The sequence below is a fragment of the Rahnella perminowiae genome (assembly GCF_019049755.1).
Classification (GTDB): Bacteria; Pseudomonadota; Gammaproteobacteria; order Enterobacterales; family Enterobacteriaceae; genus Rahnella; species Rahnella perminowiae.
On the sequence record NZ_JAFMOS010000635.1, the window covers coordinates 1 to 42,758 of the forward strand.

The 42,758-nt window shown below is 54.4% G+C and carries 39 protein-coding genes; 20 read left to right on the forward strand and 19 right to left on the reverse strand.

The annotated features are described in order from the left end of the window. The first annotated feature begins 132 nt into the window (after window positions 1-132). Genes J1785_RS23800 through J1785_RS23810 form a run of 3 tightly spaced genes read left to right on the forward strand, consistent with a single transcriptional unit; the run spans window position 133 to window position 2,147 of the window. Entirely contained in the window at window positions 133-324 is a 192-nt protein-coding gene (locus tag J1785_RS23800) for a hypothetical protein (protein ID WP_238483360.1), read from the forward strand. A gap of 3 nt (window positions 325-327) precedes the next feature. Next, window positions 328-1,887 carry a colicin E3/pyocin S6 family cytotoxin gene (locus J1785_RS23805; protein WP_217220918.1) on the forward strand — a complete coding sequence of 520 codons (1,560 nt, stop codon included), beginning with the start codon at window positions 328-330 and terminating at the stop codon, window positions 1,885-1,887. Window positions 1,888-1,895: 8 nt separating this feature from the next. After that, on the forward strand, window positions 1,896-2,147 hold the full coding sequence (locus J1785_RS23810; RefSeq protein WP_113877978.1) for a colicin E3-like toxin immunity protein: 252 nt from the start codon (window positions 1,896-1,898) through the stop codon (window positions 2,145-2,147). 174 nt (window positions 2,148-2,321) lie between these two features. Here the strand turns inward: J1785_RS23810 and paoC are convergent, their stop codons facing one another. The 3 genes from paoC to paoA are packed head-to-tail and all read right to left on the reverse strand — an operon-like array spanning window position 2,322 to window position 6,019. Then, a complete protein-coding gene (gene paoC / locus J1785_RS23815) occupies window positions 2,322-4,520 on the reverse strand; it encodes an aldehyde oxidoreductase molybdenum-binding subunit PaoC (protein ID WP_217220919.1) in 2,199 nt (732 codons plus the stop codon). A 3-nt stretch (window positions 4,521-4,523) separates the two neighbouring features. Next, window positions 4,524-5,474: an FAD binding domain-containing protein gene (locus tag J1785_RS23820; protein ID WP_129955075.1), complete on the reverse strand. Its 951-nt coding sequence runs from the start codon at window positions 5,472-5,474 to the stop codon at window positions 4,524-4,526. Next, window positions 5,471-6,019, reverse strand: a complete 549-nt coding sequence (gene paoA / locus J1785_RS23825; RefSeq protein WP_217220920.1) for an aldehyde dehydrogenase iron-sulfur subunit PaoA — start codon at window positions 6,017-6,019, stop codon at window positions 5,471-5,473. The genes J1785_RS23820 and paoA overlap by 4 nt, the downstream gene beginning before the upstream one ends. Before the next feature lie 333 nt (window positions 6,020-6,352). Here paoA and bhsA point away from each other — a divergent pair, with 333 nt between their 5' ends. Continuing rightward, window positions 6,353-6,610, forward strand: a complete 258-nt coding sequence (gene bhsA / locus J1785_RS23830; RefSeq protein ID WP_129955077.1) for a multiple stress resistance protein BhsA — start codon at window positions 6,353-6,355, stop codon at window positions 6,608-6,610. A 62-nt stretch (window positions 6,611-6,672) separates the two neighbouring features. On the opposite strand, the gene J1785_RS23835 is transcribed toward bhsA, so the two are convergent. After that, on the reverse strand, window positions 6,673-6,900 hold the full coding sequence (locus tag J1785_RS23835; RefSeq protein ID WP_217220921.1) for a hypothetical protein: 228 nt from the start codon (window positions 6,898-6,900) through the stop codon (window positions 6,673-6,675). A gap of 65 nt (window positions 6,901-6,965) precedes the next feature. Beyond that, complete coding sequence (locus tag J1785_RS23840; protein ID WP_129955079.1) at window positions 6,966-7,889, reverse strand: AraC family transcriptional regulator; 924 nt, start codon at window positions 7,887-7,889, stop codon at window positions 6,966-6,968. A 96-nt stretch (window positions 7,890-7,985) separates the two neighbouring features. On the opposite strand from J1785_RS23840, the gene J1785_RS23845 reads away from it, so the two are divergent. From J1785_RS23845 to J1785_RS23855, 3 genes are all read left to right on the forward strand, one after another. Then, window positions 7,986-8,732 (forward strand): SDR family oxidoreductase, encoded by a 747-nt coding sequence (locus J1785_RS23845; RefSeq protein WP_217220922.1) that lies wholly within the window; start codon window positions 7,986-7,988, stop codon window positions 8,730-8,732. Between the two features lie 120 nt (window positions 8,733-8,852). Then, window positions 8,853-9,086: a putative hemolysin gene (locus J1785_RS23850; RefSeq protein ID WP_217220923.1), complete on the forward strand. Its 234-nt coding sequence runs from the start codon at window positions 8,853-8,855 to the stop codon at window positions 9,084-9,086. A gap of 191 nt (window positions 9,087-9,277) precedes the next feature. Further along, a complete protein-coding gene (locus J1785_RS23855) occupies window positions 9,278-10,435 on the forward strand; it encodes a M20 aminoacylase family protein (protein WP_217220924.1) in 1,158 nt (385 codons plus the stop codon). A gap of 81 nt (window positions 10,436-10,516) precedes the next feature. On the opposite strand, the gene J1785_RS23860 is transcribed toward J1785_RS23855, so the two are convergent. Then, window positions 10,517-12,304 carry a methyl-accepting chemotaxis protein gene (locus tag J1785_RS23860; RefSeq protein ID WP_217220925.1) on the reverse strand — a complete coding sequence of 596 codons (1,788 nt, stop codon included), beginning with the start codon at window positions 12,302-12,304 and terminating at the stop codon, window positions 10,517-10,519. A 136-nt stretch (window positions 12,305-12,440) separates the two neighbouring features. Then, window positions 12,441-12,746, reverse strand: a complete 306-nt coding sequence (locus J1785_RS23865) for an Rdx family protein (RefSeq protein ID WP_129955084.1) — start codon at window positions 12,744-12,746, stop codon at window positions 12,441-12,443. 329 nt (window positions 12,747-13,075) lie between these two features. Here J1785_RS23865 and recC point away from each other — a divergent pair, with 329 nt between their 5' ends. Genes recC through recD form a run of 3 tightly spaced genes read left to right on the forward strand, consistent with a single transcriptional unit; the run spans window position 13,076 to window position 22,316 of the window. Then, window positions 13,076-16,537: an exodeoxyribonuclease V subunit gamma gene (gene recC, locus J1785_RS23870; protein WP_217137881.1), complete on the forward strand. Its 3,462-nt coding sequence runs from the start codon at window positions 13,076-13,078 to the stop codon at window positions 16,535-16,537. After that, window positions 16,534-20,265, forward strand: a complete 3,732-nt coding sequence (gene recB / locus J1785_RS23875) for an exodeoxyribonuclease V subunit beta (RefSeq protein ID WP_217220926.1) — start codon at window positions 16,534-16,536, stop codon at window positions 20,263-20,265. The genes recC and recB overlap by 4 nt, the downstream gene beginning before the upstream one ends. Then, window positions 20,262-22,316 (forward strand): exodeoxyribonuclease V subunit alpha, encoded by a 2,055-nt coding sequence (recD, locus tag J1785_RS23880; protein WP_217220927.1) that lies wholly within the window; start codon window positions 20,262-20,264, stop codon window positions 22,314-22,316. The genes recB and recD overlap by 4 nt, the downstream gene beginning before the upstream one ends. Window positions 22,317-22,336: 20 nt before the next feature. On the opposite strand, the gene J1785_RS23885 is transcribed toward recD, so the two are convergent. The 5 genes from J1785_RS23885 to J1785_RS23905 all read right to left on the reverse strand — a co-directional run bounded on the left by J1785_RS23885 (window position 22,337) and on the right by J1785_RS23905 (window position 25,474). After that, complete coding sequence (locus J1785_RS23885; protein ID WP_205951619.1) at window positions 22,337-22,579, reverse strand: hypothetical protein; 243 nt, start codon at window positions 22,577-22,579, stop codon at window positions 22,337-22,339. Window positions 22,580-22,702: 123 nt separating this feature from the next. Next, complete coding sequence (gene yniD / locus J1785_RS23890) at window positions 22,703-22,810, reverse strand: small membrane protein YniD (protein WP_013574326.1); 108 nt, start codon at window positions 22,808-22,810, stop codon at window positions 22,703-22,705. A gap of 24 nt (window positions 22,811-22,834) precedes the next feature. Continuing rightward, window positions 22,835-22,984, reverse strand: coding sequence for a hypothetical protein (locus J1785_RS23895; protein ID WP_217137925.1), 150 nt, complete (start codon window positions 22,982-22,984; stop codon window positions 22,835-22,837). A 97-nt stretch (window positions 22,985-23,081) separates the two neighbouring features. Further along, complete coding sequence (locus tag J1785_RS23900) at window positions 23,082-24,326, reverse strand: MFS transporter (protein ID WP_129991671.1); 1,245 nt, start codon at window positions 24,324-24,326, stop codon at window positions 23,082-23,084. Further along, a complete protein-coding gene (locus tag J1785_RS23905; RefSeq protein WP_217220928.1) occupies window positions 24,323-25,474 on the reverse strand; it encodes a serine hydrolase domain-containing protein in 1,152 nt (383 codons plus the stop codon). Before J1785_RS23905 ends, J1785_RS23900 begins: the two co-directional genes overlap by 4 nt. A 114-nt stretch (window positions 25,475-25,588) precedes the next feature. On the opposite strand from J1785_RS23905, the gene J1785_RS23910 reads away from it, so the two are divergent. From J1785_RS23910 to J1785_RS23925, 4 genes are all read left to right on the forward strand, one after another. After that, window positions 25,589-26,497, forward strand: a complete 909-nt coding sequence (locus tag J1785_RS23910) for a LysR family transcriptional regulator (RefSeq protein WP_217137877.1) — start codon at window positions 25,589-25,591, stop codon at window positions 26,495-26,497. Window positions 26,498-26,524: 27 nt separating this feature from the next. Beyond that, entirely contained in the window at window positions 26,525-27,016 is a 492-nt protein-coding gene (locus J1785_RS23915) for a GNAT family N-acetyltransferase (protein ID WP_129955092.1), read from the forward strand. Between the two features lie 114 nt (window positions 27,017-27,130). Further along, complete coding sequence (locus tag J1785_RS23920; protein ID WP_129955093.1) at window positions 27,131-27,610, forward strand: 2TM domain-containing protein; 480 nt, start codon at window positions 27,131-27,133, stop codon at window positions 27,608-27,610. 131 nt (window positions 27,611-27,741) lie between these two features. Then, window positions 27,742-29,304 (forward strand): sensor domain-containing diguanylate cyclase, encoded by a 1,563-nt coding sequence (locus J1785_RS23925; protein ID WP_217220929.1) that lies wholly within the window; start codon window positions 27,742-27,744, stop codon window positions 29,302-29,304. A 64-nt stretch (window positions 29,305-29,368) separates the two neighbouring features. On the opposite strand, the gene J1785_RS23930 is transcribed toward J1785_RS23925, so the two are convergent. Further along, a complete protein-coding gene (locus J1785_RS23930) occupies window positions 29,369-29,641 on the reverse strand; it encodes a hypothetical protein (protein ID WP_129955095.1) in 273 nt (90 codons plus the stop codon). A gap of 90 nt (window positions 29,642-29,731) precedes the next feature. Continuing rightward, window positions 29,732-30,457, reverse strand: coding sequence for a DUF3053 domain-containing protein (locus J1785_RS23935; RefSeq protein WP_238483361.1), 726 nt, complete (start codon window positions 30,455-30,457; stop codon window positions 29,732-29,734). Window positions 30,458-30,639: 182 nt separating this feature from the next. Between J1785_RS23935 and J1785_RS23940 the strand changes: the two genes are divergently transcribed. Together J1785_RS23940 and cspE are read left to right on the forward strand one after the other, a co-directional pair. Further along, the gene (locus J1785_RS23940; protein ID WP_217220932.1) at window positions 30,640-31,695 is read left to right on the forward strand and encodes a DUF1615 domain-containing protein; all 1,056 of its coding nucleotides are present in this window, start codon (window positions 30,640-30,642) and stop codon (window positions 31,693-31,695) included. A gap of 352 nt (window positions 31,696-32,047) precedes the next feature. Next, window positions 32,048-32,260, forward strand: a complete 213-nt coding sequence (gene cspE / locus J1785_RS23945) for a transcription antiterminator/RNA stability regulator CspE (RefSeq protein WP_013574336.1) — start codon at window positions 32,048-32,050, stop codon at window positions 32,258-32,260. 642 nt (window positions 32,261-32,902) lie between these two features. On the opposite strand, the gene J1785_RS23950 is transcribed toward cspE, so the two are convergent. Beyond that, on the reverse strand, window positions 32,903-33,040 hold the full coding sequence (locus J1785_RS23950; RefSeq protein WP_217220930.1) for a hypothetical protein: 138 nt from the start codon (window positions 33,038-33,040) through the stop codon (window positions 32,903-32,905). A gap of 675 nt (window positions 33,041-33,715) precedes the next feature. On the opposite strand from J1785_RS23950, the gene J1785_RS23955 reads away from it, so the two are divergent. Both J1785_RS23955 and J1785_RS23960 read left to right on the forward strand, forming a co-directional pair. Further along, window positions 33,716-35,053 carry an MFS transporter gene (locus J1785_RS23955; RefSeq protein ID WP_129955098.1) on the forward strand — a complete coding sequence of 446 codons (1,338 nt, stop codon included), beginning with the start codon at window positions 33,716-33,718 and terminating at the stop codon, window positions 35,051-35,053. Further along, window positions 35,046-36,392 carry an enolase C-terminal domain-like protein gene (locus J1785_RS23960; protein WP_129955099.1) on the forward strand — a complete coding sequence of 449 codons (1,347 nt, stop codon included), beginning with the start codon at window positions 35,046-35,048 and terminating at the stop codon, window positions 36,390-36,392. Before J1785_RS23955 ends, J1785_RS23960 begins: the two co-directional genes overlap by 8 nt. A 52-nt stretch (window positions 36,393-36,444) precedes the next feature. Here J1785_RS23960 and J1785_RS23965 read toward each other — a convergent pair whose 3' ends face one another. The 3 genes from J1785_RS23965 to J1785_RS23975 all read right to left on the reverse strand — a co-directional run bounded on the left by J1785_RS23965 (window position 36,445) and on the right by J1785_RS23975 (window position 39,176). After that, on the reverse strand, window positions 36,445-36,648 hold the full coding sequence (locus tag J1785_RS23965; RefSeq protein ID WP_129955100.1) for a hypothetical protein: 204 nt from the start codon (window positions 36,646-36,648) through the stop codon (window positions 36,445-36,447). A 135-nt stretch (window positions 36,649-36,783) separates the two neighbouring features. Next, the gene (locus tag J1785_RS23970; RefSeq protein ID WP_129955101.1) at window positions 36,784-38,034 is read right to left on the reverse strand and encodes an L-lactate MFS transporter; all 1,251 of its coding nucleotides are present in this window, start codon (window positions 38,032-38,034) and stop codon (window positions 36,784-36,786) included. A gap of 365 nt (window positions 38,035-38,399) precedes the next feature. Further along, complete coding sequence (locus J1785_RS23975; protein WP_129955102.1) at window positions 38,400-39,176, reverse strand: alpha/beta fold hydrolase; 777 nt, start codon at window positions 39,174-39,176, stop codon at window positions 38,400-38,402. Between the two features lie 193 nt (window positions 39,177-39,369). On the opposite strand from J1785_RS23975, the gene J1785_RS23980 reads away from it, so the two are divergent. Together J1785_RS23980 and mrdA are read left to right on the forward strand one after the other, a co-directional pair. Further along, a complete protein-coding gene (locus tag J1785_RS23980; protein WP_235173780.1) occupies window positions 39,370-39,768 on the forward strand; it encodes a hypothetical protein in 399 nt (132 codons plus the stop codon). A gap of 207 nt (window positions 39,769-39,975) precedes the next feature. Further along, window positions 39,976-41,922 carry a penicillin-binding protein 2 gene (mrdA, locus tag J1785_RS23985; RefSeq protein ID WP_129955103.1) on the forward strand — a complete coding sequence of 649 codons (1,947 nt, stop codon included), beginning with the start codon at window positions 39,976-39,978 and terminating at the stop codon, window positions 41,920-41,922. 222 nt (window positions 41,923-42,144) lie between these two features. Here mrdA and J1785_RS23990 read toward each other — a convergent pair. Continuing rightward, window positions 42,145-42,758: hypothetical protein (locus J1785_RS23990; protein WP_217220931.1), on the reverse strand; the 614-nt coding region annotated here is incomplete at its 5' end.

The window sequence follows — 42,758 nt, forward strand, 5'->3', positions numbered from 1 at the left end:
GGGTAATCTAAGCGATTTATCTCTTATGACTTAGCTCAATCTTTATGGGTTTATATTTATTGTTCGTTGTGGGTGTTTATTTTAGCTGCTTATCATACCGGTGAAACTCACCTCAATGGACGAAAAATAAATATGGAAATGCAATTCACTAATGAACTGAATCAGGAATTACTGGATGCCATCAACGCCTCACCTTTCACCGCTGAACAGCTGGCTGAAATGGATGAAAGCGCGAGGGCGGTGGTTGAGGAGCAGGCGGTATTTGCCCGTCAGCATCCGGTTATTGCGATTTACCGGCTGGCGGTTCCGGGCATCGGAGCATAACGGATGGGGTATCGCTCAAATTGTTATGGTCGCGGGCAGGCGCTGCACGGTGATAAAACCACGACGGGCGCGGTGTGTCTGACCTCTCTGCCCAATGCGACGGAACACGGGCTAGGTGTGATCCGCATCGGTGATGTCACGACCGCCTGCCCGAAATGCGGCCTCACCGGAAAAATCACCAGCGGAGAACCGCATTCCACCTTTGACGGCCTCGCTTCTGCTGTGGACGGTTCGGATGTTTTATGTGGTTGCCCGCCGGGGACGAACCGGGTTATCGCACCGCTCGGACAGTGGATGGGAAAAGGTAAATCCCCTTCTGAACTCGCACAGGAAAAGTGGGAGGCAGGGCGGGCCGCAGTATTACAGGTTCAGGCTGAGAAAGAAGCGGCAGAACAGGCCAGACGCTCAATGCCGGTGTTTGCGAAATCCGCGGAATGTGGCGCAGGAAATACCGAAGCACGAACCTGTGAGGAGCAGCATCATAACTTCGGGCGGATGTCTTACGGCGTACCGACGCCGGTCGCAGGCATAAAGCCCGAAATTGAGCAGCACGCGCAGGCGGCGAAGCGTAAGAAGTCAGCCGGTGATAAAACGCCGTGGTACAAAAAGATGTTTGGCGGGAAGGCTGATACGCCCGCACAGTCTGGCATGCCGCTGGCACTCCCCGTGGCAACGGGGGGCAGCACTCAGCTAATCGCGTCGGGCATGAGTGCACTGCACGGGGTGACGTCAGTCCGCCTCGGCAGCCTGTTCGTGAATCCGGTAACCGTCGGTGTTATCGGAACCTTTTATTCGAACGAGCTGAACGCTGGTGAGGCGGATATTTTAAGCGACAGCCAGCTTGCGGTACTGGCCGGAAAGTCCGCCCCGACGCGGATCCGCTTTCAGTGGACGAAGGATAAATATGGGCGGTTAATTCCCGTGGCTTATCACACCGGCGCTGACAGCGGTCTGGATCAGGTTCGCGTGCGCCCGATGGAGCGGAACACATTCACGGGTAACTATGAGTTCTGGGCGGATGGCGCGGAAAAGCCCACCATCATCTGGACACCCGACGAGCTGGAGTTTAAAGCACCCGGTAATACCGGTAACCGTGATCAGCCGTATTTACCTTCGACCATCACCGTATTACCGTTACCCGGCGCAGAAGAACTGGGCAGCACGTCAACCTCGCTGCCGATCCCGGATGAACAGTCATTCGATGATTACATCCTGGTCAATCTGCCGCACGGCATGCCGCCGGTTTATATTTATCTTAGCCAGAGCCGGTCGGGTATACCTAATAAAGATTACGATTACCATCCGGCTCCTGAAACAGAAGAAATCTCAGGTCTTTCAGGATTGAGACAATCCAAAAAGAAAACACCAAAGCAAAGTGGTGGTGGATTAAGAGAGCGCTGGGTTGATAGCAAAGGGCGCCGAATTTATGAGTGGGATTCACAGCATGGTGAACTTGAGGAATATCGAGCGAGTGATGGTGAACATCTTGGTTCCGTAGATCACAAAACAGGACAACAGCTGAAACCCGCTGTTAAAGGTCGAAATATTAAACGGTATCTGTGAGGCTTGAGATGGGATTAGCTCTGAAACTTGAATGGTTTGATAAAGCTGATGAATTGTTAGTTGGTAAAGAAGTATCTGTCGACCTGGGCAATGATGGCAGCCTTATAAAGAAATTTTCCCTGCCTTTTAATGGAAGGATTTACGATGGTGGATTTGATGTGTTACAGGCGTGGAGGAGTGATTTACAGCCATTATTTCAGCACAGAATTGATTTCAGTCGATATGATTATCAGTTGGTTTTCAAAAGAACAGATAGTTAATAAGTAGTGAATGCTGATGCCCTTATTGTAAACAGTAGCTTTCTATGAGAAGGCGGTAATGAGATTTGGAGATTAAGATCTCCAGGTCCTCAAATCATGAATAATCTCAGACTAAAGATAACTAGCCCTAATCCATCATATTAGGGCTTTTGAATTTTCAGCAATTGCTTCTTGTCAACCCAGTTCCGGCAGCCCCTCAATCAGTTTGTCCAGCGTGACCGGATAATCCCGCACCCTGACGCCCGTTGCGTTATAAATGGCATTGGCGATGGCGGCGCTGACACCACACAAGCCCAGTTCGCCAACGCCTTTGGCTTTCATCGGTGAGGAGACCGGGTCGGTATCTTCCAGGAAAATTACCTCCTGATCGGGAATATCGGCGTGAACCGGCACTTCATAAGCTGCCAGATCGTGATTCACGAAATATCCCAGATTCGTATCGACATTCAGCTCTTCCGTCAGCGCCGCGCCGATGCCCATGGTCATGGCACCGATCACCTGGCTGCGTGCTGTTTTCGGGTTAAGTATCCGGCCCGCAGCGCAGACGGCAAGCATCCGGCGGACACGGGTTTCGCCCGTCGCGATATCCACGCCGACTTCCGCAAAGTGCGCGGCGAAAGTGGATTGCTGGAATGTCTTGTCCAGTCCGCCGAATTCTATGGTGTCTTCCACGGTGAGGGTTCCGCTGGCAGCAGCCTGTGCGAGCGGAGCGGTGCGGGCGTCCTGACAAATCAGTCCGTCGGTAAACACCGCTTTATCCGCATCAAAACCGAGTTTTTCAGCGATGGCCTGGCGCAATTTTATGCAGGCGGCATACACACCGGCGGTGGAGGTATTGGCCCCCCATTGCCCGCCCGATCCGGCGGAGACCGGGAAGTCGGAATCCCCCAGCCGTACCCCCACTTTTTCCAGCTGTATGCCCATCATCTCGGCGGCAGTCTGGGCGATGATGGTGTAACTGCCGGTGCCGATATCGGTCATGTCGGTTTCGACGGTCACGGTGCCCCGGGCGTCGAGATGCACCCGTGCGCCGGATTTCTCCAGCAGGTTGTTACGAAAGCCCGCTGCGACGCCGATACCCACCAGCCAGCGTCCGTCGCGAACCTGCGCCGGAATGGCATTACGGCGGTGCCAGCCAAATTTCTCCGCGCCGGTGCGCAGACATTCGATCAACTGGCGGCGTGAAAAGAAGCGTTCAGTATTGAGCGGATCGACCTGCGTGTCGTTAAGGATGCGAAACGCCACCGGATCGACTCCGGCTTTTTCCGCCACCTCATCAATAGCGATTTCCAGTGCCATCAGGCCGGGCGCTTCGCCGGGTGCGCGCATGGCATTGCCTTCCGGCAGATCTAATTGAGCCAGCCGCAGTCCGGTCAGACGGTTTTTGCCCGCATAGAGCAGCTCACTTTGCTGCACCGCCGTCTCAGGTGTGCCGCCGGGCAGGTTACCGGACCAGCTTTCATGGGCGATGGCACTGATGCGGCCTTTTTCATCCGTGCCGATGCGGATGTGCTGAATAGTGGCCGGACGGTGCGTGGTGTTGTTGGGGATCAGGGGGCGCGGCAGCATGACTTTGACCGGCCGGTTGGCGGCACGGGCAGCCAGCGCAGCCAGTACGGCATCACTGCGCAGGAACAGTTTGCCGCCGAAACCACCGCCGATGTACGGCGATATCACCCGCACGTTCTCTTCAGGGATATTGAGCGTTTTAGAAAGCTCGCTGCGACACCAGGCGATCATCTGGTTCGAGGTGCGCAGGATCAGTTTATCCTCTTCCCAGACGGCCAGCGAAGCATGCGGCTCCATCGCCATATGGCTCTGATCCGGCGTGGTGTACAGGGCATCATGCTGCACCGCTGAGGCCGCGAAGGCACGGCCAAAATCGCCAGCGGTTTTATCCGGCGTATCTTCCGGTGGCGTAGTGACAGCAGGCTTTTGCTCCGCAAGGCTGTACGCGCCTTTCCCGCGCAGGTAATCCACTTTTATCAGTGATGCCGCAGCGCGCGCCTGTTCGAAGGTCTCCGCGACCACCACGGCGATCGCCTGATGATAGTGTTCAATTTGCGGGCCGCCGAGCAGGGTCGCAGCATTCATGTCGCCTTTGCCCAGCTTACCGGCGTTGTCAGCGGTGACAATCGCCAGCACGCCGGGCGCGGTTTCGGCATCATGTAAATCCATGGCAGTGATCCGGCCTTTGGCAATGGCGGAACCGACCACATAACCGTACGCGGCACCCGGCACGTCATTCTGCCATTCATAGGCGTAGGGCGCGGTACCGGTGGTTTTTAACGGACCGTCGATACGGTCATGCGGTTTGCCCACCACTTTCATCTGGTCGATCGGATTGTCTGTTGCAGGCGTATCGAATTTCATCTGTTATGCCCTCGCTTCAGTCAGCACGGAGGTGAGCGTTCGCTTTGCCAGTATCAGCTTGAACGCATTCTCAGGTGTCGGTTGCGCATCGGCGAATAACCGCGCGTAAACTTCCCCCGCGCCTTGCGGCACCTGCGCATCCGCTTCTGCCAGCCGCCAGGGTTTATGTGCGACGCCGCCCAGCGCAACACGGCCCGTGCCATCGGGCTGAACGATGGCGGCGACAGACACCAGCGCAAAGGCATAAGAGGCGCGGTCACGCACTTTACGGTAAATATGGGTGCCGCCGGCGGGTGGCGGCAGGGTGACGGCGGTGATCAGTTCTCCCGCAGCCAGCACGGTTTCCAGATGCGGCGTGTCGCCCGGTGCGCGGTAGAAACCGGCAAGCGGAATACGGCGCACCGCACCGTCAGGGTTGACGGTTTCGACCACAGCATCGAGCAACTGCATCGCAACGGCCATGTCGCTCGGATGGGTGGCAATGCAGGCCGTACTTGCGCCGACCACTGCATGCTGACGACTGAAGCCTTTCAGGGCCGCGCAGCCACTGCCGGGCTGGCGTTTATTGCACGGCTGATGGGTGTCGTAAAAATACGGACAGCGGGTGCGCTGGAGCAGGTTACCGGCCGTCGTGGCCTGGTTGCGTAACTGGCCGGAGGCACCGGCCAGCAGGGCCCGCGACAGTACGGCATAGTCGCGGCGGATACGTAAATCTGCCGCCAGATCGGTATTGCGCACCAGCGCGCCGATCCGCAAGCCACCGTTACCGTCGGGTTCAATGGTATCCAGCGCCAGCCCGTTGACGTCGATCAGGTGAGAGGGTTGCTCAATCTCCAGTTTCATCAGGTCCAGCAGGTTGGTGCCGCCTGCAATAAATTTTGCGCCCGGATGTTGTTGTGCGCTGCCTGCGGCGTCGGCGGGCGTTTGCACCCGTTCATAGGTAAAAGCTTTCATGGTTTTTGCCCCCCGGCGACGTCTTCAATGGCGGCAAGGATGTTGGAATACGCGCCGCAGCGGCAGATATTCCCACTCATGCGTTCGCGGATCTCTTCTGCGGTTCGCCCTGGCGGTGAGACCAGATCCGGCGTGACGTGGCTCGGGATCCCTGCCTCGATTTCCTGCAACACCGCTACTGAGGAGCAGATCTGCCCCGGCGTGCAGTAACCGCACTGGTAGCCGTCGTGTCTGATAAACGCAGCCTGCATCGGGTGCAGATTGTCAGGTGTGCCGAGACCTTCAATGGTGGTGACATCGGCATCCTGATGCATAATCGCCAGCGTCAGACAGGCATTGATGCGGCGGCCATCAACAATAACGGTACAGGCGCCGCACTGACCATGGTCGCAGCCTTTTTTGGTGCCGGTCAGTTGCAGATTCTCCCGCAGCGCATCCAGCAGGGTGGTACGTGTATCAACGACCAGCTGGCGGATCTGACCGTTCACTTTCAGTTTCAGGTGGGACTGATGTATTTCGTTGCCATCGTTGTCATGGTTGCTCATACCAGACCTCCGGTATTACAAAAATTAAATCGGAAAAGGGAGATGTACTCGCGGGTTTTTTTCCGTAATTTTTTTATCACGAAGCTTTAAGCATAGTCGGCGATGGCGTTGGGATTAATCCTGAAGTCCGGTTTCTCCGGTGTGTTCCTCTTTTCGTCCTGCATCTTGTGATCGCACATTTAGTTAACGATCATTAAATAAATTGCTTGCGCAACCTCTCGCAGGCGCTTAGTATTTACTTATCGAACGTTAATTAATAAATAACGTTGACCTGAAACCGGGACACCTGAAACAGGCTATCCCATCAAAATTCGAAGAACAGGAATTAACATCATGAAAACTATCGCAATGACCCTCGCCGCTCTGACACTGGCAACCGCTTCTTTCTCCACCCTGGCAGCAACTGAAGTGCAGTCAGCTCCCGCAGGTCAGCAATCCCTGGGTGTCGTCGGGGCGTCAACCACCGGTTCACTGTCAGGCCTGCAATCAGAACTGAATGCTAAAGCCACCCAGGCGGGCGCAAGTTCATACCGTATTATCGGTGCATCCGGTAATAATCAGCTTTACGGTACCGCAGAAATGTATAAATAAGCTGAGCAGTAACAAGCAGTAAGCAGAAGAGGCGGCGGTTGCCGCCTTTTTCGTGTCTGCGATTAGCGGAATTTATGGAAGTGGTTATTGCGGATTTTCCGGTTGATATAACCATGCAGGCCGCTGCCGGCTTTTGCCATGGCGATCATGTGGTCAACGTCCGTTACCCCCGGGCGGATGATATTATAGATGTAATGCCAGCCGTCTTTGAACTTTACGGTAATTGAATCTTCCGTCGTCGTGAAAGCGATGATACCCGAATTGCCCCCCCGGTTTTGGTACTTTTCCATATTCCCCTTCCTGATTGATGAAGCCATTCACGACCTGAATAATAATAGCTATAAATTTTTGCAGGTTATGTGAGTAAGAAAGCTTTTTTGGCAAAACGTCCCGGCGGCATCCCTGTGTAGCGGGTAAATGCCACACCGAAAGCGCTGACCGAACGGTAACCGGTGCGTTCGGCAATATCGGCAAGGGGCAGTTCGCCTTCTCTCAGCAGCCGTTTGGCGATCGCCATTCGCAAGGCCATCAGATACGCCATCGGCGGCATGCCGACGGCGCGGTTGAAGCGCTCGCACCAACCGGATCGCGACATCGCCGCTGCCCGTGCCAGTTGTGCGATTGTCCAGCCCGCTGCGGGCGAACCGTGCATACAACGCAACGTGATGGCCAGTTTCGGGTCCGATAATCCGCGCACCAGGCCCGGTGACGCCGCAGTCACAGCCGCTGAGCGGAACGCTTCTATCAGCAATACTTCCAGCAGGCGGGTCATCACCATTTCCCGCGCGGGTTTATCCGCGCGATATTCCTCACCGACCATCTGCACCAGCGTCGATAAACGCTTTTCCCCGCGGACATGCAGCCATTGTGGCAGCAACGACACCAGCAGCGCTGAATCCGGCGAACCGAAAACGCAATTTCCGACCAGCATCCGCATATCCACCACGCTGTCAGGGTTACCGACACGGGCGCCACCGGGCATAGGTGTGATGGGTGTGGTGATTGTTTCCCCGGTAACGGGCGGCTGGCGGTCAAGGCTGGAGGTTGAAAAACGCTTTGCTTCCGGGATCAGCACAAAATCGCCTTCGCTGAGCAGAAGCGTTTCACGATGATCATCGTTTTCTATTGTCAGGTAACAGGATCCCTCCAGCACCGCGAAGTAGAAAGGGCGTCCTGTTTCAGCGCGCTGAACCGCCCACGGTGCGGAGGCAGCCACCAGTTTTGAGAACGGAGCGCCAGGCTGAAGTAACGAAATAACGTCTGCTAAAGGATCTACCATTTGGACGATCTCGACAAAAAGATGGATATCTGAACATAGGGATCCCGGAAAGAGTCGCCTATCTTAAAGATCTTGTCCATTGTTACGGAGTTTCCCATGTCATCACCATCAACCATTCTGATCACCGGTTGTTCTTCAGGTTTCGGCCTCGACATTGCGCGTCATTTTCTTGAAAAAGGCTGGCGGGTGATCGCCACGATGCGTACACCCAAAAACGATCTGTTGCCGGGATCCGACGCATTGCGCATTCTTCCGCTTGACGTTACCGACCCCGAAAGTATCCGTCGCTGTTTTGAAGACGCCGGGCCAATAGATGCACTGGTCAATAATGCCGGTATCGGCCTGATTGGTCCGCTGGAAGGGGAAAAATTCAGCAGCGTGCGTCAGATTTTCGAAACCAACACCTTCGCCACGATTGCCATGACGCAGGCGGTATTGCCGCAGTTCAGGGCGCGCCGGTCCGGGGTGATTGTAAATGTGACGTCGAGTGTGACGCTGAAATCGCTGCCGCTGCTCTCGGTTTACACCGCCAGCAAAGCGGCGGTGAATGCTTTCACCGAATCTCTCGCACTGGAACTGGCGCTGTTTAACATCCGCGTGCGGCTGGTTTTGCCGGGGCGTGCGCCGGACACCCGCTTTGGCGCTAATGCCCGACATCTGATTGCCGATACCCTTCCCGAAGCCTATGAGGAATTCAGGAACACGGTCTTTTCTTCGTTGCAGGACACCAGCACGCCGGTGACTTATTCACAGGATGTCGCCGATGCCGTTTGGGCAGCGGTCACCGATCCTGATGCGCCGATGCGAATTCCAGCCGGAGCCGATGCGGTGGTCCTTTCCTAAAGTTTAACGCCTGATAAACGAAGCAAAAAGAAGGCGCTTTTTAAGAATACGGGAGTAGATAACACCAGGCGGCGGGGAATAGAATTGCCCGTCGTTTTACTCTCATTACGAAGGCTCAGAATGAAAAAACTCTTCCTCATTGTCATGGTTTCAGCGCTGGCGGGTTGCGTGGGTTATCACCATAAAGCCGAAAGACACCAGACCGGGATGGCGAATCCTGCCGCTGTGTATTGTCATGAAAGAGGCGGGAGATCAGTGAGTGTGCAAACGCCTCACGGCGTTCGTGCAGACTGCGTATTCCCTGACGGCCGCGGTATTGATGAATGGGAGTTATACCGCCGGGATCATCAGTAAATCTGCTGTCCGCAGGCTGAAAATCAGGCTTTCCCCGCAAGAGGAAAGCCTTTTTTAATCACCCGTTATCCGTGAGCCATTATGTGTGGATTTCCAGTTTATCGGTTCACGGCGGGATGTGATACTTTGGAACAGTATCGTGCCGGTGGGAATCTCTCACCGTGTTGAATTCAGAACAGCACAGAGGGTTTATGGCGGTCATTTCCGGACAGATTATCGAGCAGGCGAAGCAGTGGCGTCGCGACTTTCACAGGCGACCTGAACTTGGCCTGAATGAGCATGGCACCGCAAAAATAATCAGCGAACTGTTATTGTCTTTTGGTCTTGACGTGCACACCGGCATTGCTGTGACTGGCATTGTTGCCACATTGCGAAATGGCGAAGGCCCCGCGATCGGTCTGCGTGCGGATATCGATGCATTACCCATTCATGAACTCAATGATTTTACTCACCGGTCACAAAACCCGGGCCTGATGCATGCCTGCGGGCACGACGGCCATACCTCCATTTTGCTGGGCACGGCAAAACATCTGAGTGAGAATCGCCATTTTCGTGGCACTGTCCATTTCATTTTTCAGCCTGCTGAGGAAAACATCGGCGGCGGTGAAATGATGGTGAAAGAAGGGCTGTTCGAGCGTTTTCCGATGCAGGCAGTTTACGCGTTGCATAACTGGCCGGGGCTGCCGGTTGGTGAGGTGGCGGTCAGTCAGGGGCCGATGATGGCGTCGCAGGACAATTTCTATATCACGCTGACCGGCAAAGGTTGTCACGCGGCGATGCCGGAACGGGGAGCTGATCCTGTGGTTGCCGGTGCGCAGCTGATTTTATCATTGCAAAGCCTGATTTCGCGCCGTTTGTCACCGCTGGAACAAACGGTAATCAGCCTGACCCAGCTTCAGGCGGGCGAAGCCATCAATGTTATTCCTGAAACGCTGCATATGTCGGGTACGCTGCGCTGCCTGAGTAGTCATACCCGTGAAACCTGCTGGCGGCTGATTGAAGAATACGTCAATGCGGTGCCGTTGCCGTATGGCGTGAAAGGGGAAGTGCGCTGGGAATTAGGCTATCCGGTTACGCAGAACCATGCGGCACAGGCGGAAATTGTGCGCGATGCGGCGAAAAACACGCCGGGCATTGAGAAAGTGCATTTCAATAATGCGCCGTCGATGGCAGCAGAGGATTTTGCTTATCTGCTGGAAGCGTGTCCCGGCGCCTATTTCTGGCTGGGGGCCGATGGCGCCACGCCTTCGGACTCGCTGCATAGCCCGCGCTATGACTTTAATGATGACATTATTCCGCTCGGCATTGGTGTACTGACGTCACTGGTGGAACGCGAACTGAAAGCGTAATGTGGCGCACTGTCGGAAAAAACCAGACGCTTCACCGTGTCTGGTTTTTTTGTTAACGGACCAAACGGCCTGTCGGGTGAGTTACACCCGGAAGTGTCCGACTGCGACGGCCAGTCCGGTGGCTTGTTGCTGCAATGCGCCAGCCGCCCCGGTGGATTCCTGAACCATCGCCGCGTTCTGCTGCACCATGCCGTCGAGCTGGGTGATGGCACGGTTAATTTCGTGAATACTCAGCATCTGCTCTTCAGACGCATGGGTGATTTCCAGCATGACACTGCTGACGTTCGACACATTGCTGACGATTTCGCTCATGCTGTCGCTGGCGAGACGTACCTGCGCTGAGCCGGACGCCACGCTGCTGACTGTCGATTCGATAAGCACTTTGATCTCTTTCGCCGCCTGCGCGCTGCGCTGTGCTAGGCTGCGGACTTCGCTGGCGACCACCGCAAAACCGCGTCCCTGTTCACCTGCGCGCGCGGCCTCGACGGCGGCGTTCAGCGCCAGAATGTTGGTCTGGAAAGCAATACCGTCGATCACACCGGTAATATCCCCGATTTTTGACGAAGCGCTTTCGATGCTTTCCATCGTTGTTATCACTTTGGTCACCACTTCGTCACCGCGTGTGGCTGCTTCGGAAGCGGCTTTCGCAGTATCGGATGCCTGCTTAGCTGAACTGGCTGACTGAGAAACCGTCGCCGTGATCTGCTCAAGTGAGGCAGCCGTTTGTTGCAGACTGGCCGCGGCAGATTCCGTACGGCCGGACAGATCGTTATTCCCGGCGGCGATTTCATCGGCAGCGATTTTAACGGATTCACTGGTGGTGCGGATTTCCGACATCACCTTACTGAGTTTATCGACGAAAGTGTTGAAGGCATGCGCGATTTGCGTCACTTCATCATGTCCGTCAACCGGCAGGCGCTGCGTCAGATCATCCTCGCCCGAACTGATCGCATTGAGCGTATCGCGCACCACCGACAGGCGGTGGAACGATTTGCTGATTATCAGCCCGATGACGGTGGCTGAAATCAGCACAATCACCAGCAGGGTAACGACCGATGAAGTCAGCAGCGATCGCATTCCGGCTGTGGACTCCTTCTTATCCTGCGCCACCAGCGTGAACCATTCCGTGCCTGCCACCGGCATTGCACGGACGCGTTTGATCGCGCCATTCAGACGAATATCCACCGGCGCATTCGCGGTAAACACATCCTGCAAATTCACCCCTTCTGCCAGTACGGTAAACGGTTTCAGCGCCAGACTGGCGTCCGGATGGGCGATAATTACGCCGGATTTATCCACCAGCATACCAAAACTGCCCGGCGTCGGATGAAGGGTATTAACGTTATTAACGACGCTGTCCATCGATACATCGCCTGCCACAACCGCTTTCAGAGTGCCTGCTTCCATCACAGGTACGGCGAAAGTGACCACCAGTTTACCTGTGCCCGCGTCGATATAGGGCGGTGTGGCCACCGGATGGCCGGCGGCTTCAGCCTGCCTGTACCACGGGCGGCCGGTCGGGTCGTAATCTGCGGGCACACCGGCCGGATCGGAAAACTTCGCGGTGCGGTTTGCGTAACCGACGTACACGTTGGTAAACCCACCCGCACCGGCGATTTGTTTGAGCACCGGGATCGGATCTTCGGACATTGCGACCTGTTGCAGTGAAACGATCATCCTTGTTTTCGAACTTACCCAGTCGCGGATCCCTTGTGTCTGGCTGATGGTCAGGGCGTTCAGCGTGCTGTCTGTCGCCTGACTGTTGTACTTGTTTGCAACGGTATAACTCAGGAAGGTATTGATAATCAGTGAGCAGGCCACGATGGCGATGCAGGCCGTGATAATGCGCGAACGGATAGTCTTAAGCATGGGCGTTTCCCTGGAAGGAATCTTAAGTTTCAGGTATCGGCAAAGGGGCAAAAAACTTGACCCTCCGCCTGCCCGATCTCGCATCAATGTCCGAAGTCAGGATGAATATCCTGCCTTTTTGGCGTTTAGCGCAGCATTACGCCTCACCGTCCCCGCCGGCTTTCTTCTTATCTGCATGTCCCAGTGAACGTTCCGGGAAACAGATATCGCGTACACGCTGTTTAAGCGGTGCGGCGTCCGGAAAACCACCGTCGCGTTTGCGTTCCCAGATGACTTCGTCATCGACTTTAATCTCGTAAATGCCGCCCGTGCCGGGGATCAGCGTCACCGATGCCAGATCGGTACTGAACGAGTTGAGCAATTCCTGCGCCATCCATGCGGCGCGCAGCAGCCAGTTGCATTGTGAGCAGTAAGTGATGGTGATGGCAGGAAGTTTTTCCATGATATTAACCTCTTAACGCAGCTTTATCGAATTTTTAGAAAGCAGATAAAACCCAGAAAATAGCATGATGCGATGTGATTTTCTGCAACAGGCTGATGCCAGGTATTCTGTTAGTCACCGCGTGCGTGCAAAAGCGGGTTTGCCGGTGACAAGCCCGTGGGGGCATCAGCAGATGTGGCCGAACGTTGTATCCGCTGATAATCCTCGTAAATCAGCAAATTAGCGTACAGGCAGAAAAAGCTTTCTGCCTGTTTTTCTTCTGTCCTTTCATTCCTTTTCAAATCCACGCAAAATCCCAATTCTGGCAGGCGATAATAAGAGATGCGGGCGTGAATTCAGGTTTGATGGTATTACATGGCAATCACTCAGAAGCACTGAGGGACGTGCTGGTCACGTGGATGGCGGCGCATCCGCTGTCGCCGCTGGAAAATGAAGTGATTCTGGTGCAGAGCAACGGCATCAATCAGTGGCTTAAACTGGCGCTGGCACGCGATGTGGCCGAGGGGGGCTGCGGGATTGCAGCGGCGCTGGATATCAGCCTTCCGGCGCGCTTTTTCTGGCAGGTGTACCGCGCGGTGCTCGGCAAAGACCAGGTGCCGGAATCGTCGCCTTTCGACCGTCCGCTGCTGACCTGGCGGCTGATCCGCTTGTTACCCGAACTGCTCACCGAACCGGTTTTTGCGCCACTGACCCGTTTTTTAAAAGATGACGGCGACATGCGTAAACTGCATCAGCTGGCGCAGCGTCTGGCGGATTTGTTTGACCAATATCAGGTTTACCGCGCCGACTGGCTGGAAGACTGGGGTAACGGGCTGGATGTTCTGCGCACCAGCCGCAAAGGCAGCGAACCTTTGCCCGAAAATCTGCTGTGGCAGCCACAGTTATGGCGCGCATTACTGGCGGATGTCCCTGAAAGCGAACGCGGCACCAGCCGTGCGGCGCTGCATCAGCGGTTCCTGCAACACGCGCAAACTATTCCTGAAGATCAGCGTCCCGCCGGGTTACCTGCCCGGCTGGTGGTGTTTGGTATTTCCTCTCTGCCGCAACAATCCTTTGAAGTGCTGGCCGCCCTCGGTCGCTGGACGCATATCTTTATGTGCGTACATAACCCGTGTGAACACGACTGGAGCGATATCATCGCTGATAAAGATCTGTTACGCGCGCAAAGGCTACGTCAGCAACGCAAACCGGGAATGCCGCCGGTGATAGCCGAAGATGAACTCCATCAGCATGCACATCCGCTGCTGGCGGCGTGGGGCAAGCAGGGGCGTGATTATATCGGCCTGCTGAATGAATATGACAATCACGAATCTTATGCGTCACAGCTGGCACCGGTGATCCCGCGTATTGACCTCTTTACTTCAAACGGTACCGATACACTGTTGCATCAGTTGCAGGAGGACATTTTGCAACTGCGTCCTCTGGCCGAAACAATCAATGAATGGCCGGCCGTTGATGTTCAGCATGACGATTCCCTGCGTTTCTTTATTACCCACAGTGCTCAGCGCGAAGTGGAAGTGCTGCATGACCGGTTGCTGGCGGCACTGGCTGCTGACCCGACGCTGAAAGCGCGCGACATTATTGTGATGGTCCCTGATATCAACGGTTATGCGCCGCACATTCAGGCGGTATTTGGCCTGACGGAGCGCAGTGATCCGCGCTATATCCCGTTCACTGTGGCCGATCAGGGGCCGCGTCAGAACACCCCGTTACTCGGTGCGCTGGAAAGCTTGCTGGCGCTGCCGCAGTCGCGTTTTGCAGTCAGCGATTTGCTGGATTTACTTGACGTACCGTCGGTGCGTCAGCGCTTCGGGATTGAAGAACAACAACTGCCTCTGCTGCACCGCTGGCTCAGAGCCGCCAATGTACGCTGGGGGCTGCATGCTGAACAGCGTCAGAGCCTTGAGCTGCCGTTATCGCCGGAACAAAACAGCTGGTTCTTTGGCCTGCAACGCATGCTGCTGGGTTACGCCGTAGGCAGCGGCGATGCCTGGAAAAATATCGAACCACTCGATGAAATCGGCGGGCTGGATGCGGCGCTGATTGGCCCGCTGTCACATCTGCTGAACTGCCTCGATGACACCTGGCGTCAGTTACGTGAACCCGCAGCACCGCAGGTGTGGGGCGAGCGGCTGCGTACCCTCCTTTCCCGGTATTTTGCCGAAGATGACGGCGAAGACGGTTTTATTTTAGTGCGTCTTGTCGGCGAGCTGGAACTTTGGCTCGAAGCCTGTGAAAGCGTAGATTTACAGGCCGAACTGCCGCTTTCTGTGGTACGTGATCACTGGCTGGCGCAGATTGACCAGTCGGGGCTGACCCGGCCGTTTTTCGGCGGCGCGGTGACGTTCGCCACGCTGATGCCGATGCGTGCCATTCCTTTCCGCCACGTGTACCTGCTGGGTATGAACGACGGCGATTATCCGCGTAACCGCGTGCCGATGGATTTCGACCTGATGGGGCGGGATTACCGCCCGGGCGACCGTTCACGTCGCGAAGACGACCGGTATTTGTTCCTCGAAGCGCTGCTTTCTGCGCGTGAGCGCTTACACATCAGCTGGGTTGGCCGCAGCATTCATGACAATACCGAACGCCCGCCATCCGTGCTGGTGGCCCAGTTGCGCGACCATCTGGCGGCAGGCTGGGAAGCAGACAATGGCGAAAAATTATTGCCTGCACTAACCACCGAACATCGTCTGCAACCGTTCAGCCGCGACTACTTCTGTCAGGGCAGTCCGCTGTTCAGCTATGCGCATGAATGGCGCGCGGGGCTGGAAGCTGAAGCCGCCGCCGTGGCGACACAACCGCTGCAACCGGTAGCGCAGGAAGGCGCACTGACGCTGCGTCAGCTGTCAGATTTCCTGTCAGATCCGGTGCGCAGTTTCTTCCGCCAGCGGCTGAACATCTGGTTTGAGCTCGAAGATCCGGGCAGTGAGGATCAGGAGCCGTTCGACATCAATGCGCTGGTAAACTGGCGGTTGCAGGACGAGCTGATCCGTGCGCAAAAACGGGCGCTGGAAGCGGGCGTTTCGCGTCAGGATGTGTTGCGCCAGCAACTCGAACGCATTGAGCGACGCGGTGAGCTGGCACCGGGCGAATTTGCCGTCGTACTGAGTGAAGATCTCGCTGAGCCGATGGACACCTTATTCGCCAGTTATCAGCAGGTCCTCGATGCATGGCCGCAGCCGCTGGTGAATGAGGCGCTGGAATGGCATGCGGGCGAGGTCAGTTTCTCCGACTGGCTGGTGGATTTACGCGCCAGCCCGCAGGGTGACCGTGCGCGCGTGGTGCTGGAAAGCATCGGCATCATGACCAAAGAACGCAGCTACCGTTTCGACCGGCTGCTGCCGTATTGGGTCGCGCATCTCGCCGGTCACCTTGGCGGCAAGCCTATGCACACCGTCATTATCAGCAAGAATGGCACGGCTGAACTGCCGCCGCTGGAAATTGCACAGGCGCGTGCCCTGTGGGACACACTGATCGAAACCTGGAAGGCGGGGCAGTTGCGTCCGTTGCCGCTGGCGGTGAAAACTGCATTTGTCTGGCTGAAAAAAGAAGGGACAGAAAACAGCCCACCGGACAGCGACGCCTGGATTTCAGCCCGTGACAGTTATGAAAATCACGATCCGGCAAACATGAAATTCGGTGAGCGCGACAGTAATCGCTATCTGGCCCGCGCCTGGCCGGATTTCAGCGCACTCTGGTCTGACGGTGAATTTGCCCGCCTCGCGCAGACGCTGCTGGCACCGCTGAGAAATCATCTTTCCCGCAGTAAAAAAGGAACGAAGGAATGATGGAACAATGTTTAACATCAGCATCAGCGGTGCCTTCTGTGGTGCCATCAGCGCTGAATGTGCTCAATTTTCCGCTGACGGGCAGTCGTCTGATTGAAGCCAGTGCCGGGACGGGGAAAACCTTCACCATCGCGGCGCTTTACGTACGGCTGGTACTCGGCCATGGCGGCAACAATGCCTTCGGCCGCCCGCTGACGCCGCCGGAAATTCTGGTCGTAACCTTTACCGATGCGGCCACTAAAGAGCTGCGGGATCGTATCCGCGAACGTCTTTCTACTGCGGCGATGTGTTTCTTAACCGATCCGCTGGCACCGTCTGCCTGCGACGAATTTTTGCAAACTTTGCGCGCGGAGTATCCGCCGGAGCAATGGCCTGGCTGCGCCCGTAAGCTGCAACTGGCGGCAGAATGGATGGATGAATCGGCCGTTTCGACCATTCACGGCTGGTGTAACCGTATGCTTGGCGAACACGCGTTCGACAGCGACAGCCTGTTCACCCAGACACTGGAAACCGATCAAACCGAACTGCTGATGAATGTGGTGCGTGATTACTGGCGCAGTTTTTATTTCTCCCTTGGCGGACAGGAAATCCGTACGCTGCGCGGATGGTGGCGTTCGCCTGAAGATCTGCACCGCAGCGTGATGCCGCTGCTGGAATATGCCGCAGAACTGGGCTCAGATCAGACGCCCGCCGATGTGTGCGAAACGGTGAATAACCAGAAAGCGGCAGAACTGGCGGCGCTCAAACAAGACTGGCCGCAATGGACTGAGGAACTGCGTACGTTGCTGGAAGGCGCGGTGGCGGCAAAAGTGGTTGACGGCAAAAAAATTCAGGCCCGGTTTTTCAACCCGTGGCTGGAAAAGTTGTATCTCTGGGCGACAACCGGCGAAGTGATACCTGAGCTGAAAACCGGCTGGACGCGCCTGACGCCAGCCGGTCTGAGAGAGTGCTGGAAACAGGGTGAACCGCCTGTACACCCGGCGCTGACTGCGATGGAAACCCTGAAAGCCCGGCTGGAAAGCCTGCCGGATGCCCGCAGCGGGTTGCTGCAACACGCCTGCCGCTGGATCAAAAACCGTTTTGACGCCGAGCAGAAAAAGCGCGCGCAAATGGGCTTTAATGATTTACTGATCCGCCTGGATGCTGCGCTGGGCAGCGATAACGGCGAACGGCTGGCGGAGATCATCCGCACGCAATTCCCGGTGGCGATGATCGACGAATTTCAGGATACCGATCCGCTGCAATACCGTATTTTCGACTCCATTTACCGCGTGGCGGAAAACGTGCCGGAGCAGGGGCTGATCCTGATCGGCGACCCGAAACAGGCGATTTACGCTTTCCGCGGTGCCGATATTTATACCTATCTGCGTGCCCGCCGCGATACCGGTGGCCGCCACTACACGCTGGCGACCAACTTCCGTTCTACCCGCGCGATGGTGGCGGCGGTGAATCAGGTGTTTGAACTGGCCGAGAAACGTCTGGCCGGTGAAGGCGCATTCCTGTTCCGGCGTGGTATGGAGAATCAGGTGCCGTTCCTGCCGGTGGAAGCCAAAGGACGTGCTGATACGCTGGTGATTGATCATGCCGAAGCCGCTGCGCTGACGCTGTGGTATCCGGAAAACCAGCCGGAAGCATTGCCGAAAACGCAGTACGTTCAGCTGATGGCGGACGGCTGTGCGACGGAAATTGTTCGCTTACTGCAGCTTGGTCAGCAGGGCGCTGCCGGTTTTGGGATCCCTGGCGAAACGCTAAAGCCGGTGATGCCGGGCGATATTGCCGTGCTGGTGAATACCGGCCGTGAGGCGTCGGCCATGCGTGCTGCGTTGTCAAAACGTGGTGTGCGTAGCGTGTATCTGTCTGATAAAGAATCAATTTTTAAAAGCGCCCAGGCGGCTGAATTACAATACTGGCTGGCGGCCTGTGCCGCGCCGGAAAATGATCGTCTGCTGCGCGCTGCGCTCGGTACGCCTTCGCTGAACCTGAGTTGGGAAGCCCTCGACAGGCTGAACCAGGATGAAAGCGAGTGGGAACGCTACGTAAAACAGTTTCAGGATTTGCGCACCTGCTGGCGCAGGCAGGGCATTTTACCGATGCTGCGTCGCCTGATGTGGGAATTCGACGTACCGCGCCGCCTGCTCGGGCGCGGTGACGAACGTGCGCTGACCGATCTGCTGCATCTTTCCGAACTGCTGCAACAGGCCAGCGTTCAGCTCGACGGCGAGCACGCGCTGATCCGTTATCTGGCGCAACAGTGTCAGGATGAACATCAGGGGGGCGATGCGCGTAAACTGCGCCTTGAGAGTGATGCTGCGCTGGTGAAGGTGGTCACGGTGCATAAGTCCAAAGGGCTGGAATATCCGCTGGTGTTCCTGCCTTTTGCCTGCGCTTTCCGCGCAGTGAAAAAACAGGACTCACCGCTGAAATGGCATACACCGGAAGGTGAGCTGAAAGTGGGGCTCAGTGCCTCCGACGAGCAACTGGCTCTGGCCGACCGCGAACGTCTGGGGGAAGATCTGCGTAAGTTCTACGTCGCGTTGACACGTTCACGTTATGCATTGTGGCTGGGAATGGCTCCGCTGAAAGAATTTGAAAAGAGTGCACCTGGCTATCTGTTCCATGGCGGCGAGGCCATCGCTGCGGATACACTGCCTGCCAGTTTGCAGGCGCTGGAAACCGACACGATTCGCGCCTGGCCGCTGCCCGTTGCTGATAGCGCAATCTATCGTGGCGAACAGACGTTGCCTGAACTCGGGCCGCGTCCGCCGCTGCGTACGCACAAAGCCCCCCGCTGGTGGGTGTCGAGTTTCTCCGGTCTGCAAATCGCCCCGGTGGGTACGTATATCCTGCCGGAAACGCTCCTCCGCGAGTCTCTGAACCGCGAACTCCCTGGTGAAATCGAAAGCGCGGCGCAGGACAGTTATTTAGAAGATCAAAAAGTGTTTGTGGAAGAAAAAGAGCCGGTGGCGGCTCTGTTGCAACCAATGACCGGTGAAAATTTGTATGCGTTCCCGCGCGGTCCTGCGCCGGGAAACTTTCTGCACGGTTTGCTGGAATGGGCGGGTGACGAAGGATTTGCGGCGCTGGCGGCCGATCCGGCGAAAATCGCCGATCAGATCGCCCGGCGTTGTAACCGGTGGGGCTGGGAAAAGTGGATTGTGCCGCTGACCGGCTGGCTGACAGCACTACTGACGCAGCCGCTAGGCCTGCCGGACGGCGAAGCCTTCATGCTGGCGGAACTGCCACCTTATCAGGTCGAAATGGAATTCTGGTTTTCACTCAAACAGGTGCCGACCCGTCGTCTCGACATGCTGGTTCAGCAATACACGCTGGAAGGCGCGGAGCGCGCGCCGCTGCTACCGGAAGATCTCAACGGCATGCTGAAAGGTTTTATCGATCTGGTGTTTGAACATAACGGGCGTTATTACGTGCTGGATTACAAATCCAACTGGCTTGGTGATGATGCCAGCGGTTATGACCAAAAGAATATGATGCAGTCGATGCTTGATCATCGCTACGATTTACAGTTCACGCTGTATCTGTTCGCGCTGCATCGCCTGCTGAAATCCCGCCTGCCGGATTATGACTACGACCGACACATCGGCGGCGCGGTCTATCTCTTTCTGCGCGGCAGCCATGCGCCGGGCAACGGCATCTGCGTTCAGCGGCCGGATAAAGCCCTGATTGAACAACTGGACGTTCTGTTCAGCGGCAGTGAGGAACGCGTATGAAAATCAACAGCCGTGAGGACATTGAGTCTCTGCTGGCGAGCTGGGTGGAATGTGGCTGGTTGCGCGAACTGGATCGTGCGCTGGCAACGTTTCTGGCGAAAGCAACGCCGGATGCCCACCCGTTGTTATTACTGGCTACCGCGCTGACCAGTTATCAGCTCGGGCGGGGGCATGTGTGTCTGGATTTACAGGCCACACTTGATGACTGCGCCTTTTCTCTTTCGCTGCCGCCGGAGGGCGATCATGCTGACGGTGCGGTGATCCGCCCGGCTGCGGTGCTGGATAATCTGAGTTTGCAGGAATGGCTGGCGGCGCTGGCTCACCCGACGCTGGTCGGGCACGGAGAAGGATGTTCGCCGCTGGTGCTTACCGGCCAGCGCCTGTATTTGCGCCGTTACTGGCAGTACGAACAGAACGTGCGGGCGGCAATTGAACAACGTCTGGCACGCAGCGTGCTGCATACACTCCCGGTGGCGTCGCTGCGTGCACCGCTCACTGCGTTGTTCCCGGCAGAGGGGCAATCCGCTCACACGAACTGGCAGAAACTGGCCTGCGCGCTGGCGGCGGGCAGTGCGTTCAGCATTATTACCGGCGGACCGGGCACCGGTAAAACCACCACGGTGGTGCGACTGCTGGCGTTATTACAGACGCTGGCGCTGGAGGAAAGCAATCAGCCGCTGCGTATCAGGCTGGCCGCGCCGACCGGCAAGGCGGCAGCCCGGCTCAATGAATCCATTGCCGGTGCGGTATCAAAGCTGGATCTCAGCGCCCTTAGCAACGGCAATGCGGTGCGCGAAAGTATCAACACCGATGTGGTGACGCTGCACCGTCTGCTCGGCAGCCGCCCGGATACGCGGCATTTCCGCCATCACCCGGGCAATCCGCTGATGCTGGATGTGCTGGTCGTCGATGAGGCATCAATGGTCGATCTGGAGATGATGGCCGTATTGCTGGCGGCATTGCCGGAACAGGCGCGTCTGATCCTGCTTGGTGATAAAGATCAGCTGGCGTCGGTGGAAGCGGGTGCCTTGCTGAGTGAGTTATGTCAGCGCGCCAGCGGCGGCCATTATCTGCCGCAAACCCGCGACTGGCTGCAAAGTGTGACCGGCGAACAGATCCCTGATGCGCTGGTTGATCCGCAAGGTACGGCGATGGATCAGGCGGTAGTGATGCTGCGACACAGTTACCGGTTTGATGCACAAAGCGGGATCGGTCAGCTGGCGGAAGCGGTAAATGACGGCGATGTGAAAGCGCTGAAACAGGTCTGGCAACACGGATACGCTGATCTGGCACAACTGACATTGAGCGCAGATGATGACGCCGGACTGCGTGACTGGGTGGTGAAAGGTGGTGCGAAACATTTCCCGGCATCGGCAACACGCGAGGGCGCAGAATCCCCGGCTGGTTATCAACATTACCTCAACGTAATGATCAGGGAACGGCCGGCAGACGATGAATCGCCGGAAGCGTTCAACCGGTGGGCGACCCGCGTACTTCTGGCCTACAGCCAGTTCCAGCTGTTGTGCGCCTTACGTGGCGGACGCTGGGGCGTGGAAGGGCTGAATCAGCGTATCGCTGACATCCTGCGAAAAGAAGGGTTACTTAAGGCCTCGCTCGGCTGGTATCCGGGGCGTCCGGTACTGGTGACCCGCAATGATTACAGTCAGCGCCTGATGAACGGCGATATCGGCATTACGCTGGAGATCCCGCAGCGTCTTACCGATGGTACTGTAGTGCCCACCCTGCGTGTGGCATTTCCGGCCGGAGACGGCACGCAGGATATCCGCTGGGTGATGCCGGGGCGTTTGCAGGCGGTGGAAACGGTATTTGCCATGACGGTGCACAAATCGCAGGGATCTGAATTTACCCATACCGCGCTGCTGTTGCCGGAGAATCTCAGCCCGATCCTGACGCGCGAGCTGATTTATACCGGCATTACCCGTGCGCGTCACTGGTTCAGTCTGGGATGTGTCGGCGGCATAAATGCTGTGTTACCGGATGCGGTGAAGCGTCGGGTGTTACGTGCCAGCGGATTAATTGAAAGTGTGTAAGGCGTGTCTGAAGGCAGAAATCAATATTCGTACGCGTGAACCCTGACGGGTTTACGCAAAGTGCGGGATTTACTGCCCGCCACTTTTGTGGCTTTGTCCGGATCGCCGGCGACAAATTCCAGCGTCGGCGAATAATAAAAAGGCAACCAGCCGCCGTAGCCATTCTCCCACTCCCAGCGAACCGGGCAGGGCCACAGAATGTCTTCATGCATGATGTAATAAGTCCATCGTCCATGTGGACGACGAGGTTTCGGTGTTTTCATAAACGGGCGAACGGGCTCTTAAAAATTACTCAGGATATTCTGGCTCGCGTTGCGGAAGGTTTCAACCCCCTGGCCGGGTTGATGCTTATTTAAGCGGTTTTAAACGGGATCCTTTGCAAAACTTTACCCCCAGATCATCGCCGCCCAGCGTAACAGCATCAGTGCGCCACAGATACACAGCAGTACCACAACCATTTTCCAGTGCTTGGTCATCATCCGTTTAGTTACCATTTCTCCTCCTGCCATCCGGGCGTTTTAGCCCGCCATGTGCTGGTTCACATAGTGAACAACATGTTCTTTCAGTTCAGGAACGGCCTGATCGGCGAGCCATTCAAACACCATCAGCAGCAGGGCCGCCGCAGCAATAACGGACAAAAGTATAAGGGTTTTGTGACGTGCTTCCATGATTCTCATTGGTTCTGAATTGCCTGTTTTTTACTCTATCAGAATAAGCCGCACCCTGCGCGGCTTCGATGTTCCGGTTCCGGAAAAATTTAATAAATTATACCTTTTCGCCGGTTCCGAAACTTTGATCCTGTTTCTGCTCTTCAGGGATGAGTACTGTCTCTGCATGACGTGCTCCGGGGCGGAAACCGTTCTTTCGGGCGCAGATGGCAATCATCAGCCCGGCGACGATCAGCAACTGCATGGCCCACGGAAAAACAGTAATGCCTGCGGTTTCCAGCACAATGCCTCCGGTTAACCCGCCACCGGCAATCGCCAGATTCCACGCTACCACCACCATCGATTGCGCCATGTCGGCATGCTCGCCGGTGGCGTCAGCAATTGCCGTTTGCAGCAAAGTGGCGGCGCCGCCAAAAGTCAGCCCCCATAGCGCGACACACACCGCTACCGTCAGCGGAGAAGAGGGGTTCAGCGCCAGTATCAGGGAAAGCAGGGCAAACATAAACAGGCTGGTCAGCAGGGTGCGCCGCAAATGCTTATCCACCAGCATGCCGGTAATGCCAATGCCTGCCAGCGCACCGAGGCCGAAAACCAGCAATATCTGATCGGCACTGGCGTCGAGCCCGGACAGGCGCAGGAATGGCACGATGTAGGTATAAAGCAGATTATGTGCCAGCATCCACAGCAGGATCACCATCAGAATACTGCGTACGCCGGGCAACATCAGCACCTGCCTCAAAGGCTGGCGCTCACCGGCGGACTGGCCAGGATAGTCCGGCACTTTCCGCACCACCCAGACAATCAGCAGCACCGTAATAACAGACATTACGCCGAACGCCATCCGCCATCCGAGTGCGGAACCCATCCAGGTGCCCAGCGGGACGCCGACAGACAGCGCCAGCGGTGTGCCGACCATCGCCACTGATAATGCGCGCCCTTGCTGATGTACCGGCACCATCCGCCGTGCATAACCGGCCAGTAATCCCCACGCCAGCCCGGCTGACGCACCGGCTACCCAGCGGGCGAAGAGCGTCAGGAAATAATTCGTTGAAAACGTGGTGAGGGTATTAAAAATCAGAAAGCCAAAGATTGCCGTCAGCAACGCCGTGCGGCGGTTCCAGCCCCGTGTCAGAGCCGCCAGCGGGATGACGGCCATCAGCGAACCGGCGGCATACAGCGTCACCAGTTGCCCGGCCATCGCCTGTGAAATATCGAGACTGGCCGCGATCTGAGGCAACAGTCCGGCGGGAAGGGTTTCCGTCATGATGGCGATAAAACCGGTCAGCGCCATCGCCAGTAAAGCCGAAAGCGGCAGAGGGGATTTCAATACAGGGGAATTCATGATTGAACTCCATACACAGCATCGCGCAGTTGTGTAACGAACGGGCCTGACATGCCCTCATACAGAGTATTGGTGAAGGCGACGACGCTCAGTCCGGCGTTACGGTCAACGAACCAGGAATGGCCGTAAGCCCCGCCCCAGCGCCATGTGCCGGCCGACTCCGGTGAAGCGGCGGCCTGCGGATCCCGTAATACCGAAAAACCTAATCCAAAGCCCAGTCCCGGCGATTCCGGCAGTTCGGCACCACGGGTCTGATCCCGTCCCATTTCATCGACCAGCGCCGCTGAGACTAACGGAGCGCCGCCGCAACGCAGCATTTCCAGCATTTTCAGTACGTCAGTCGCGCTGCTGACCATACCCGCGCCGCCGGAAGGATAAGCCCGAGCGTTGAGTGCGCGTAAGGGAGAATATTCAATCCCCACGGTATTGTCGAAAGCGGCGACCTTTTCTCCTTCGCACAGCCGGTGGGGTTGCGGCACATCACTGACATACGCCGTAGCCAGCCGCGCCGGGTCACGGGCGACAAAACCGGTGTCATGCATGTTCAGCGGGCCGGTCAGTTGCATTTCTACCACTTCAGGGAGAGGCCGTTTGCCTACCTGTTCCAGCACTGCGCCCAATACATCGACGGCCAGCGAATATCCCCATGACGTGCCCGGTGTATACAACAAAGGCACGCCCGATAAACGCCGCAGATTTTCCGCCAGCGAAATACCGCTGCTGTCCATTCCGTCAGAAACGCCTGCACGTGCATAAGGGCCATTTTCGTCCGGCTCAAAAAAGCGGTAACTCAGCCCGGCGGTATGACTTAATAACTGCCGTACTGTAATGCGTGCCGGTTGTCCGTCTGGCAGGACAGGGCGAAACTGTGGCAACACGGTTTCAATATTGTCATCCAGCGCCAGCTTTCCCTGAGTGATCAGCGTCATTGCTGCGGTCGTCACAATGGGCTTGCTGACCGATGCCAGGCGAAAAAGCGTGTTTTCAGTCATTGGTTGGCGGCTTTCCCGGTCGGCAAAACCGGCAGCCTGGTGATAAACAATCTCACCGTGAAGGGCGACCAGGGCAACGGCACCGACCAGTCTTTGTGAGTCAATGGCTTGTGCGATAACGCAATCAAGCCGGGATTTCAGTGAAGAGGAATTCATGAGATATCTCAGTTTCAGAAAGTGTTAAATCACGATAGAGATCTCCTCAGTGCGGAAAAAGTAGGGTAGATTTCCATAATATACGGACGCTGATGTCCGTAATCGGGAGCGACAATGGAAAATCTCAGTAGCCTGAATGTGTTCGTCCATGTGGCAGAAACCCGAAGCTTTGTCGCGGCAGGGCGGATTTTGGGCGTGTCGGCGTCGGCGGTGGGCAAAAGTATTGCGCGCATGGAAAATAAGTTGAATGTGCGGCTGTTTCACCGCAGCACCCGCAGCGTGGCGCTGACCGCCGAAGGGACGCTGTTTCTCGAACGCTGCCGCAGGATTGTGGCGGAACTTGAAGCCGCGCAAAGCGAGCTGTCGCAACTGGCGGAATGTCCGCGTGGCAGGTTGCGGCTGAGTTTGCCGCAGGTCAGCACATTACTTTTGCCGGTGCTGGGGGAGTTTATGCGCCGTTATCCCGATATTGAACTGGATCTGGATTTCACCGATCGGATTGTTGATGTGGTGGAAGAGGGGTTTGACGCTGTGGTGCGCACCGGCCAGCTGGCTGACTCCCGATTGTCGATGCGTAAGCTGGGCACTTTCCATCATTTACTGGTCGGTGCGCCTGCCTATTTTGAACAGCACGGTACGCCTGCGAAGCCCCAGGAACTGGTTGATCACCGTTGTCTGCATTTTCGTTTTCCCAACAGCGGCAAGCTTGAGATATGGCCGCTGCCGGAATATCAGGATTTGGCGCTACCGGTATCAATGGTTTGTAATAATATTGAAACCCGCCAATGCTTTGCGCTGCAGGGGCTGGGCATCGCTTGTCTGCCTGATTTCAGTATCCGCAAAGAGCTGGCGCGCGGGCAACTGGTGACCGTGCTGGATGATTATGTGAAGCGCAGCGGTGACTTTTATATTTTATGGCCGTCCGGCGGTTATATGACACCGAAGTTACGGGTGCTGATTGATTTTCTCAGCGAACGGGTTTTCCCTGAAAAGCCTGAGCTGGCGCTGCGATGTCCTAATTAAACCTATCTTTAACTGAGGGAGTGTGTGATGAGTCATTCTGTCTTAATTGAACGCTTTTGTGCCGACGATCAGCGCGGTGTGGTTGAAGTGATCCTACCGATCCAGAATCACGAATTTGGTATTGCCATCACCGAAGCGCAGCAGCCTGATCTGCATGATATCCCACAATTTTATCAGTGCGGCACCGGGGATTTCTGGGTGGCACGCTATGAAGGGAAAGTCGTGGGCACGCTGGGGCTGAAAGATATCGGCAACGCGCAGACGGCACTGCGCAAAATGTTTGTCAGCGCACCTTTTCGTGGCAGGGAATACGGCGTCGCCGCATTGTTACTCAACACGTTGCTGCACCATGCGCAGACGAAAAATGTGAAAGATATTTTTCTCGGCACGACAGACAAGTTTCTGGCGGCGCATCGTTTTTATGAAAAAAACGGTTTTAAGGAAATCAGGGTGCCGGATCTCCCGTCAGCTTTCCCGCTGATGGCGGTAGACAGTAAGTTTTACCGTCTAACATTCTGATTTGTAAGGCTGTCAGGTTGCTGTCATGTCCGTGTCAGGTTGCTGTCGTGTTGATTTCCAATCTTACGTTGCATGCTGATTGGGTGTTCAACATTCACTCTACAGGTAAAACTTATGCATCAGAGCAAAATCAGGCAACTTCGCATTTCCCGCGCATGGTCTCAGGAGCAACTGGCAGAACTTTCGTCACTGAGCGTGCGCACGGTACAGCGTATCGAAAATGGCGAGCAGGCCAGCCTTGAGACTCTCGGCGCTATCGCGGCAGCCTTTGATATCAAGGTGTCTGAACTGACAGAAAACGATGTGCAAACGGGCAGTTCGCCGGGGCAGGCGCTTGACGAACAGATAGAAAAAGCCAGATATCAGGTGGTGGAAGAAAGCGGTTTTTATCGTTCCGTTCTGTTGTGGGCGGTGATCAACGCAGGTTTGTTCGCGCTAAACCATTACACCTCACCGGATTCAAACTGGTTCGTCTGGCCTCTGTGTATCTGGGGCGGCATTTTATTATTACGTGGTTTACGCATCTTTGTATTTCGTGGAACGTTAGAGCGCTGGCAGAAGGCGCGTTTACAAAAATTAATACGCAAGCCCTGAGGGGAGACGTTCAGCTAAAGCGCCAGGATTAGTCACAAGCAAAACCGCCCTGACTGAGACATATCAAAACCCCTGCCTGACATGCTGCTATCCTCTGTAATATTCAGGGTTATTAGCTCAACGGACAGAGAATGGATCAGCAGTGGCGGTTTGCATTTAATCTTAAAAGACTGATATTGCTTCTTGCACTGATGAGTACGCTTGTCACCTTGCTCAGCAGCTATCTGGCAATTTTCCAGGTAGAGAAGAAACTCCTCATCGAATCCTCCCTGCGGGCGAGTCAGTCGTTTGCAACCCGGCTGTCGCTGACAGCCGATTTGTTTTTCAATGCGGCACAGAAGCAGGTTACCTATAGCGCTGATTTACTCGGTGACCGGTTTAATAATGTTGATGCGCTGACCGAAGAAGCTGATCGTTTGCAGGTACAAAGTAAGCGCTTCAGTTCGGTGCTGGTGGTGGATAAAACCGGCGTTGTGCGCGCGGCTTCACGAAACTCTGCGGCGATGGTCGGTTTAACTCTGGTGTCTGAGGCCAATACCGTTGCACTGAAAACCCGCAATCCGGTGCTCAGCTCGCCCTTTCGCACCCCGCAGAACAATCACATAATTGTGCTTTCCTCCCCCATCCGTAATGCGCGAAGCGGCTATCTTGGGTATCTGGCGACTGAAATTGATCTGGGTAAAAACAGTATTGTGGATACGCTGATTAATGCCCGCAATTACCGCAAAGATGCCTACATTTATGTCATCGACCGTGAAGGTGACGTGTTGTATCGCGCCGCGTCAGGCTGGATCGAGAGTGCGCCGCAGGGGCATGTGAACAAGGCATTGCTGGGCGGCCGGGAACAGGGTTTTTTACGTATGGATAACCTGCAGGGCGAGGAATCCCTGGCCGGTTTTTCCACGATGGAAGTGGCGGGCTGGACGGTACTGGTGCTGCACCCGGCAAAAGATGATGTGGTGCTGTTATATCACGTCATGATGCAGGTTTTGTTATACACGCTGCCGATTGTCATTCTGGTGTTCATCTGCATCTGGCTGCTGACGCGCTATATTTCACGCCCGCTGCGACAGCTGGCCTCGAAAGCTGACACCATGGATTCACATGATGTTTCCGAGGAAATTCAGCAGATCAATGCCTGGTATTATGAAGCGTCGAAGCTGAAAACGGTGATGTTGCAGGGGATCAGGCTGTTGCATCAACGCATCGAACAACTGAGTGCCGAAGCCCATACTGACACGATGACCGGGCTGCTGAACCGGCGCGGCTTTTATGAGGCCGTGGATAAACAGCTAACGGAGTCGTCGCGCATCGCGGTTATTACACTCGATATCGATCACTTCAAAAAAATAAACGATACCTGCGGGCATGATGTGGGCGATGTGGTGATCACCCAGCTGGCGCGCCATATTCTGAGTAATTCGCGGGAGGGCGATTTGTTATGCCGCATGGGGGGCGAGGAGTTTCTGTTACTGCTGCCTGATGCATCACTGACACAGGCTATTCAGCTTGCTGAACGTTTGCGTAAACAGGTTGAAGTGCAGCAGTTTGAGGGCGCCGGTCAGGTGACGATTTCACTCGGAGTAACGCTGTTTTATCCTGGCAAAGTCAATATTGACGGGGCATTGAAAACGGCAGACAAAGCGCTGTATCAGGCCAAAAATGAAGGGCGTAACCGCGTGGTAAATCTATAAGTACGACTGTACGCATCAGGCTCAATGGGGAGAAAAGGCTCAGGCACCGTGCCTGAGCTTATTTTTAGCGGGAACCCGGCAGCAGGGATTCCGTGCATTTGAAGACGTCTTCGCGGAATTTTCGTGAGGCGTCATCCAGATCAGCCTGGTTGGCGACATCTGCACGGTTGGCTTCCAGCGCCTGATTGACGGCGAGGGTGAAGGCATTTTCCTGGCTGGCATTAAGCACATTACCCACGCTGCCGAACAGCAGACGCATGGCGGAAATCTGCACCAGGAGCTCACGGTTTACGCGCTCAAGCTGGTCAACACGTTTGTTCAGGGTTTCATCACTCATAGGTGTCTCCTTATTTAATTGCCGCACACCATAACAAAAGCACTGCCATGAAAAAACCGTCTTACGGTGGCGGAGGCTTTGCCTGACGGATTAACGCACCATTTGCTGCATCTGACGGCTGAGTTGCATCAGTTGTGCATTCAGCGGCACCAGCTGTTGCTGAATGGCATTGTATTTATCCAGCTGCTTCTGGTTGGCGAATTGCAGACGATTGCCGGTGATGGTGACATTTTTACCCTGATTTTTGATGAAGTCGGCTTTCGCCACAATCAGGTTCAACACCTGCGGCAATAAATCGAATACCTGTTCCGTGATTTGTGTCGGTTTAACGATGGTTTTCTCGTAGGCCTGATCATAAATCTTCTTCAGGTCATCTGGCTGTTTCAGTGCCGCATGCCGGGTATCGGCCTGGGTTTTGAGCAGCACAATTTTTTCTTTCCATTTTTCACTGCTGTCAGCCATTTTTTTCAGATCATCGCGTTGTTCCAGCAGATTACTGACGCTGTTTACGCCGTTCATGCCGGCAAAAACCGGTACCAGCGAAGAATCCAGTTCGATATTCATCTGATGATGAAAACCGGTGATGATCGCGTAATCTTGGGTGTAATCGCCAAACTGTTTTTTCTGCGCTTCGGTCAGTTGCGGGACGGCCAGTGCGGGTTTATCGAGGATCCGCGACTGAAGAAAATCTATAAAAGCTTTGCGTTGCGCGGGTTCTTTATCACCGCAGCCGCTGAGGGCAAACATCATCAGCAACAACATAAAAGGCAGCAAAAATACGCGGTGGAAAGCCTGAGAGCGGGGCGCTGAATGCATAATTTCCGTGTTCCTTTATCTCCATCATCAGAGTCTTAACCTTAACGCATAAAGATAATTTTTTGCTAGATCGGTATAGCTATCTTCGCTAACGTCACCCTCAGAGTCATTTATTCAGGGAATGTATAACTTTGAAGCAAAAGTCATTTTCGATAAAACAGTTCGCGCCCGCGCTGGCCATAATGATCCTGGCCGGATGTACATCGACGAAAAAAAGCGAAACGCCGGTGCAAAATCCGCATGATGTGAAAGCGGATATTGTGAGGCTGATGCCAGCATCGGCCCCTGACAGAAAAGGTTGGGCGACTGATATTACGGCCGCTTTTACGACGCAGGGCATCCCGGCGACGACCGAAAACATCTGTTCCGTACTGGCGGTGGCGCAACAGGAATCCAATTTCAACGCCGATGCGCCGGTGCCGGGATTAGGCAAAATTGCCTGGAAAGAGATTGACCGGCGCGCCGATGCGGTTCATGTGCCTAATTTCCTGGTGCACACAGCGCTGTTGCTGAAATCCCCGAACGGAAAATCCTACAGTGAGCGGCTGGATAACGTAAAAACCGAGAAACAGCTGAGCGCTATTTTTGATGATTTTATTGATATGGTGCCGATGGGACAGAAGCTGTTCGGTAATTTGAATCCGGTGCATACCGGCGGGCCGATGCAGGTCAGCATCGCGTTTGCCGAGCAAAACGCCAAAGGCTACCCGTATAAAATCGACGGTTCGATCCGCAACGAAGTGTTCAGCCGCCGTGGCGGTGTGTATTTTGGCGTCAGACACCTGTTGGGATATCCGGCGAATTACACGCAACCGCTGTACCGCTTTGCCGATTTTAATGCCGGTTGGTATGCCAGCCGTAACGCCGCGTTTCAGAGCGCGGTAAGTAAAATATCGGGCATTCCGCTGGCACTGGACGGTGACCTGATTAACTACGGCACGGATAAACCGGGCGGCACAGAGCTGGCGGTACGCACACTGAGCAAACGTCTGGACATCAGCAATTCGGCCATCCGTAAGGCCCTGGAGAAGGGAGAGCAACTGGGGTTTGAAGATACCCGGCTCTATAAGCAGGTCTTTGCGCTGGCAGATAAAACCACCGGCAAACGTCAGCCGCGCGAAATGCTGCCGGGTATCACGTTGGAAAGTCCGAAGATTACCCGCAAGCTGACCACCGCCTGGTTTGCCAAACGGGTGGACGGCCGCCGCGCAGATTGTATGAAAAGAGCGGGAGGATAAGGTTTAAAGCCTGCCGGAGCAGGGTGGGCTTTCTCATTATTTAATCGGACTACAGCCGTTGTCACGGGCGGCCTGAGCGTTATTTTCCCCTGGAATAAAAACACAGCTAATATCATTGTGTTGAAATAAAAGCTTGCTTAATAAATCCGGCTGTGTGTAAATAGCGTCAACGGTTTGTGGTTAAGACCTATTTATGTAAGACATTTTAGTAAAGCAGTTCCTGGTTCAAGTGATATAGCAAATCCTTTCTCCGACGAATTTCCTTCTCTGATGCATCCATAAGTATTTCAAATAAAAACAGACCTATATTGCCCTATGGCATCATAAAATAAAAACGAAGAAGGTATTTCCTATGTCTAATAAAATGACTGGTTTAGTAAAATGGTTTGACGCTGGTAAAGGTTTCGGTTTCATCTCCCCTGCAGACGGCAGCAAAGACGTGTTCGTTCACTTCTCTGCAATCCAGAGCAATGATTTCAAAACCCTGGACGAAGGTCAGAACGTTGAGTTCACCATCGAAAATGGTCAGAAAGGCCCATCAGCGGGTAACGTTGTCGTTCTGTAATGTCGCCTGATATTGAAGGCAAACACTCTGCAATAGCGAAGATGGGTTAAACCCGGAGCAGCCAGAATAATTGTTTCGATATCGACATTATTAATGACAAAAATAAACCCTGGCCAACGCCGGGGTTTATTATTTATTAAGCTTCTGAATTTATTTCCGGAGCCATAACAGAAAAGGCGGTTGAATTATTATTCCCCCCAGTCGTTTTTTCTGTTATGAAAAGGTCGTGCTCAGGCCGCGCAATGTCGGAGTGTTCGATGGACGCTTGCGCCATAATATGACGGCCGGGAAAGCACCGGCACTTCTTCCCTTCATACTTCAAGCCGCAGATGCGTTGGCCGCACTCAGTCACCCGAATCACTTACATAAGTAAGCTCATCGGGACTCCTTCTCTTGCCGCCTTCCTGCAACTCGAATTATTCGTGAATAAGAGCAAATCGCTCATCTTCCCAAATCCCAAATCCCCATTGATGCCTTTGCCGGAAAACAGGCAAAAAAAAGCCCGCACGCGGCGGGCAAAATAACAGGGTTCTACAGGGGTATTACACAGGGACATCACACAACATTTGATGGATTTAAGATACCAAACCTTGTGTATGGTTTTGTCATCACCCGGTAAGGTTAATCCAGCAGATGTAAGCCTTATTTGTGCGCATAATGCGTAATCACCTGATCAATTTTGGCGTCCGCCAGCGCAATTCCTTTCTGTATCAACGACTCTGAACCGATGCCTGCCAGCACGATAACGACGGCAACAATCATTAATCCTTTGTATGTCATGGCTTGCCCTTTCGCATTTCTCAATCAATGGCAGCATTATGCGACGATACTCACGGTACCGCCACAAGGCAGGGGAAAACGCAGGGAAAGATGTTATGCGCCTAAATGGCCGACGGTGAAATAATTTACCAGACCAACGATAACCAGCAGCGCGATGGCGGCTGCAGTATAGAGAATGATGCGCTTCGGGCTGTAAAATGCCATGAAATGTCCTTATTTATCCGTCGTCAATGCTGCTTCATCCGCGAAGTTCCATCATCAAAGCCATCACATAACCGATGCCGACGGAACCTCCCGCCATCATTAGCCAAAAAGCAGTTGCCTTCATGTCACACTCCTTGTGCGGGACGGTATGTCCCAACAATTTGTCAGAGAATAAAATTATAACAATCATATAATCCGTATGGATAAATATGTGTTCTTATTTTAAGCAATCCGTCTGGAAATCCCTTTCTGAACTGTGAAGTTCCTCGCTAATCTGTCTAAAAGCAATGATGAAGCTGAGCGGGGGGTTATGCTTATGCACATCGTTTAATGCGTTGATAATATGCAATAACTGTGTGAGTTATTCCTTGCTGGTGATCAAAGCTTGGGCGGCTGCACAATGGCAAATCCCGGTGTTCCCATCTTACTTAGTGTTGCAGTTGTTCATAATTTCAACGCTAAGGGAACACCATGAACGGTCATGAAAACAAAGCGGTACGCAGTGCAAACCGCAAATTCTTTGCCCGCACCATTCCTATGCTCATCCTGATGTTGATCATTAATCAAATCGACCGCACCAACGTGGGCTTTATCAAACACAGCCTTGAAACTGACGTGGGCATCAGTACCGCCGCGTTTGGTTTCGGTGCCGGGTTGTTCTTCGTCGGCTACGCGCTGTTTGAGATCCCCAGCAATATGCTGATGGACAAGTATGGTGCGCGCGTCTGGCTGACACGCATCATGATCACCTGGGGTGCGGTAGTTTTTGCCATGGGCTTTGTCACGACACCGATGCAATTCTACGTGCTGCGGTTTTTGCTCGGCGTCGCCGAAGCCGGTTTCTTCCCGGGGATCCTGTTTTACTTTCGTAAATGGGTGCCGAATATTTACCGCGGCCGTGCCACGGCTTTGATCCTCACCGGTTCGGCAGCGGCATATTTGCTTTCCGGTCCGGTTACCGGCGGCTTGCTGGAACTGCATGACTTTATGGGATTGCCCGGCTGGCAGTGGGTGCTGTTTATTGAAGGTGCACTGTCGGTGCTGGTCGGGATCGTGGCGGCATTCTTTCTGGTGTCGAAACCTGAAGAGGCAAAATGGCTGACTGACGAGGAAAAACTGGCACTGAGTACGGCGCTGAACACGGAATCCAGTTCGCGTGATTTACATACACAGGGGCAGTCGCGGTGGAAGCTGATCACTGACGGGAAAATGGCGTATCTGTGTTTTCTGTTCTTTGTGATGTGTATGACCGGTTACACGCTGGTGTTCTGGCAGCCGGAGATCATCGGACGTATTCCGGGGCTGTCCCCTTTCCAGATTGGCATGCTGAATTCCGTGCCGTGGATTTGTGCGATTATCGCTATCAATATTCTTGGTCGCGTCAGCGACCGTTTCCGCGGCAGTCGTGAAACCATTCTGGCGCTGGCGCTGATTGTGGCGGCGGTCGGCACCTGTCTGTGCACTGTCGGCAGTCCGTGGTTTGGCTTGTTTGCACTGTGTGTGGTGTGTATCGGGACAAAATCCAGTGCCGTGTTGTTCTGGCCGATCCCGCAAAGCCAGTTGCCGTCATCGATCGTGGCGCCGGGGATTGCGCTGATCAATTCTCTTGGCAATCTTGGCGGTTTCTTCGCACCGGCGGTGTTTGGCTATCTGCAACAAACCACCGGCAGCACCACGGCGGGCTTGTATATCCTCAGCGGGATTTCAGTTTTTGCCGCTATCACACTGTTCTTTACCAAAACTCATCGCACCCCAACTCAACCCGAATATCACGCCCCGCAGGGAATGGAGCCAAAACATCATGTCTGATACGCCAAAAATTGTCGAAATGCAGGTCATTCCGGTTGCCGGTTACGACAGTATGCTGCTGAACATTGCCGGTGCGCATCACTGCTATTTCACCCGTATTTTGCTGGTGCTCAAGGACAATGCCGGGCATACCGGCGTGGGGGAAGCGCCCGCCACCGGCGTGGTGCTGAAGATCCTCACGGATGCCATCCCGCATATCGTCGGGCAGGAAATTGGCATCATGAATCAGCTGGTCAGTGAGTTACACAAACGCGATCTGGAGGAAAACCGCCAGCCGAAGCCTGTGTTGCCAGGTTTCCGTCCGTGGGATCTCGAACGTCATCATAATGCTGTCGCGGTGCTGGAAACCGCACTGCTGGATCTGATGGGACAGTTTCTCAATCAGCCAGTCGCGCAACTGCTCGGGCCTGGTAAACAGCGCGATGAAGTTCCGGTGCTTGGTTATCTGTTTTATATCGCTGACAGGCAGAAAACCGATCTGGAATATCAGGACGGAAAGCGGCAGGAGGGGCAGCATCCGTGGTACCACCTGCGTCATCAGGAGGCGATGAGCCACGACAAGGTAGTGCAACTGGCGGAAGCGGCGCAGGATAAATACGGCTTTAAAGATTTCAAACTCAAGGGCGGTGTACTGGCAGGCGAAGTCGAAATTGAAACGGTAAGGGCGCTGAAAAAACGCTTTCCGCAGGCACGGATCACGGTGGATCCAAATGCGTCCTGGTCGCTGGATCAGGCGATTTCGCTGTGCAAAGACATGCACGGGATTTTGTCTTACGTGGAAGATCCGTGCGGCGCAGAGCAGGGGTTTTCCGGGCGCGAAACGCTGGCGGAATTTAAGCGCGCCACCGGATTACCGGTCGCGACCAATATGATTGCTAACGACTGGCGGCAGATGAGCCATGCGCTGCAACTGAATGCGATCGATATCCCGCTGGCTGATCCCCATTACTGGTCGATGCGCGGGGCGAATATTATCGGTACGTTATGCAATGCGTGGGGGCTGACGCTTGGCTGTCATTCGAATAATCATTTTGATGTATCGCTGGCGATGCTGGCGCATCTCGGGGCCGCCGCGCCCGGTGAAATCACCCCATTCGATACGCACTGGATCTGGCAGGAAGGTCAACATCTGACCAAAAATCCGTTACAGATTAAAGACGGTAAACTGGCGCTGAATGAACTGCCGGGGCTGGGCGTTGAACTGGATATGGATGCGGTCGGCATTGCCCATCAGCGTTACAACAACCTGCGGCACAAAGATCGCGATGATGCGATCGCCATGCAGTATCTGATCCGCGGATGGGCGTTTGACGGCAAGCGCGCCACACTGGTTCGCTGACGTCAGGCTGACCGGCGTGGGGTTACGGCCGGTATTTTCGCTTTCAAAAAGATTACTTCAGATAGTCGGTGCTGGCGTTCAGTTTGGTATGTGCGCCTGCATCGATCGTCGTGGACGGTCTGGTGCCGCTTTCGCTGGCTTTACGGTTCAGTTCGGAAGCCACTTCCTGTGCGCTGGAAGGATAAGCCTGAGCCAAACTGTTGAAAGTGGTCATGGCTATCATCAGGCCAAAAAGAGCGAGGGTGGTGCGTTTCATTTTGCGGGTGTCCGGTCTGTTCACATTTTGTCATAAGGGGGTGTGATTCAGCGGCCGATTTTATATGCTTTATTCATAAGAAACGGGAGCAAATTGTGCTCCCGTTCATCATTTATGCTGCGCTCAGCTGCTGTGTTACACGTGCTGGAGCGTATTATGCGCTTCTTGTGACTTATTCGGTAAGCGAATCGTGGCAGAAAGAACCAATGACACAATCAATAATGCGGTGATGATGCTGAAGGTCACTGCGAAACCACCAAACAGAGAAGCCACCAGGGAAGCAAAGATGCTGCCGATACCGAAGCCCAGATACAGCAGGCCGTAGTTTTTGGTCATGTTGTTCAGGCCGAAGAAATCGCTGACCAGTGACGGATAAACGGTAATGGTACCGCCGAAGCTGAAAGCGACGCAGGCCACGGAGAGGAAGAACATCATTTCGTTCATCTGGGTGAACAGCATCATGCTCATACCCGCCAGTGAAACAATCTGTGCAATAGAGATAACGCGGATACGCTGCATTTTATCAGACAATACACCCAGCACCAGACGACCGCTCAGGTTGGCAATCGCAATCACGGTCACGGCGTTAGCCGCCGTCAGCGCATCCAGTTTGACCAGGCTCTGACCGATATCTTTCGCCACACCAATCACATACAAACCGCTCATGCAGGCGGTCAGGAACATCAGCGCCAGCATCCAGTATTGCGGCGCACGAATCGCTTCGGCCAGCGTGAAATCACGGCTGTCGTTGCTGTTGTCATTCAGACTATTTTCTTCGCGGGTTACGGCGGCCGTTTCTTGTTTCGGTGCATCTTTCATCATCAGTGCGCCGGCAATCACCATGACCATCGCCACACCGCCCCAGATCATAAAGGTGTTTTGCAGACCTTCTGTCGCCAGCAGGTGACCGCAGACAAATTTAAATAACAGGCTGCCCAGGCCGTAAGCACCGATTGAACAGGCTGAAATCATCCCCTTACGTTCAGGGAACCATTTCACACAGTTAGTCAGGGTCAGCAGATAACCGGCACCGTCCGCCAGACCGACCAGCACACCTGCGCTGATGTACAGCATGATGACGTTATCGGAATGCGCGGTCAGTGCGAAGCCAGCAGCCATCAGTAAACCGGCGGCGATGGTGACGGTACGCACACCAAAACGTTCCTGAAGTTTACCCGCAACGGAAGAGGCGAGAGCCAGACACAGGCTCAGGATACCGAAAGTCAGCGCTACGCGGCTGATCGGTTCGCCGAGTTTTTCAGACAACTGACCGTTAAACAGACTCCAGGTATAAACGGAACCCAGCGCCAGCTGAGTAAGAATAGTACCGGCCAGTGTGAGCCAGCGGGTACGGTTGTTGTTCTGCATGCCAGATTTGTCACTCATAGTGGGTTCTCCCGAGCGAAGTAGATTCAATTAACTGTGGCTATGATAAGTCTGCTGAATGGATGCGGATGATTTGTGGCGTGAGATGCATGAGTTGCGGAATGAAATGCATCCATGACGGCATGAGTCGCCATTTTCGGGCTAAATTCATCCCAAAATTGGACTTAAAACACCGCTGCAGGCCTTGCGGGACGCGGGTTTTAGTTGATCTGGATCACTAATCCGTCATTTAGTTTTTTCGGGCAGGGTAACAAACTTTTTTGGAAGGCATTGTTGTGCTGTCGGAGACGTCCGGCCCGGGAGATTTAAATCATTACGCTGTAAAAACGAGCCGTTTTGGCTCGTTTTCGTTTCTATGCTCTGACCTACAATGCCCCGGCATTCAGCGCAGCATTAATCGCAGCCGCGACGCCGGTCGGGTTTTCCCACATCATTGAGTGACCGGCTTGCGGCACAATGGCGGTCTGAATACCCTGTTGCGGCAGAACGGCGACATCCGGTTCAGGCAGTGAAAATTCACCAAACAGTACCGTCGCAGGCATTTCCAACTGATAAAGCTGTTCGCGCCATGATACCGCTTCACCTCTGACCAGCCCGGTTGCCTGACGGTGGATAGCCAGCGGCGAGGCGATGCCCATACACCCTGCCCAGATGTGATCGTTACCGCGTACTGCGACATTAATCAGGTGTGCATGGCCCTCGCGCAGATACTCTTCTTCTGAGTACTGAGCAACCGCGCGGCTGAAGGTGCCACCGCCGGCATCCAGATTTGGCTCGGCGACAATCAGACGCTGGATCAGATCAGGACGTTGCGCTGCCACCATAATGGCGATGCTGCCGCCCATGCTGTGACCGATTAAATTGACTTGCGGCACACTCAGACTCTCCAGCCAGGCAATCACACAATCAGTATGCGCCTGCAGGCTGTAGCTGAAATTATCGGGTTTATCGCTGTAACCTGAACCGGCGAAATCCAACAGCAGCGAGCGTCGCGGACGCAGGAAGGCATCTGTCGCCACCCGGGGAAAATCGCATGAGGCCGCACAGCCCAGACCGTGTAAGAAAACCAGCGGGACGCCCAGCCCTGACAATTCATGGAAACGTAAATGCATTTCCGTACCGGGAACTTTGAACGATTTCATCTCAATCCTTTGTTAACAACTTAAATGCAATCTGCGGATTATAGGCAGGATCTTTCCAGGTGGCAGCACAAAAAACGAGTAAACGCGCTTCCCTGAACGGGGTTGTCATAAATGATGGCGGATTTTAGTTAAGTCATTCAGCTTGCGAATATTTTTTTCGCGAGCGCTTTCTATCAGTCAGACAAGTGATAGCATGGAACTCTTGCTCACTTTATGGATTTATCTGATGGTCAGGTTAGGCAGTTATGTGGCGGTTTCCCTGGTGCTGGCGTCGTTTTCAGCATCTGCTGTCACTCAGTATCAATGTGTATTAACGCATCATACTCAGTCCGATGATGGCAACGATGTTTCTGAGGTCGTCAATAAAAATGCACAGGTTTATGACGCAGGTAACACGTTCAGTTTTTCTCCCGATGGGAGCAAAATGGTGACCAGCCCGGAACTGACGGACATCATTGGCAAAGACAATCAGCCAATGAAAGCCGGTGCGCAAGATAACCTCATGTATATTCACGTAAAAGACAGTTTTGTGGTCGCGACGCAAACTGAAGGTTATGTCTACGGCGATTGCAAAGTGAATACTGCGAAATAAAAAGCCCGGCCACCACATTTTCTGAATCCGGGGTGTTACGCCTGTCCGCAACGCCCTGCAATAAATAGAAACACTCCAGCCAGTTCATTAGCACACTTCTTATAGTCGCCTGTTGCCCGACGGGCTATTCTTGCGCACTTTTCCGGTATCCAGTTTTTTCATTTTCGCCCGCTTCAAGAAGCAGACAAAAAAGGTATTTGCCCGCTTATGGCCTTACTTAACGACGAAATCCGCGACCATACCGCCGAGTCCGTCCTTTTCGTTCGTCGTGCCGTGATCGCATTTCTGGTCGTGATCCTCCTGTCGTCTGCACTGGTGTTTAATCTGTATCACCTGCAGATAGGCATGCATGATTTTTACCAGACCCGCTCAAATCAGAATGACATCAAAATGCTGCCGATCGCACCCAGTCGCGGGTTGATCATGGATCGCAATGGTGTCGTGCTGGCGCAAAATATCACCCTGTATCAGATTGAAGTGATCCCGGGAAAAGTTCCTGATCTTAAAGCTACGCTAAATGCGCTGAAACCCATTGTCGGTCTGACGCAGGATGATCTGGACAGTTTTCATGATGCGATGATCCATGGACGACGCTTTGCGCAGATCCCGCTGAAACTGGCGCTCACGGATGTCGAAGTCGCACGCTTTTCCGTTAACCAGTTTGATTTTCCCGGCGTCTCCATCAGTACCTATCAGCAACGCCGTTATCCGTATGGCGCGGAACTGGCACATGTTGTGGGTTATGTTTCGAAGATAAACGATAAAGATGCCAAACGTCTTGAGGCAGAAGGTATCGCCGAGAATTACGCCGCTGATCACGATATCGGCAAGCAGGGCGTTGAAAAGTATTATGAAAATATTCTGCATGGCCGCACAGGTTATCAGGAAGTTGAAGTCGATAACCATGGTCATGTGGTGCGCTTACTGAAAGAGGTTCCGCCGCAGGCCGGGCAAAATATTTATCTGACGCTGGATCTGGATTTGCAGCAGTACATCGAAAAAGTGCTGAAAGGGCAGCGTGCGGCGGTGGTGGTGATGGATCCGCGTGACGGCGGGATCAAGGCAATGGTCTCCAGCCCGAGTTATGATCCGAACCCGTTTGTGAACGGCATTTCCAGTAAACAATACAGCGCGTTACTGAAAAATCCGGATCTGCCGCTGATCAACCGTGTGACACAAGGGTTGTATCCGCCGGCTTCGACGGTGAAACCTTTTATGGCGACATCGGCGCTGTTTGAAGGCGTTATCACGCCACAAACCACTTTCTTCGGCGCGCCGACCTGGACGCTGCCGGGTACCACGCGCCATTACCGCGACTGGTTAAAAACCGGTCACGGTATGCTGAATGTGACCAAAGCTATCGAAGAATCTGCCGATACATTCTTCTATCAGGTGGCCTATGAAATGGGCATCGACCGTATCCATACCTGGCTGAGTAAATTTGGCTATGGTCAGTCGACCGGTATTGATCTGGATGAGCAATATAACGGTGTGCTGCCGAGCCGTGAGTGGAAAATGAAGGTTCACAAAAAAGGCTGGTTCCAGGGGGATACGGTTTCGGTAGGTATCGGCCAGGGTTACTGGGTGGCGACGCCGATTCAGATGGTACGGGCGCTGAGCGCACTGGTGAACAACGGCAAGCTGGAAACGCCCCATCTGCTGTATTCTGCAAAAAGTGGAAAAGTAGTTACCCCTTATAAGATGCCGCCAACGCAGCAAATTGCTGATCCAAAATCGCCGATCTGGGGCATCGTGAAGAACGGCATGTTCGGGATGGCTAATCTCCCGAACGGTACCGGCTATAAACTTTTCCATACCGCGCCTTATCAGATCGCGGCCAAATCCGGCACATCACAGGTATTTAGTTTGCGGGAGAATCAGGTCTATAACGCTAAAATGACGCCGGTACGTTTACGTGACCACATTTTCTATACGGCGTTTGCGCCTTATAAACACCCGACAGTGGTGATGGCGTTGATCATGGAAAATGGCGGCGGCGACGGCGTCGTAGCAGGGCCAACGGCGCGTGCGATCCTTGACCATATTTTCCTGCCGCCACAGGCGGCAATTTGTGATCCGGCGAAAGCGGATAATCCGGCTGACTGCGAACAGCCGGTACCGACACCCAATTCGCTGGGCTTTAGCGAGCATTGATGCCGGGCGTCGGATCACATCATCTTGCGTTATTAGATCGGCAAGGTGTGCAACTTGCTGATATCCCTGCCGTTAAACAGCGAAGCTGCGTTCTGGCGGCAGAGCGGGATTTCGTTTGAATAAGGGCCGGATACTCATCCTGAAATAATCAGTATTTTATAAAACCGGGAGTCATTGTTAGGGGACGACATCAGGGTATACCCCATACTTATCGATATTGACTCAAATTATCTCGTATTCTAACTGGTTGATTTCTGCCGCTTTAGCGGCGACTGCTTCGGGTGATTCCGCACAATAATCATACATATCGTTACTTTCTGTATGTTCGACAACCACTATTTTGCGCACCCGGATCCTTTGTGTTGCCGGCAGACCGGCATATATCTTAACTCCCGGGCGACCGATAATGAGCACTTCATTATGCGATTCAATATGGCGTTTTTTCTTATCTTCTGACAATAGTGTCTGAGGCGTCAGCAGTCGTTGATATCCTCCTTCACACCGGTAGTCGTCTTTACCTTCTCCGCGGAATATCGCACGACTAAGGGCTGAAGCATCGATAATCCTGCCACCGGCATAGCCATTTTTACGCCCGACGTGATTAGGAAACCAGACGTCAGTCGGATGCGTCCCCAGAATATTTTGTACCGGGACTTCCAGAATTAAGGCAGTGGCGCAATACATTCCGGTATACCGCTTGGTTTTGCTTAAGGGTTGGATATCTTTTAAGTCAACCAGCGAGGTGCTGATAATATCCCAACTGCTTAAAAGAGATTCGGCGCGTTGGTGGCAAAACGGACTCTCCGCGCCTTCAAAGGCATGAATCAGAACATAGT

Excerpts from the sequence above, each read along its gene's own strand:
- J1785_RS23800 (WP_238483360.1), top strand. The coding sequence starts at position 133 with ATGGAAATGCAATTCACTAATGAACTGAATCAGGAATTACTGGATGCC.
- J1785_RS23805 (WP_217220918.1), top strand. The coding sequence starts at position 328 with ATGGGGTATCGCTCAAATTGTTATGGTCGCGGGCAGGCGCTGCACGGT.
- J1785_RS23810 (WP_113877978.1), top strand. The coding sequence starts at position 1,896 with ATGGGATTAGCTCTGAAACTTGAATGGTTTGATAAAGCTGATGAATTG.
- paoC (WP_217220919.1), bottom strand. The coding sequence starts at position 4,520 with ATGAAATTCGATACGCCTGCAACAGACAATCCGATCGACCAGATGAAA.
- J1785_RS23820 (WP_129955075.1), bottom strand. The coding sequence starts at position 5,474 with ATGAAAGCTTTTACCTATGAACGGGTGCAAACGCCCGCCGACGCCGCA.
- paoA (WP_217220920.1), bottom strand. The coding sequence starts at position 6,019 with ATGAGCAACCATGACAACGATGGCAACGAAATACATCAGTCCCACCTG.
- bhsA (WP_129955077.1), top strand. The coding sequence starts at position 6,353 with ATGAAAACTATCGCAATGACCCTCGCCGCTCTGACACTGGCAACCGCT.
- J1785_RS23835 (WP_217220921.1), bottom strand. The coding sequence starts at position 6,900 with ATGGAAAAGTACCAAAACCGGGGGGGCAATTCGGGTATCATCGCTTTC.
- J1785_RS23840 (WP_129955079.1), bottom strand. The coding sequence starts at position 7,889 with ATGGTAGATCCTTTAGCAGACGTTATTTCGTTACTTCAGCCTGGCGCT.
- J1785_RS23845 (WP_217220922.1), top strand. The coding sequence starts at position 7,986 with ATGTCATCACCATCAACCATTCTGATCACCGGTTGTTCTTCAGGTTTC.
- J1785_RS23850 (WP_217220923.1), top strand. The coding sequence starts at position 8,853 with ATGAAAAAACTCTTCCTCATTGTCATGGTTTCAGCGCTGGCGGGTTGC.
- J1785_RS23855 (WP_217220924.1), top strand. The coding sequence starts at position 9,278 with ATGGCGGTCATTTCCGGACAGATTATCGAGCAGGCGAAGCAGTGGCGT.
- J1785_RS23860 (WP_217220925.1), bottom strand. The coding sequence starts at position 12,304 with ATGCTTAAGACTATCCGTTCGCGCATTATCACGGCCTGCATCGCCATC.
- J1785_RS23865 (WP_129955084.1), bottom strand. The coding sequence starts at position 12,746 with ATGGAAAAACTTCCTGCCATCACCATCACTTACTGCTCACAATGCAAC.
- recB (WP_217220926.1), top strand. The coding sequence starts at position 16,534 with ATGATGGAACAATGTTTAACATCAGCATCAGCGGTGCCTTCTGTGGTG.
- recD (WP_217220927.1), top strand. The coding sequence starts at position 20,262 with ATGAAAATCAACAGCCGTGAGGACATTGAGTCTCTGCTGGCGAGCTGG.
- J1785_RS23885 (WP_205951619.1), bottom strand. The coding sequence starts at position 22,579 with ATGAAAACACCGAAACCTCGTCGTCCACATGGACGATGGACTTATTAC.
- yniD (WP_013574326.1), bottom strand. The coding sequence starts at position 22,810 with ATGGTAACTAAACGGATGATGACCAAGCACTGGAAAATGGTTGTGGTA.
- J1785_RS23895 (WP_217137925.1), bottom strand. The coding sequence starts at position 22,984 with ATGGAAGCACGTCACAAAACCCTTATACTTTTGTCCGTTATTGCTGCG.
- J1785_RS23900 (WP_129991671.1), bottom strand. The coding sequence starts at position 24,326 with ATGAATTCCCCTGTATTGAAATCCCCTCTGCCGCTTTCGGCTTTACTG.
- J1785_RS23905 (WP_217220928.1), bottom strand. The coding sequence starts at position 25,474 with ATGAATTCCTCTTCACTGAAATCCCGGCTTGATTGCGTTATCGCACAA.
- J1785_RS23910 (WP_217137877.1), top strand. The coding sequence starts at position 25,589 with ATGGAAAATCTCAGTAGCCTGAATGTGTTCGTCCATGTGGCAGAAACC.
- J1785_RS23915 (WP_129955092.1), top strand. The coding sequence starts at position 26,525 with ATGAGTCATTCTGTCTTAATTGAACGCTTTTGTGCCGACGATCAGCGC.
- J1785_RS23920 (WP_129955093.1), top strand. The coding sequence starts at position 27,131 with ATGCATCAGAGCAAAATCAGGCAACTTCGCATTTCCCGCGCATGGTCT.
- J1785_RS23925 (WP_217220929.1), top strand. The coding sequence starts at position 27,742 with ATGGATCAGCAGTGGCGGTTTGCATTTAATCTTAAAAGACTGATATTG.
- J1785_RS23930 (WP_129955095.1), bottom strand. The coding sequence starts at position 29,641 with ATGAGTGATGAAACCCTGAACAAACGTGTTGACCAGCTTGAGCGCGTA.
- J1785_RS23935 (WP_238483361.1), bottom strand. The coding sequence starts at position 30,457 with ATGCATTCAGCGCCCCGCTCTCAGGCTTTCCACCGCGTATTTTTGCTG.
- J1785_RS23940 (WP_217220932.1), top strand. The coding sequence starts at position 30,640 with ATGATCCTGGCCGGATGTACATCGACGAAAAAAAGCGAAACGCCGGTG.
- cspE (WP_013574336.1), top strand. The coding sequence starts at position 32,048 with ATGTCTAATAAAATGACTGGTTTAGTAAAATGGTTTGACGCTGGTAAA.
- J1785_RS23950 (WP_217220930.1), bottom strand. The coding sequence starts at position 33,040 with ATGACATACAAAGGATTAATGATTGTTGCCGTCGTTATCGTGCTGGCA.
- J1785_RS23955 (WP_129955098.1), top strand. The coding sequence starts at position 33,716 with ATGAACGGTCATGAAAACAAAGCGGTACGCAGTGCAAACCGCAAATTC.
- J1785_RS23960 (WP_129955099.1), top strand. The coding sequence starts at position 35,046 with ATGTCTGATACGCCAAAAATTGTCGAAATGCAGGTCATTCCGGTTGCC.
- J1785_RS23965 (WP_129955100.1), bottom strand. The coding sequence starts at position 36,648 with ATGAAACGCACCACCCTCGCTCTTTTTGGCCTGATGATAGCCATGACC.
- J1785_RS23970 (WP_129955101.1), bottom strand. The coding sequence starts at position 38,034 with ATGAGTGACAAATCTGGCATGCAGAACAACAACCGTACCCGCTGGCTC.
- J1785_RS23975 (WP_129955102.1), bottom strand. The coding sequence starts at position 39,176 with ATGAAATCGTTCAAAGTTCCCGGTACGGAAATGCATTTACGTTTCCAT.
- J1785_RS23980 (WP_235173780.1), top strand. The coding sequence starts at position 39,370 with ATGGAACTCTTGCTCACTTTATGGATTTATCTGATGGTCAGGTTAGGC.
- mrdA (WP_129955103.1), top strand. The coding sequence starts at position 39,976 with ATGGCCTTACTTAACGACGAAATCCGCGACCATACCGCCGAGTCCGTC.